Origin of the sequence: Tatumella sp. UBA2305, assembly GCF_002345795.1 — a bacterium.
Classification (GTDB): domain Bacteria; phylum Pseudomonadota; class Gammaproteobacteria; order Enterobacterales; family Enterobacteriaceae; genus Tatumella; species Tatumella morbirosei.
Window position 1 is genome coordinate 57181 of sequence record NZ_DDVT01000001.1, and the last position, 57671, is coordinate 114851.

Annotated in this window: 57 protein-coding genes (2 of these 57 only partly in view); 13 read left to right on the top strand and 44 right to left on the bottom strand. The window is 50.0% G+C overall.

The window, feature by feature from the left end:
• From B3Z23_RS00295 to ndk, 10 genes are all read right to left on the bottom strand, one after another.
• A protein-coding gene (locus B3Z23_RS00295) for a zinc ribbon domain-containing protein (protein WP_294899914.1) crosses the window boundary here: on the bottom strand, positions 1-151 show its 5' portion. Its footprint begins 77 nt before the window's first position; the window shows 151 of its 228 coding nt (coding positions 1-151); the start codon lies at positions 149-151; its stop codon lies beyond the left edge, outside the window.
• Between the two features lie 50 nt (positions 152-201).
• Entirely contained in the window at positions 202-1689 is a 1488-nt protein-coding gene (gene der / locus B3Z23_RS00300) for a ribosome biogenesis GTPase Der (RefSeq protein ID WP_294899918.1), read from the bottom strand.
• A gap of 174 nt (positions 1690-1863) precedes the next feature.
• On the bottom strand, positions 1864-3045 hold the full coding sequence (bamB, locus tag B3Z23_RS00305; protein WP_038022164.1) for an outer membrane protein assembly factor BamB: 1182 nt from the start codon (positions 3043-3045) through the stop codon (positions 1864-1866).
• A gap of 19 nt (positions 3046-3064) precedes the next feature.
• Positions 3065-3682: a YfgM family protein gene (locus B3Z23_RS00310; RefSeq protein WP_294899923.1), complete on the bottom strand. Its 618-nt coding sequence runs from the start codon at positions 3680-3682 to the stop codon at positions 3065-3067.
• Between the two features lie 39 nt (positions 3683-3721).
• Entirely contained in the window at positions 3722-4996 is a 1275-nt protein-coding gene (gene hisS, locus B3Z23_RS00315) for a histidine--tRNA ligase (RefSeq protein WP_294899926.1), read from the bottom strand.
• 106 nt (positions 4997-5102) lie between these two features.
• The gene (gene ispG / locus B3Z23_RS00320; RefSeq protein ID WP_294899929.1) at positions 5103-6224 is read right to left on the bottom strand and encodes a flavodoxin-dependent (E)-4-hydroxy-3-methylbut-2-enyl-diphosphate synthase; all 1122 of its coding nucleotides are present in this window, start codon (positions 6222-6224) and stop codon (positions 5103-5105) included.
• A 33-nt stretch (positions 6225-6257) separates the two neighbouring features.
• Complete coding sequence (gene rodZ, locus B3Z23_RS00325; RefSeq protein ID WP_294899933.1) at positions 6258-7283, bottom strand: cytoskeleton protein RodZ; 1026 nt, start codon at positions 7281-7283, stop codon at positions 6258-6260.
• Entirely contained in the window at positions 7273-8010 is a 738-nt protein-coding gene (pilW, locus tag B3Z23_RS00330; RefSeq protein WP_294899937.1) for a type IV pilus biogenesis/stability protein PilW, read from the bottom strand. The genes rodZ and pilW overlap by 11 nt, the downstream gene beginning before the upstream one ends.
• Before the next feature lie 78 nt (positions 8011-8088).
• A complete protein-coding gene (locus B3Z23_RS00335) occupies positions 8089-9255 on the bottom strand; it encodes a bifunctional tRNA (adenosine(37)-C2)-methyltransferase TrmG/ribosomal RNA large subunit methyltransferase RlmN (protein WP_294899940.1) in 1167 nt (388 codons plus the stop codon).
• Between the two features lie 190 nt (positions 9256-9445).
• Positions 9446-9877: a nucleoside-diphosphate kinase gene (gene ndk / locus B3Z23_RS00340; protein ID WP_294899943.1), complete on the bottom strand. Its 432-nt coding sequence runs from the start codon at positions 9875-9877 to the stop codon at positions 9446-9448.
• 341 nt (positions 9878-10218) lie between these two features.
• Between ndk and sseA the strand changes: the two genes are divergently transcribed.
• Entirely contained in the window at positions 10219-11061 is an 843-nt protein-coding gene (gene sseA, locus B3Z23_RS00345; RefSeq protein ID WP_294899945.1) for a 3-mercaptopyruvate sulfurtransferase, read from the top strand.
• Positions 11062-11095: 34 nt separating this feature from the next.
• Here the strand turns inward: sseA and sseB are convergent, their stop codons facing one another.
• The 11 genes from sseB to trmJ form a co-directional block, all read right to left on the bottom strand.
• Entirely contained in the window at positions 11096-11869 is a 774-nt protein-coding gene (sseB, locus tag B3Z23_RS00350; RefSeq protein WP_294899948.1) for an enhanced serine sensitivity protein SseB, read from the bottom strand.
• Between the two features lie 62 nt (positions 11870-11931).
• Positions 11932-13218, bottom strand: coding sequence for an aminopeptidase PepB (gene pepB, locus B3Z23_RS00355; protein ID WP_294899950.1), 1287 nt, complete (start codon positions 13216-13218; stop codon positions 11932-11934).
• Between the two features lie 18 nt (positions 13219-13236).
• Positions 13237-13437: a Fe-S cluster assembly protein IscX gene (iscX, locus tag B3Z23_RS00360; protein ID WP_294899952.1), complete on the bottom strand. Its 201-nt coding sequence runs from the start codon at positions 13435-13437 to the stop codon at positions 13237-13239.
• 54 nt (positions 13438-13491) lie between these two features.
• The gene (fdx, locus tag B3Z23_RS00365) at positions 13492-13827 is read right to left on the bottom strand and encodes an ISC system 2Fe-2S type ferredoxin (protein ID WP_087489291.1); all 336 of its coding nucleotides are present in this window, start codon (positions 13825-13827) and stop codon (positions 13492-13494) included.
• Between the two features lie 2 nt (positions 13828-13829).
• Entirely contained in the window at positions 13830-15680 is a 1851-nt protein-coding gene (gene hscA, locus B3Z23_RS00370) for a Fe-S protein assembly chaperone HscA (RefSeq protein WP_294899956.1), read from the bottom strand.
• A 14-nt stretch (positions 15681-15694) separates the two neighbouring features.
• On the bottom strand, positions 15695-16210 hold the full coding sequence (gene hscB / locus B3Z23_RS00375) for a co-chaperone HscB (protein WP_038022752.1): 516 nt from the start codon (positions 16208-16210) through the stop codon (positions 15695-15697).
• 76 nt (positions 16211-16286) lie between these two features.
• Positions 16287-16610, bottom strand: coding sequence for an iron-sulfur cluster assembly protein IscA (gene iscA, locus B3Z23_RS00380; protein ID WP_038022191.1), 324 nt, complete (start codon positions 16608-16610; stop codon positions 16287-16289).
• Between the two features lie 13 nt (positions 16611-16623).
• A complete protein-coding gene (iscU, locus tag B3Z23_RS00385; protein WP_038022194.1) occupies positions 16624-17010 on the bottom strand; it encodes a Fe-S cluster assembly scaffold IscU in 387 nt (128 codons plus the stop codon).
• 21 nt (positions 17011-17031) lie between these two features.
• The gene (locus B3Z23_RS00390; protein ID WP_038022197.1) at positions 17032-18246 is read right to left on the bottom strand and encodes an IscS subfamily cysteine desulfurase; all 1215 of its coding nucleotides are present in this window, start codon (positions 18244-18246) and stop codon (positions 17032-17034) included.
• Positions 18247-18330: 84 nt separating this feature from the next.
• Positions 18331-18831, bottom strand: a complete 501-nt coding sequence (gene iscR / locus B3Z23_RS00395) for a Fe-S cluster assembly transcriptional regulator IscR (RefSeq protein ID WP_038022199.1) — start codon at positions 18829-18831, stop codon at positions 18331-18333.
• Positions 18832-18976: 145 nt separating this feature from the next.
• Positions 18977-19717 (bottom strand): tRNA (cytosine(32)/uridine(32)-2'-O)-methyltransferase TrmJ, encoded by a 741-nt coding sequence (gene trmJ, locus B3Z23_RS00400; RefSeq protein ID WP_294899968.1) that lies wholly within the window; start codon positions 19715-19717, stop codon positions 18977-18979.
• Between the two features lie 118 nt (positions 19718-19835).
• On the opposite strand from trmJ, the gene suhB reads away from it, so the two are divergent.
• Together suhB and csiE are read left to right on the top strand one after the other, a co-directional pair.
• The gene (gene suhB / locus B3Z23_RS00405; RefSeq protein ID WP_038022205.1) at positions 19836-20639 is read left to right on the top strand and encodes an inositol-1-monophosphatase; all 804 of its coding nucleotides are present in this window, start codon (positions 19836-19838) and stop codon (positions 20637-20639) included.
• A 208-nt stretch (positions 20640-20847) separates the two neighbouring features.
• A complete protein-coding gene (gene csiE, locus B3Z23_RS00410) occupies positions 20848-22125 on the top strand; it encodes a stationary phase inducible protein CsiE (protein ID WP_294899973.1) in 1278 nt (425 codons plus the stop codon).
• A gap of 99 nt (positions 22126-22224) precedes the next feature.
• On the opposite strand, the gene glyA is transcribed toward csiE, so the two are convergent.
• Positions 22225-23478, bottom strand: coding sequence for a serine hydroxymethyltransferase (gene glyA, locus B3Z23_RS00415; protein ID WP_294899976.1), 1254 nt, complete (start codon positions 23476-23478; stop codon positions 22225-22227).
• 325 nt (positions 23479-23803) lie between these two features.
• Between glyA and hmpA the strand changes: the two genes are divergently transcribed.
• Positions 23804-24991, top strand: a complete 1188-nt coding sequence (gene hmpA / locus B3Z23_RS00420) for an NO-inducible flavohemoprotein (protein WP_294899978.1) — start codon at positions 23804-23806, stop codon at positions 24989-24991.
• A 52-nt stretch (positions 24992-25043) separates the two neighbouring features.
• On the opposite strand, the gene glnB is transcribed toward hmpA, so the two are convergent.
• The 5 genes from glnB to purL form a co-directional block, all read right to left on the bottom strand.
• Positions 25044-25382, bottom strand: a complete 339-nt coding sequence (gene glnB / locus B3Z23_RS00425; RefSeq protein WP_038022216.1) for a nitrogen regulatory protein P-II — start codon at positions 25380-25382, stop codon at positions 25044-25046.
• A gap of 113 nt (positions 25383-25495) precedes the next feature.
• Entirely contained in the window at positions 25496-26830 is a 1335-nt protein-coding gene (gene glrR / locus B3Z23_RS00430; RefSeq protein ID WP_294899983.1) for a two-component system response regulator GlrR, read from the bottom strand.
• A 3-nt stretch (positions 26831-26833) separates the two neighbouring features.
• On the bottom strand, positions 26834-27508 hold the full coding sequence (locus B3Z23_RS00435; RefSeq protein WP_294899986.1) for a hypothetical protein: 675 nt from the start codon (positions 27506-27508) through the stop codon (positions 26834-26836).
• Positions 27505-28938: a sensor histidine kinase gene (locus tag B3Z23_RS00440; protein ID WP_414716439.1), complete on the bottom strand. Its 1434-nt coding sequence runs from the start codon at positions 28936-28938 to the stop codon at positions 27505-27507. The genes B3Z23_RS00435 and B3Z23_RS00440 overlap by 4 nt, the downstream gene beginning before the upstream one ends.
• Before the next feature lie 651 nt (positions 28939-29589).
• The gene (gene purL / locus B3Z23_RS00445; RefSeq protein WP_294899992.1) at positions 29590-33480 is read right to left on the bottom strand and encodes a phosphoribosylformylglycinamidine synthase; all 3891 of its coding nucleotides are present in this window, start codon (positions 33478-33480) and stop codon (positions 29590-29592) included.
• Positions 33481-33752: 272 nt separating this feature from the next.
• Between purL and mltF the strand changes: the two genes are divergently transcribed.
• Positions 33753-35189 carry a membrane-bound lytic murein transglycosylase MltF gene (mltF, locus tag B3Z23_RS00450; protein WP_294899995.1) on the top strand — a complete coding sequence of 479 codons (1437 nt, stop codon included), beginning with the start codon at positions 33753-33755 and terminating at the stop codon, positions 35187-35189.
• A 1-nt stretch (position 35190) separates the two neighbouring features.
• On the opposite strand, the gene tadA is transcribed toward mltF, so the two are convergent.
• The gene (tadA, locus tag B3Z23_RS00455; protein ID WP_294899998.1) at positions 35191-35688 is read right to left on the bottom strand and encodes a tRNA adenosine(34) deaminase TadA; all 498 of its coding nucleotides are present in this window, start codon (positions 35686-35688) and stop codon (positions 35191-35193) included.
• A 502-nt stretch (positions 35689-36190) separates the two neighbouring features.
• On the opposite strand from tadA, the gene B3Z23_RS00460 reads away from it, so the two are divergent.
• The 5 genes from B3Z23_RS00460 to B3Z23_RS00480 are packed head-to-tail and all read left to right on the top strand — an operon-like array spanning position 36191 to position 41371.
• Positions 36191-36754 carry a Csu type fimbrial protein gene (locus B3Z23_RS00460; protein ID WP_294900003.1) on the top strand — a complete coding sequence of 188 codons (564 nt, stop codon included), beginning with the start codon at positions 36191-36193 and terminating at the stop codon, positions 36752-36754.
• 2 nt (positions 36755-36756) lie between these two features.
• Positions 36757-37281, top strand: a complete 525-nt coding sequence (locus B3Z23_RS00465) for a Csu type fimbrial protein (RefSeq protein ID WP_414716442.1) — start codon at positions 36757-36759, stop codon at positions 37279-37281.
• 13 nt (positions 37282-37294) lie between these two features.
• Complete coding sequence (locus B3Z23_RS00470; RefSeq protein ID WP_294900006.1) at positions 37295-38056, top strand: fimbrial biogenesis chaperone; 762 nt, start codon at positions 37295-37297, stop codon at positions 38054-38056.
• 2 nt (positions 38057-38058) lie between these two features.
• Positions 38059-40425, top strand: coding sequence for a fimbria/pilus outer membrane usher protein (locus B3Z23_RS00475; RefSeq protein WP_294900009.1), 2367 nt, complete (start codon positions 38059-38061; stop codon positions 40423-40425).
• Complete coding sequence (locus B3Z23_RS00480) at positions 40415-41371, top strand: Csu type fimbrial protein (protein WP_294900013.1); 957 nt, start codon at positions 40415-40417, stop codon at positions 41369-41371. The genes B3Z23_RS00475 and B3Z23_RS00480 overlap by 11 nt, the downstream gene beginning before the upstream one ends.
• A 28-nt stretch (positions 41372-41399) precedes the next feature.
• On the opposite strand, the gene yfhb is transcribed toward B3Z23_RS00480, so the two are convergent.
• A complete protein-coding gene (gene yfhb / locus B3Z23_RS00485; protein WP_294900016.1) occupies positions 41400-42032 on the bottom strand; it encodes a phosphatidylglycerophosphatase C in 633 nt (210 codons plus the stop codon).
• Positions 42033-42372: 340 nt separating this feature from the next.
• Here yfhb and B3Z23_RS00490 point away from each other — a divergent pair, with 340 nt between their 5' ends.
• Positions 42373-43200: a phytanoyl-CoA dioxygenase family protein gene (locus B3Z23_RS00490; RefSeq protein ID WP_294900019.1), complete on the top strand. Its 828-nt coding sequence runs from the start codon at positions 42373-42375 to the stop codon at positions 43198-43200.
• 235 nt (positions 43201-43435) lie between these two features.
• On the opposite strand, the gene B3Z23_RS00495 is transcribed toward B3Z23_RS00490, so the two are convergent.
• Both B3Z23_RS00495 and B3Z23_RS00500 read right to left on the bottom strand, forming a co-directional pair.
• Entirely contained in the window at positions 43436-43780 is a 345-nt protein-coding gene (locus tag B3Z23_RS00495; RefSeq protein ID WP_294900022.1) for a putative T6SS immunity periplasmic lipoprotein, read from the bottom strand.
• Complete coding sequence (locus B3Z23_RS00500; RefSeq protein ID WP_294900025.1) at positions 43777-44295, bottom strand: type IV secretion protein Rhs; 519 nt, start codon at positions 44293-44295, stop codon at positions 43777-43779. The genes B3Z23_RS00495 and B3Z23_RS00500 overlap by 4 nt, the downstream gene beginning before the upstream one ends.
• Before the next feature lie 533 nt (positions 44296-44828).
• Between B3Z23_RS00500 and B3Z23_RS00505 the strand changes: the two genes are divergently transcribed.
• The gene (locus B3Z23_RS00505; protein WP_038022252.1) at positions 44829-45083 is read left to right on the top strand and encodes a YfhL family 4Fe-4S dicluster ferredoxin; all 255 of its coding nucleotides are present in this window, start codon (positions 44829-44831) and stop codon (positions 45081-45083) included.
• A gap of 13 nt (positions 45084-45096) precedes the next feature.
• On the opposite strand, the gene acpS is transcribed toward B3Z23_RS00505, so the two are convergent.
• The 12 genes from acpS to B3Z23_RS00565 all read right to left on the bottom strand — a co-directional run bounded on the left by acpS (position 45097) and on the right by B3Z23_RS00565 (position 55621).
• Complete coding sequence (gene acpS, locus B3Z23_RS00510; protein ID WP_038022254.1) at positions 45097-45477, bottom strand: holo-ACP synthase; 381 nt, start codon at positions 45475-45477, stop codon at positions 45097-45099.
• Positions 45477-46208 carry a pyridoxine 5'-phosphate synthase gene (pdxJ, locus tag B3Z23_RS00515; protein WP_294900032.1) on the bottom strand — a complete coding sequence of 244 codons (732 nt, stop codon included), beginning with the start codon at positions 46206-46208 and terminating at the stop codon, positions 45477-45479. The genes acpS and pdxJ overlap by 1 nt, the downstream gene beginning before the upstream one ends.
• 44 nt (positions 46209-46252) lie before the next feature.
• Positions 46253-46984, bottom strand: a complete 732-nt coding sequence (gene recO / locus B3Z23_RS00520) for a DNA repair protein RecO (RefSeq protein WP_038022260.1) — start codon at positions 46982-46984, stop codon at positions 46253-46255.
• 3 nt (positions 46985-46987) lie between these two features.
• Positions 46988-47893: a GTPase Era gene (gene era, locus B3Z23_RS00525; RefSeq protein ID WP_294900036.1), complete on the bottom strand. Its 906-nt coding sequence runs from the start codon at positions 47891-47893 to the stop codon at positions 46988-46990.
• Entirely contained in the window at positions 47890-48570 is a 681-nt protein-coding gene (rnc, locus tag B3Z23_RS00530; protein WP_294900039.1) for a ribonuclease III, read from the bottom strand. Before rnc ends, era begins: the two co-directional genes overlap by 4 nt.
• A 133-nt stretch (positions 48571-48703) precedes the next feature.
• Positions 48704-49675 (bottom strand): signal peptidase I, encoded by a 972-nt coding sequence (gene lepB, locus B3Z23_RS00535; RefSeq protein ID WP_294900041.1) that lies wholly within the window; start codon positions 49673-49675, stop codon positions 48704-48706.
• A gap of 9 nt (positions 49676-49684) precedes the next feature.
• Positions 49685-51484: a translation elongation factor 4 gene (gene lepA, locus B3Z23_RS00540; protein WP_294900045.1), complete on the bottom strand. Its 1800-nt coding sequence runs from the start codon at positions 51482-51484 to the stop codon at positions 49685-49687.
• Positions 51485-51706: 222 nt separating this feature from the next.
• Positions 51707-52177 carry a SoxR-reducing system protein RseC gene (gene rseC / locus B3Z23_RS00545; RefSeq protein WP_294900048.1) on the bottom strand — a complete coding sequence of 157 codons (471 nt, stop codon included), beginning with the start codon at positions 52175-52177 and terminating at the stop codon, positions 51707-51709.
• 2 nt (positions 52178-52179) lie between these two features.
• Positions 52180-53130, bottom strand: coding sequence for a sigma-E factor regulatory protein RseB (gene rseB / locus B3Z23_RS00550; protein WP_294900051.1), 951 nt, complete (start codon positions 53128-53130; stop codon positions 52180-52182).
• Positions 53130-53786, bottom strand: coding sequence for an anti-sigma-E factor RseA (rseA, locus tag B3Z23_RS00555; RefSeq protein WP_294900054.1), 657 nt, complete (start codon positions 53784-53786; stop codon positions 53130-53132). The genes rseB and rseA overlap by 1 nt, the downstream gene beginning before the upstream one ends.
• Before the next feature lie 29 nt (positions 53787-53815).
• Complete coding sequence (gene rpoE / locus B3Z23_RS00560; RefSeq protein WP_294900057.1) at positions 53816-54391, bottom strand: RNA polymerase sigma factor RpoE; 576 nt, start codon at positions 54389-54391, stop codon at positions 53816-53818.
• Between the two features lie 471 nt (positions 54392-54862).
• Positions 54863-55621 carry a tRNA1(Val) (adenine(37)-N6)-methyltransferase gene (locus B3Z23_RS00565; protein WP_294900061.1) on the bottom strand — a complete coding sequence of 253 codons (759 nt, stop codon included), beginning with the start codon at positions 55619-55621 and terminating at the stop codon, positions 54863-54865.
• A 185-nt stretch (positions 55622-55806) separates the two neighbouring features.
• Here B3Z23_RS00565 and srmB point away from each other — a divergent pair, with 185 nt between their 5' ends.
• Positions 55807-57153 carry an ATP-dependent RNA helicase SrmB gene (srmB, locus tag B3Z23_RS00570; protein WP_294900064.1) on the top strand — a complete coding sequence of 449 codons (1347 nt, stop codon included), beginning with the start codon at positions 55807-55809 and terminating at the stop codon, positions 57151-57153.
• Between the two features lie 233 nt (positions 57154-57386).
• Here srmB and grcA read toward each other — a convergent pair whose 3' ends face one another.
• On the bottom strand, positions 57387-57671 hold the 3' portion of the coding sequence (grcA, locus tag B3Z23_RS00575; protein WP_038022282.1) for an autonomous glycyl radical cofactor GrcA. 99 nt of this gene lie beyond the right edge of the window; only the last 285 of its 384 coding nucleotides appear in the window; the start codon falls outside the window, past its right edge; the stop codon is at positions 57387-57389.

Below are 57671 nucleotides of genomic sequence, written 5' to 3' on the forward strand. Positions count from 1 at the left end.
CTACCGCACCACAAGCTTTGAGTACCTGAAGTGTTGCCTGGCATTCCGGACAATAAGCAGTATTCCGGTAACGGGCATGGCATTGCGGGCAATATAAATCATCCGGCTCACCAGTGAGCGCGGACTGGCAATGGCTGCAAATCAAATTCATCAGCTGTCTCCCTTATGAAAAAAGAGGGCTTCATAGCCCTCTTTTGTGGATTATCGCTTATTTTTCTTCAGATGCGACATCAGACGTTTACGCTTACGCTGCTGAGTAGGTGTCAGCAGGTTACGTTTGCCTGCATACGGGTTATCCCCTTCCTTAAACTGAATTCGGATAGGCGTTCCCATCACATTCAGTGAACGACGGAAATAGTTCATCAGATAACGTTTATACGAATCCGGCAGGTCTTTAACCTGATTACCATGGATAACCACAATCGGTGGGTTATATCCGCCGGCGTGAGCATATTTCAGTTTCACACGGCGACCACGGACCAGAGGCGGCTGATGATCTTCTGCCGCCATATTCATTATGCGGGTCAGCATGGAGGTGTTTACCCGGCGGGTTGCGCTGTCATACGCCTCGGTAATCGATTCGAACAGATTACCTACACCACTGCCATGCAGTGCAGAAATAAAGTGCACACGGGCAAAATCAATAAAGCCAAGACGGTAGTCGAGAGCTTCTTTAATTTCTTCTTTAATTTCCTGGGACAAGCCATCCCATTTATTTACCACAATAACCAGCGAACGACCGCTGTTGAGGATAAAGCCCAGCAGAGACAGATCCTGATCAGAGATGCCTTCATGGGCATCAATCACCAGCAACACCACGTTGGCATCTTCAATCGCCTGCAGTGTTTTGATTACCGAAAACTTTTCGACGGTATCGGTCACTTTACCGCGTTTACGAACTCCGGCAGTGTCAATCAGCACATACTCCCGCTCATCACGTTCCATCGGAATATAGATGCTGTCACGGGTGGTACCCGGCATATCGTAAACCACGACCCGGTCTTCCCCCAGAAAACGGTTAGTCAGGGTGGATTTACCGACGTTTGGCCGTCCGACAATTGCCAGTTTGATCGGCAGAGTCGTCGGGTCAAAATCGTCTTCTTCGTCTTCAGGGATGCTGTCATTTTCTTCAGCTTCAAGGGCCGCCCAGTAAGCCGCATTTTCCTGCTCTTCGGTTAATTCTTCAGGCTCTTCCGTTTCCATCCACGGTTCAAGCACTGCTTCCAGCAGGTTATGCACACCGCGGCCATGTGTTGCTGCAATGGGATGAATCTCGCCCATGCCCAGTGAGTAAAAATCCAGCACCGCATTGGTGGGGTCCATACCGTCGGTTTTGTTGGCGACCAGAAAGGTAGGCTTCTGACGGGTCCGCAGGTGCTGTGCTATCTGTTCATCCGCAGGCATGACCCCGGCACGCGCATCCACCAGAAATAGCACAATATCCGCTTCTTCGATGGCCATCAGCGACTGAGCTGCCATGCGGGTTTCAACACCGTCCTCCATGCCGTCGATACCCCCGGTATCAATGACAATATATTCCTGACCTTCAACCTCGGCGCGTCCGTACTTACGATCACGAGTCAGACCAGGGAAATCCGCCACAAGCGCATCACGGGTGCGCGTTAAACGGTTAAAAAGAGTGGATTTTCCTACATTGGGGCGTCCAACAAGCGCGACCACAGGTACCATAATAAAGCCTCATTACAAAAAATATTTCGACCGAATCGGATGATTATAACGATTAGTTGTGCAGAGTTCAGGCTATTCCCCGGAAAATCTACAGGCCGAAGAAAAACGAAACGGCCCCTGTATCACAGGAGCCGTCATTAGCAGGTTATTTTAACCCGTACTTTTGCCGGTTACTCAGCGTTTAAAGGCGTACACCTCACCCTTCTTCGCCTGGATAATCAGTTTATCCCCGGCAACGATAGGCTGAGTCTGGAAGCCGGATTTATCTACTTTCTGCTGAGCAACAAAGCGGCCATCCTGAGTGTTCATCCAGTGCAGGTAACCTTCACCATCGCCAACCACCAGATATCCGTCAAACAGTACCGGTGAGGTCAGATTACGGTGCAGCAGACCACTCTGACGCCAGATTTCAACACCACCATCAGTATTAAGCGCATCTACACGGTCATCCTGGTCGACCAGGTAAATCCGGCCATTATCCACCAGCAGGTTTTTAACACCGCCGATGTCACGTTTCCACTGAATCTGGCCTGAACGCAGATCCAGGGCTGACAAATCACCATTATAAGCCAGCACATAAACCACACCGTTAACAATTACCGGAGTAGTATCAACGTCACTCAGACGATCGATCTCCGTGGCGCCGCTTGGCTGGGAGATACGTTGCTGCCAAATCATCTGGCCCTGGTTCATGATTACCGCGCTGACACGGCCGTTATCCCCCCCGACAATGGCACCACCGTAGGCGACTGCCGGAGCTGACTCACCGCGCAGGGACAGAGCCGGTATATCAAGGTTAACCACCCACTTGCTGGCACCGGTGGTCTGGTCCAGAGCCTGCAGAATACCATTGCTGGTATGAATCAACACCAGACCGTCGCTGACTACCGGATGTGATACCGCTTCACCGGACACCTGAGTACGCCATGCGACTGAACCGTCTTTAGTATTCAGCGCAAACACTTCACCGTGCTCACTACCGATATACAGTAAGTCGCCCTGTACGGTGATACCACCGGACAGCATTGCTGACAGATTTGAAGAGAAGAACCCGGTTTTGGTGGAAAGGTCGACCTTCCATTTTTGCTTACCGGTATTCGCATCCAGCGCTTCTACAATACCGAAACGATCTGCCGCATAGACAACATTGTCCTGCCAGGCCGGATGCAAATTAGAGTAGAAATCACCCACACCGTCACCGACCGACTTATCCCAGACCTGCGTCGGGTTAAACTGGTTTACCACTGTAGGCAGTGGAGACATTTTAACTGCATCTTCTTCGCCACTGAATAGCGAACAACCGCTGAGCAAAGTGACTGAAAACAGTCCCGGCAGCAGGTATTTACGTAATTCCATGCGCTCTCTCTTTACAGTCTTAGCTTAAATTATTCAATTTCATCTGCATCATCTGTTTCAGCGCAGGTGAAGCATCAGAATCAATACCTTTACTCCAGGCTGCACGGGCACCCTGGCTATCGCCTTTACTCAGCAATGCATCACCGCGAATATCCGCCGCCATCGCTGTCCAGCTGTCGCCTTTCACGCTGTCCAGGGTTTTCAGAGCGTCATCAGCCTGCTTCTGCTGTAACTGCAGACGTGCCAGGCGAAGACTCATCACCGCCCGGAGGTTAGCATCCTCTGTATCTTTAATTCCCTGTTGGAGCTGTTGGGCGGCTTTATCAGTCTGGCCTGCATCAACATAAACCTTCGCTAAGTCCATCGCCGCTAATGCACCGTAAGAGCCATGAGTCTGACTCACGAAAGCTGAAACAGCCTCCAGAGTTTCAGGTTTATCAGCCTTCATTGCCTCTGTCAGTTGCTGGTAGCGGGCAGAATTTTCCAGAGCAGTATTTTCCTGGTGGCTGACCCAATAGCGCCAGCCCCCCAGAGCAGCGATACCAATCACTATTCCTGCAGCCAGAGCTTTACCATTGTTGGCAAAAAAGTGTTTGAGAGCATCAGTCTGCTCATGTTCATTGCTGTAAACTTCCACGCAATCCTACTCCTGTAAAAGCTTAAAAATATCCGTCAGTTACTGCAACGCAGACAGTAAAACGCCGGATATGTCATTCCGGGGTACCGTTTGCTGGTCTCCGGAACGCAGATCCTTGATAACCACCTGGTTATTTTTAACTTCATCTTCACCCAGCACCAGGGCCAGTCTGGCACCCCACTTGTCCGCACGGGCAAACTGTTTTTTGAAGTTGCCGCCACCAAAATTGGTCATCAGTTTTAATTCCGGGATGGCATCACGCAGACTTTCGGCCAGCTGCATGGCGGCTGACTGTACACCGGCGCCGGAAGCGATAACATAGACATCAACTTTACGGGTCGGTTCAAATTCCGGGTTAACTGCCTGAACTAAAAGTACCAGCCGCTCCAGACCCATCGCAAAACCGACTGCGGGAGTGGCCCGGCCACCCAGTTGTTCCACCAGGCCATCATACCGTCCACCGGCACAGACTGTGCCCTGAGAACCCAGGCTGTTGGTGACCCATTCAAACACTGTACGGTTATAATAATCCAGTCCACGCACCAGACGCTGATTCACGGTATAGCTTATCCCAACATCGTCCAGCAGACTGCACAGGCCGGCAAAATGTTCGCGTGATTCAGGATCCAGGTAATCTCCCAGCTGTGGTGCATCATTCAGCAGTTGCTGGATCTCCTGGTTTTTACTGTCCAGTACCCGTAACGGGTTGGTATACATCCGACGCTTACAATCATCATCGAGTGCATCTTTATGCTGCTCGAGGAATGCCACCAGGGCGTCACGATAATTTGCGCGGGCTTCTAATGAACCAATAGAGTTCAGTTCCAGGCGAACATGTTCAGCAATCCCCAGAGCTTTCCACCAACGGGCGGTCATCATGATCAATTCAGCATCAATGTCCGGTCCGTTAAGACCAAATACCTCAGCACCAATCTGGTGAAACTGACGGTAACGCCCTTTCTGTGGACGCTCATAACGGAACATCGGTCCGATATACCATAACCGCTGTTCCTGATTGTACAACAGACCATGTTCAATACCGGCACGGACACAACCGGCCGTCCCTTCAGGACGCAGCGTCAGGCTGTCACCATTACGGTCATCGAAGGTATACATCTCTTTTTCAACCACATCAGTCACTTCCCCGATGGCGCGCTTAAAAAGAGGAGTTTGTTCGACTATAGGCAGTCGGATTTCGCTGAAGCCATAGCCTGCCAGAACCTGTTTCAGGACCTGTTCAATACGTTGCCAAAGTGCGGTATCTGCTGGCAGATAATCGTTCATTCCGCGGATAGCCTGGATATTCTTCGCCACGTCAAAATCTCTTAAAACAAAAAACCTGTCCGGCATCATACCTTATGAGGCTGATACCGCACAGGAACAATCGTTAACAATGCACCCTTCACGGAATGCATATCCCTTATTTCTCAACCTGACGGACATCGATGCGGTGGTTTTCATCCAGCATCGAGGCTTTCGCGCGAATCCGTGCTTCAAGCTGTTCAATCATATCGGCATTATCCAGCCTCTCTCGCTGACGGACACCGTCTTCGTAGAAGCCGCTTTTTTTACTACCGCCGGTCACTCCCAGGGTAGACACCGTAGCTTCACCCGGGCCATTAACCACGCAACCGATAATCGAGACATCCATTGGGGTAATGATGTCTTCAAGGCGCTGTTCCAGCGCATTTACTGTACCAATGACATCAAACTCCTGGCGCGAACAGGTCGGACAGGCAATAAAGTTGATACCACGCGCACGAATACGCAGTGATTTAAGAATATCAAAACCAACTTTAATTTCTTCTACCGGATCGGCTGCCAGTGAAATACGCAACGTATCGCCAATCCCTTCTGATAACAGCAGTCCCAGGCCGATGGCAGATTTTACCGAACCGGCACGGGCTCCCCCGGCTTCGGTGATCCCAAGGTGAAGTGGTTGATCAATCTTTTTAGCCAACAAACGGTAAGATTCAACGGCGAGGAACACATCAGAAGCTTTAACACTGACTTTAAACTGATCGAAATTCAGGCGGTCCAGGTGATCCACATGACGCATTGCTGATTCCAGCAGCGCCTGCGGAGTAGGTTCACCGTATTTTTCCTGGAGATCTTTCTCCAGGGAGCCTGCATTCACTCCGATACGAATAGGAATATTGTGGTCGCGGGCACAATCTACGACCTGGCGGATACGCTCATTATTACCGATATTACCGGGGTTAATTCGTAAACAGTCCACCCCGTATTCTGCGACTTTCAGGGCAATCCGGTAGTCAAAATGAATGTCAGCCACCAGAGGCACACTGACACGCTGTTTAATCAACCGGAAGGCTTCGGCCGCATCCATCGTAGGTACAGAAACACGAACAATATCTGCCCCCACCCGCTCCAGCGATTTAATCTGTGCAACGGTTGCGTCAACATCTGTAGTTCGGGTATTCGTCATCGACTGGACGGCAATAGGCGCTCCGTCGCCGACTGGCACCTTACCAACATAAATCCGGGTAGATTTACGACGGTTTATTGGAGCCTGGTTATGCATATTTTTTCTCCACAAGTCCCCTGAGACGGCACGTTACTGTGCACCAATCGTCAGGCGGGCGACCTGGTTTGTACGAATAAAACGACTTAAATCTACTGGCTGGCCGCGGAACTGAACAGAAACAGCCGCCGGTGCACCAATTTTTAACCGGTATGGGGTTTTGCCACTCAGATTAAGCGTCCCCCCTTTGTGCTGTAAGCCACTGAACAGTTTTTTACCTGTTGCATCAGTAACTTCCAGCCAGCAATCCGCGTTAAAATTCATGACAACGGCATCCGGACTGGCGGGTGCGGGAGCCGCTGTTTCCGGCGCTGGCTGGCTATCCACAGTTGCTGTCGCCGGGGTACCGGCACCGGCTGCGGCTGCAGTCTGGTCCGCAGTACTGCCAGTCGCAGGCAATGACGTCCGGGACGGAGAAACGGCCGCAGGCTGTGATGCTGGCTGCGTGGTCGCAGCATCGGCAGAGGCTGACGGAGCAACACTGTTCACAGCCGGAGTAGTATCGGTACTGACCGGGGCCGACTGGCTCTCTGTCGGCGAACTGTCAGCATCTCCTGTAGATAGCGGAATAGACTGCTCATTCCCCCCGGCAGAGTTATCGGCAGCTGAACTGGTCATCGCAGCCATATCCGCCTGGGAAGCTTTGTGGTTCTGCCACCACCATGCCACGGTCAGACCGATAACCACCAGGATGACCAGTACAGTAAAGGTTGTCAGCATCCCGTCACGCTTTTTACGCCGGCTACTGCTCCCCAGTGAGATGTTATGCATCGGGGTGATTTTGGCTGAGCGAACCGGGGCCTGCTTTGACAGCATAGGCAAAATATCATCTTCCGGTACGTTAACCAGCCGTGCATAAGAGCGGATATATCCGCGCAGGAAGGTCGCCGCCAAATCAGTCGGTGACTTATCCTCCTCGATATCGCGTACCGTGGACACTTTCAGGCAAAGACGTTCTGCAACATTCTGCTGCGTCAGTCCTTTTGCTTCACGGGCGATACGCAGGCGTTCACCTGTGGACTGGACTGCAGATTTTTCTTGGGTGGCTTCAGTATTCATTAGCTAAATAACGCTGGTACTGTATCGAAAGTGGATAATTCCGCGCTAACTGGTCACCGTAACGTTTCACATCAGCGGTAGCCTGTTGTCGCGCGGCGTAAAGAATCTCTAACCATAAACTTTCTGCAGTAGCAGAACGTTGCTGGTGATAAATATCGGCCAAAAATCTTGTATCCGCGTACTTCTGCTGCTCCAGCCGCTGTCCTGCTTCTGCCAGCACTGTTGCTGCAGCGGAACTGTCATCCATGATAGCGGTAATCAGCCTTTCAGCCGCCAGTGCAGTTTTTCCTGCATCCAGCAAACAGAACCCTGAGGATAGCAGAGCCTGAGTCCTGCTGCCGGATTCTGTCGCCCGCATCGCCCGCGCAAATCGGGGACGGGCCTTATCATACTGCCCTAAAGCACAGAGAAACGCACCGTAATTATTAAGCACATAGCCATTTTCCGGCGCCATTTTCTCTGCCTGAGTGTAACAGACTGCGGCCATCTCATCATGCCCCCGGGTCTGATAAAGTCTGGCCAATGCTAAAACCGGCCGGTAATCGGCGGGGGCATTCTGTCGCGCGCGCTGCAAATGACGTTCGGCAGCGGCGTAATCCTTCGCCAGCAGATAGTGTAGCCCCAGTTGCAAACGTGCTTCGGAAGCGCGTGGTGGCGGGAAACTTCGGCAACCACTCACGGTAAGTAATACTACCAGCGCGTATATCATCCATGATTGTAGTGACATTCCCTGTCTCCTGCTCGTCCATTGAGCAGGAAGACTCACACAGTCTGAAGGCTGAGGGAATGTGCTGATGGTTTAAGCTTAGACAGCCTTCACAGAGATTTCTTCACCGGCAGCTTTTTTGCGCAGGGTACGCTTAGTCCGATCGATAACATCTCCGGCTAACTGTCCACAGGCTGCATCAATATCATCACCACGGGTTTTGCGTACGATGGTGGTAAACCCATAATCCATCAGTACTTTAGAAAAACGATCTACCCGGCTGTTAGAACTGCGGCCATAAGGTGCTCCCGGGAAGGGGTTCCATGGAATCAGGTTGATTTTACATGGCGTATTTTTCAATACTTCCGCCAGTTGATGCGCATGATCTGTACTGTCATTCACATGATCCAACATCACATATTCAACGGTGACACGGCCCTGATTGGCATTCGACTTTTCCATGTAGCGCTTAACTGACTGCAGAAAAGTTTCGATATTGTACTTTTTGTTGATCGGTACAATATCATCACGTAATGCGTCATTTGGGGCATGCAGCGAAATCGCCAGGGCGACATCTATCATATCGCCCAGTTTATCCAGCGCCGGAACCACACCGGAGGTAGAAAGCGTTACACGGCGTTTTGACAGGCCAAATCCAAAGTCATCCAGCATAATCTCCATCGCCGGAACCACATTGTTCAGGTTCAGCAATGGTTCACCCATTCCCATCATCACCACATTAGTGATAGGACGCTGCCCCGTCACTTTGGCCGCACCGATGATTTTGGCGGCGCGCCAGACCTGTCCGATGATTTCAGAAACCCGCAGGTTACGGTTAAAGCCCTGTTGTGCAGTGGAACAGAATTTACACTCCAGCGCACAACCCACCTGAGATGAAACACACAAGGTCGCGCGATCATTTTCAGGGATATACACCGTTTCAACTAACTGATCACCGACACGGATAGCCCACTTGATAGTGCCATCAGAAGAACGCATCTCTTCAGCGACTTCAGGCGCACGAATTTCGGCCACCTGGCTCAGTTTCTGCCGCAGGACTTTATTAATGTCGGTCATTTGCTCAAAGTCATCACTGCAATAGTGATAAATCCACTTCATGACCTGATCGGCACGAAACGGTTTTTCCCCGAGCTGAAGGAAAAATTCACGCATTTGCTGGCGGTTTAAATCCAGCAGATTGATTTTGGCTTTTGGCGACGCGGCGACAGGCGTGACGGATACAGGAGTTGCTGCAGGTTCGGACATAATAATCTCTGGCCTCGTTGTTACACGTTATGGCACGGTTATAGGTAGACAGTTAAAAAGGAACACCCCCGCAGAACGATCTGCAGGGGTGCTCATTGTACATTATCTGTTGCGGGATGCCATTCAGGGTCGCCCCGTTTACTGACTATTTTGTCACTGTTTATTTACAGTAACGGCCCGCAGGGACAGATTAACGGGTACGCGGGCAAACTTCACCTTCAGCGAAGAAGTAAGCAATTTCACGTGCCGCTGATTCCTCGGAATCAGAACCGTGAGTTGCGTTTTCGGTGAAGCTGTCAGCGTAGTCGGCGCGTAAAGTACCCGCCAGAGCGTTATCAGGGTTAGTTGCACCCATCAGATCACGGTGACGCTGAACGGCATTTTCGCCTTCCAGAACAGAAACAACAACCGGACCTGAAGTCATGAATTCTACCAGACCATCAAAGAAAGGACGGCCTTTGTGTTCTGCATAGAAACCTTCAGCCTGCTCTTTGGTCAGGTGCAGCATTTTTGCAGCAACAATTTTGAAGCCAGCGCTTTCAAAACGGTTATAGATAGCACCAATCACGTTTTTAGCAACTGCGTTTGGCTTGATAATAGAAAACGTACGTTCGATTGTCATTTTGACCTCAGTCTGAACTTCCACAATAAATCACCCGAACAGTTAAAGCCGACTGAAAAACAGTGTACGAAATAACCATTCCGGCGAAGAAACGGCGCAAATTATAGGGGTCTGCGCCGCCATTGCCTATGGTAAATCGCATTTTTTTTGAAAAAATCCTGAGACGGGCCGCAGAATCGCAAAATGGTGAGCAATTCATAACCATTTTTGCCCCACCGGTAGTCAGGCACGGTCTGACCTGACGTACGACACATCACCTCCCCCTCTTTTTCACCAGGAGATCTTGAGCTGACCGGTAAAATCACCGACACTCAAAAAAACGCAATTGCACAGGAGAGGCTATGAATCCGGCACTTTTTGTCACTACCGACTGGCTGTCCGCCCATCAGCACGATGAACAACTGCAAATTCTCGATGCCAGAATGCTGCCTCCCGGCCAGGAACTGACCCGAAATATCACCAGTGAGTATCTGGCCGGGCATCTTCCTGGCGCCCCCTTTTTTGATATTGAGGCGTTATCAGACCACAGCAGTCCTTTCCCACATATGCTGCCACGTCCCGAGGCCTTTGCGGTCGCTATGCGTGAACTGGGGGTCGACAGTGATAAGCATCTGGTAGTTTACGATGAGGGGAACCTGTTTTCTGCACCACGTGCCTGGTGGATGCTGCGCCATTTCGGTGTAGCACAGGTCTCTATACTGGCTGGCGGATTGCAGGCCTGGAAAGCGGCCGGATTACCCACAGAAACGGGAAATCCGTCACTGGAGGACGGGAATTTCGAAGCCCATCCTCAGCCGGGGCAGGTTAAACGGTTAAATGATGTCCTGCTGACCAGCCATGAAGGAGGAGCTCAGATTATTGATGCCCGCTCAGCGGCCCGCTTTAATGCCGAGGTGGATGAACCCCGTCCGGGTCTGAGGCGTGGTCATATTCCTGGCAGCCGGAATGTTCCCTGGACTGACCTGGTGGCTGACGGGCGGTTACTCGATGATGAGAAGTTACGTGAAGTATTCCGTGCAGCCGGGGTGGACATCAGCCAACCGGTGATAGCCAGTTGTGGTTCAGGAGTTACCGCCGTGGTCCTTTTAGCAGCACTGTCTCAGTTGGGAAATAACGATGCCGCGCTATATGACGGTTCCTGGGGAGAATGGGGAAGTCGCGACGATTTGCCGGGCGTGCTGTAACACAAATATTCCGGGGGAGACTCCCCCGGAAACATTAAAGAATACGCTGTCCACCTTTCAAATCCAGCCCGCGCAGAAAACTACCGTGTGGACGCTGGTAAAAAGGCTCAATATGGGCGATGAAGAAGTGACTGACACCTGACGCCTGCTCATTCACTTCACAAAAATCAATCAGTGCATCATCCGGCAGAGTATCTATCGCAACATGCCCGGCTGCCTGAATGATTTCCTGCAGATCTGCACTTGCTTCAATACCAATCAGCAGATTACCTTCCTGCTCAGCACTTTCACGACACCAGGCAAGAAATGCTCTGCGTACCGGTTTGTATTTACCAAACAACTGTTTTAACGACGAAACCAGCTGGGCCGGAGGCTGTTCTACTGCCGACAGCAACAAGGTCTGCCCGTGGTCCGGAACGCTGAACTCACTGAGTGCATTCCCCGCGCCACTGAGCAGAGCACGGATTTCTGCCGCAGTAAACTCTTTACCACTGCTGAGTTTCGGGTTCAGGAACAGTGTTTCACCGCGGGTCATTTCAAACAATGCTCTGGCGCTCAGTTTCAGTCGTGGCTTGTTTTCACCTGCCGCTTCTATAAATGCCGCTTCCGAAGTAAAGAACGGAATAACCGACTGCCCGTCATCTTTTTCCCAGTGTTCCAGGTCATAACTGGCACTGTTTTCTGTTTCACCGGCAGACTGGCTGCCGGCCGTCCAGACTTCAGATTCCAACAGTCGCTGAAAAAACTCAGGACGATGAGCCGGCTCAGTAGCCGCTTTACTCAGTAGATCTTCAAGTGATATCTGCATTTGTGACCTGCCCGAAAAATAAGGGCAGACCAAAGTCTGCCCAAAAATAACTGACCGCGAAATTATTTCAGTAACAGGTTAGCCAGAGTACGCACACCCAGCCCCGTCGCACCGGCTGACCACTGGTCAACGGCACTTTTACGGTAAGTGGCAGAGCAGTCAATATGCAGCCAGCCTTGCTGATAATCTTCGACAAACCAGGAGAGGAAAGCCGCCGCACTACTTGCTCCGGCAGAATGTGCCGGGCTGGCAATATTGTTCAAATCAGCGAAGTTTGATGGCAGATGCTGACGGTGGAATTCAGCCAGTGGTAAACGCCAGAACTGTTCACCTTCGGTTTCTGCACTACTCATCAACTTAGCGGCCAGTTGGTCATCAAAGCTGAACAAGGCATGATAATCATTACCCAGTGCCGTTTTGGCCGCACCGGTCAGCGTTGCAGCGTCAATCAGTAAGCGCGGCTTTTGAGCGCTGGCGTCAATCAGTCCGTCAGCCAGCACCAGTCGACCCTCCGCATCGGTATTCATGACTTCAACTGATTTACCGTTACGGTAACGGATAATATCACCCAGCCGTAATGCACCGCCGCTGACCATATTGTCTGCACAGCAAAGGATTAGCTTTACACGTTTCTTCAGGCCACGGCTAATAGCCAGTGCCAGTGCCCCGGTCAGCGTAGCCGCCCCCCCCATATCAGATTTCATCGAATCCATAAAGTTACTGCCTTTCAGGCTGTAACCTCCGGTATCGAAAGTGATCCCTTTACCGACCAGGCAGATATCTACCGGTTCGGCGTCATCACCTGACGGATTGAAATCCAGGGTCAATAATACCGGTGGACGGGTTGAACCGCGGCCGACGATATGCAGTCCATTGTAACCTTGTTCGCGCAGGTCTTCGCCTTTGGTGATGCGGTACTTCACTGCATCCCCCCCCACCCCGGTCAGCAGATCAATGGCGGCGCCTGCCAGTTCTTCCGGCCCCAGCTCTTCTGCCGGTAAATTGATAACATCGCGAACCCAGTCAACTATCTTCAGCCGGTTTTGGAATTCCTGTTTATCATTATCGCTTAACGCCGGCCACTGGACTTCACGGTGGGCTTTAGGTGAACGGAAACCCTGCCAGAATGCCCAGCAACGCTCAAGATCCCAGTGTTCTCCGGCAAGCTCAACCGAACGGATCCCCTGACCATCAATTCTGTGTGCAGCACGCTGGATAACCTGCAACTCATTTCCTGAAGAAAGGTGAATAGTCATCCCTTGATCAGCACTGGAAATAATGGCTTTTTCTCCCCAGCGGGCATCAGCGGCCTGCTGGCTGAGTCTGATCTGCATATGTTGTGTGGTCATGAAATCACTCCTTAATCGTTATTCGTACTCATCCATCCAGACTAACAGAATTGCTTCGAGGATTTTTTCATTAGAAGCTTCCGGATTATCATCAAAATCTTCCAGTTCACAAACCCACCGGTGTAAGTCGGTAAAGCGGACTGTTTTAGGATCAGTATCCGGATAGAGATCGTAAAGTGCTTCGCCGATGGTACGGCTGTCGGTCCATTTAATTGACATTTTGCTTCCTCTGACAAAAAAGGGCCGGAAATTTCCGGCCCACAGGAATAAAAATTAATGTTCGCGTGCGTGGTTCAGGGTATAGCGAGGGAATTCCACGACTAAATCTTCATCGGCAACGCGTGCCTGGCAACTCAGGCGACTGTCCGGTTCAAGCCCCCAGGCTTTATCCAGCATATCATCTTCATCGTCGGTGCTTTCTGCCAGCGAATCGAATCCTTCACGAACTACGCAATGACAGGTCGTGCAGGCACATGACTTTTCACAGGCATGTTCCACTTCAATCCCGTTGCGTAATGCAACATCCAGAATAGTTTCACCAGGGGCTGCATCGTAGACTCCGCCTTCAGGCAGCAGGTCTTTATGGGGTAAAATTACAATTTTAGGCATACTTAAACCTCATCCACAGAGTGTCCGGTCAGTGCCCGACGAATTGAGTTATCCATCCGGCGTGCGGCAAACTCCTGAGTCACTTGATCCAATAATTTAATTCCGGCAGCTATCAGTGCCTCGTCATTACCTTCCACAGCAACCCTCAGGCTGTCCTGAGCATCGCGAATTTGCTGCAGCTCATCCGCAGAAAGTAATGCGCTGTCTTCTTTAAGTGCACCGTCGAGGCTTTCCAGCACCCGCAGGCCATCCACTTTTTGTTCTGCCAGTTTCCGGGCCGCCACATCATCACGAGCATATGTCATTGAATCCGTGATCATCGTCGCTATCTCATTCTCAGTCAGACCATAGGACGGTTTTACCTGGATAGAAGCTTCAACGCCGGTTGATTTTTCCATTGCCGTAACGCTTAACAAACCATCAGCATCGACCTGGAAAGTCACACGGATATGTGCGCCGCCCGCAGGTAGCGGTGGCAGACCCCGCAGTGCGAAACGAGCCAGTGAACGGCAGTCACTGACCAGTTCACGCTCGCCCTGAACCACGTGAATACTCATGGCTGTCTGGGCATCTTTAAAGGTGGTAAATTCCTGAGCACGTGCCACCGGGATCGTGGTATTGCGGGGAATCACTTTCTCTGTCAGTCCCCCCATGGTCTCGAGTCCCAGTGACAGTGGAATGACATCCAGTAGCAACATCTCACTGTCTGGCTTATTACCCACCAGAATATCAGCCTGAATGGCCGCCCCTAAGGCGACCACTTTATCGGGGTCTATCGAGGTCAGCGGCTGACGGGCAAAGAACTCGCCCACGCTGTTACGCACAGCCGGTGTTCTTGTTGAGCCTCCAACCATGACAACTTCTTTGACTTCATCAACGCTGACACCGGCATCTTTTAAGGTGCGGCGACAGGCGATTAATGTCCGTTTGACCAGTGGTGCAATAAGCGCCGTCAACTGTTCACGGCTGACCGTTCCCTGCCAGTCGCCCACAACAACAGAAGTGCTCTCGTGTTCACTGAGGGCAATTTTTGTGGCGGTGGCAATATCCAGGATCTGTCGCTGTAATTTGCGATCACTCAGATCAGTAATACCGGCTTCGCGACAGATCCATTCGGCCAGTAGCTGATCGAAATCATCACCCCCCAGGGCAGAATCTCCACCGGTGGCCAGAACTTCGAACACTCCGCGGCTAAGACGCAGTATCGAGATATCAAAGGTCCCGCCACCTAAATCATAAACCGCAATCACCCCTTCCTGCCCGGAGTCAAGTCCGTAGGCAACAGCCGCCGCTGTCGGTTCATTTAGCAGACGCAGTACATTAAGACCTGCAAGCCGTGCAGCATCTTTGGTTCCCTGACGCTGAGCATCATCGAAATAGGCTGGTACTGTGATGACCACACCCTCCAGTTCACCCCCTAACGATTCCCGGGCCCGGACCGCCAGCTCCGACAAAATATCTGCCGACACCTGAATCGGATTGACCAATCCGGAGGGAGTTTCCATCATCGGCAGACCATTTTCACTGGCCCTGAACTGGTAAGGGAGGTGCGGATAACGCTGTTGGATATCGGCCAGCGAGCGACCAATCAGACGTTTTACTGAACTGAAGGTATGTTGTGGATCAGAAGCAGCTTGCGCACGGGCATCCCAGCCGGTGATCACCTGCCCCGGCTGGTAACTCACCACAGAAGGCAATAATTGACGCCCCTGTTCATCCGGCAAAGTCTCTGCCTGTCCGCTCCGGACAGTCGCTACTAAAGAATGGGTCGTACCAAGGTCAATACCTGCAGCCAGCTTACGCTGGTGAGGGGCTGCACTTAATCCTGGTTCACTGATTTGTAATAACGCCATAACGAGCTTCCCGTTTAAAAATCCAGCAGTTTCTCTTCCAGCTTTTCTGCTTCGACACGCAATCTGAAGAGAAATCTTAGCTTACGCACGGTGTCTGCCGCTTCCGGCCACTGCTGCTGAACAAATAACTGCCGCATTTGCTGACTCCGCTGCTGTTCCATATCATTCAGGCGACTGAAGTACGATGCCAGTGCATCACTATTTTTCTGCTGCTCAATATTTTCCAGCTCTTCCCGCAACTCCAGTTGCTCCATCAGAAAAGCCGTATCACGTACGGTATGCTGTTCGTTATTAATATCGAACCCATGCAGAGACAACAGATATTCTGCCCGGGAGAGTGGCTGGCGCAGGGCCTGATAGCCCTGATTGATAGTGGCCGCGTGTTGTAACGCTTTAAGCCGCTCTGCTTCCGGTGAGGTCGCAAACTTGTCAGGATGATACTGACGCTGCAGTGTCTGGAACCTGTCTGCCAGCACCGCAGTATCAATATCAAAGGATTCTGGCAAATCAAACAGGGTAAAATAATTCATAACCGGCCCGAATCTGAGAAAAATAAAAAAAACGCCCCAGCAGGCTGGGGCAGATGTTCAGTGTATGACACAGAAATTATACGTTGAAACTCTCGCCGCAACCGCACTCATCTTTCACGTTAGGATTGTTGAATTTAAAGCCTTCATTCAGGCCTTCTTTCACAAAATCCAGCTCTGTACCATCCAGATAAACGAGGCTTTTGCCATCGACCACGACTCTGACGCCCTTCTGCTCAAACACAGTATCTTCAGGCTGTGGTTCATCCACAAACTCAAGCACATAGGCCATCCCAGAACAGCCTGATGTTCTTACGCCCAACCGTAACCCATAACCTGAACCACGGTTTGCCAGAAAACTACTGACACGCGCAGCAGCGGAATCGCTCAGGGAAATCGACATCTCTCACCCTCGCTTACTTATCAGTCTTTTTGCTCTTATAGTCAGCAATTGCTGCTTTAATCGCATCTTCAGCCAGAATAGAACAGTGGATTTTTACCGGGGGTAATTCCAGTTCTTCGGCAATTTGCATGTTCGAAATGCTTTGTGCTTCATCCAGAGATTTACCTTTTACCCACTCGGTAATCAGTGAACTGGAAGCGATCGCTGAGCCACAACCGTAAGTTTTGAAACGCGCATCTTCGATGATACCGTTATCGCTGACTTTGATCTGCAGTTTCATCACGTCACCACAGGCAGGTGCACCGACCATGCCACTACCGATAGTCGGGTCAGCATTGTCAAAAGAACCCACGTTGCGGGGATTTTCGTAGTGATCAATTACTTTTTCGCTGTAAGCCATTTTATATTCTCCTGAAGACTGTTAGTGATGCGCCCATTCGATGCTGTTCAAATCGATACCTGCTTTAAACATTTCCCACAACGGAGAAAGGTCACGCAGCCGGCCGATAGAATTGCGCACCAGATTGATGGCGTAGTCGATCTCTTCTTCAGTAGTAAAACGTCCTAAAGAGAAACGAATTGAGCTGTGGGCCAGTTCATCGTTCATACCCAGAGCACGCAGTACGTATGACGGCTCCAGACTCGCAGACGTACAGGCTGAACCAGAAGATACGGCCAGATCTTTCAGGGCCATAATCAGCGACTCACCTTCAACGTAGTTAAAGCTGATGTTGACGATATTGGGTGCGCCATTTTCGAGATCACCGTTAAGGTAAACCTCTTCCATATCTTTCACGCCATCCCACAGACGGTCACGCAGACGGCGCAGACGAGCCATCTCAGTGTCCATCTCCTCTTTCGCGATACGGTATGCTTCACCCATACCAACGATTTGATGAACGGCCAGTGTGCCTGAACGCATACCACGCTCATGACCACCACCGTGCATCTGAGCTTCCAGACGTACACGGGGTTTACGGCGGACATACAGTGCACCAATACCTTTCGGGCCATACAACTTGTGTGCCGAGAAAGACATTAAATCGACTTTTAATTTACTCAGATCGATAGGCAGTTTACCTACGCTCTGAGTGGCATCAACGTGGAAAATAATTCCGCGTTCACGGCAAATCTCACCGATAGTCGCAATATCCTGAACCACACCAATCTCATTATTGACATGCATGATAGAGATAAGGATCGTATCTTCACGAATCGCATCTCTCAGGACAGCCAGATCAATAATACCGTTAGTCTGAGGTGTCAGATAAGTGACGTCAAACCCTTCTCTTTCCAGCTGACGGCAGGTATCCAGCACCGCTTTATGTTCGGTTTTACAGGTAATGATGTGCTTACCCTTTTTCTGATAGAACTGAGCTGCACCTTTAATCGCCAGGTTATCAGCTTCGGTCGCACCCGAGGTAAACACTATCTCGCGGGGATCAGCCCCGACCAGGTCTGCAATCTGATTACGTGCAATATCTACCGCTTCCTCTGACTGCCAGCCGAAACGGTGTGAACGGGAAGCGGGGTTACCAAACACCCCGTCCAGAGTCAGATACTGCATCATCTTCTCGGCAACACGCGGATCAGCCGGCGTGGTTGCAGAGTAATCCAGATAAATTGGTAATTTCATTGCTCTTAAACTCCGTACATCACTTCAATGCTAATAATTTATATTATGGCGAAGATATTACGCAGGCAAAAAACGCCATAGTCTCTAGTTGTAAGCACGCAGCTTGACGTCAATGGCTGATTGCAGGCGTGGGTCAAGGAAACGTCGGTTATCATTATTCTGACGATCCGCTACCTCAAGAATTTCCTGATTATTCACCAATTCAGCGAGGGTGATATTATTCAGAAACTCACTGATTCTGTCACTTAAATCACGCCACAATACGTGAGTAAGGCAGCGTTCACCGCCCTGACAGCCTTCTTTACCCTGACAACGGGTCGCATCGACAGATTCATCCACCGCAGTAATCACTGTGCCTACGGCAATCTGGCCGGCATCTTTACCCAGCAAATATCCGCCACCAGGTCCACGAACACTGGATACCAGCCCATTTTTGCGCAAGCGGGAAAATAACTGCTCAAGATAAGAGAGCGAAATCCCCTGACGCTCAGAAATATCGGCCAGAGGTACCGGGCCTTCATTGGAATGAAGTGCCACATCCAGCATGGCAGTGACAGCATAACGTCCTTTGGATGTCAGTCTCATCGTTATACGACCTCGATCAGTATCCGGTTACCGGAGTGTTAATAAAGTTGATAAGCTCAGTCTGACATTCCTGAGTAATTTGGTCAACTATTTAACCGGGTAAATTACTCAGGTATTTAACCGCACGTGCTGCCACCGGGCGCGATTACCCGCGGTTTTTCGGCTCGTGTTTTTCGAAGGAAGCCAGCATACCCCGTAATATATTCAACTCATCGCGCTCCGGACGGGCACGGGTAAACAGACGACGCAATTTGCTCATCACCTGCCCCGGTTGATCCTTACGCACAAACCCACTGGTCAGCATCATGTTTTCCAGATGGACATAGAAACGTTCCAGGTCATCCACCAGCGGATACGGAGATTCTGCGTAAACCGGAGCCGGTGTTTTAGCTGCTTCAGCCTGTAGCCAAGCCATCCGCACTTCATAAGCAATCAGCTGTACGGCCATCGCCAGATTTAATGAGCTGTATTCAGGGTTAGCAGGGATAGCAACATGGTAGTGACATTTTTGCAGTTCTTCGTTGGTCAGACCGACACGTTCACGGCCAAATACTAATGCCACCGGAGCCTGCTGGCCTTCTTCAACACTCTTTACACCACATTCTCTGGCATCGAGCATTGGCCACGGTAAAGAACGTGAGCGAGCACTGGTCCCAACCACCAGACTACAACCGGAAATCGCTTCATCCAGTGAGTCTACAATGCTGGCATTACCAATTAAGTCGCTGGCACCGGCCGCGAGAGATATGGCCTGAGAATCTGGCTTAATCAGGGGATTAACCAGATAGAGGCTGGAGAGGCCCATAGTTTTCATGGCACGGGCAACTGAGCCCATATTCCCGGTGTGCGATGTTTCCACCAGGACGATACGAATATTCTGCAACATAATTGGAGGCCGCTCTTAAAATGATGGAAGGATACTAACATAAAAAGAGACATTATCTGAACAGGCTGCTATACTTCTCCGCGTTTTTTCGTTCTTTAACATCCAGTGGGAATAACTGATGCATCCGATGCTGAACATCGCCGTGCGCGCTGCGCGCAAGGCCGGTAATTTAATCGCCAAACACTACGAAACACCCGATGCCGTTGAAGCCAGTCAGAAAGGCAGTAACGACTTCGTCACCAATGTCGATCGCGAGGCGGAACGCCTGATTATTGAGGTAATTCGTAAATCTTACCCTCAGCACACCATCATCACAGAAGAAAGTGGTGAACTGGAAGGTGAAGATAAGGATGTACAATGGGTTATTGATCCACTGGATGGCACCACCAACTTTATTAAACGTTTCCCTCATTTCTCTGTTTCAATCGCCGTACGTATTAAAGGCCGCACCGAAGTTGCGGTGGTCTATGATCCAATGCGTAACGAGTTGTTCAGTGCCGCCCGCGGACAAGGTGCTCAGTTAAACGGTTACCGTTTACGTGGAAGCTCTGCACGTGACCTGGATGGTACGATTCTGGCGACCGGATTCCCGTTCAAAGCCAAACAACATGCTGCCCCGTTTATTAATGTGGTCGCCAAACTGTTTACTCAGTGTGCTGATTTTAGACGTACCGGTTCTGCTGCACTGGATCTGGCCTATGTTGCTGCCGGACGTACCGACGGTTACTTTGAAATTGGACTTAAACCCTGGGACTTTGCCGCGGGTGAACTGCTGGTCCGTGAAGCGGGTGGTCTGGTGACCGATTTTACCGGTGGACACGGTTATATCAGTTCAGGGAATATTGTTGCCGGTAACCCGCGTGTAGTCCGCGCTATTCTGGCATCAATGCGTGACGAGCTAAGTGAAGCTCTGAAACGTTAATCCGCCCAACGGCAGACTGTGGCCCCCGCAGTCTGCCAGGATAATGACTGTCAGCCCTATCCCCCGGACTTATCTCTCAATTCCCCCGCCATAGTGCGAATAAAGTGTGACGTCGCTTCAACCTCTGACTAAAACCCCCTGCAGTTTCTTTTCCCTGTTCTTATCATTAGTTAACCTCATGTAATACCTACTGCGCCGGGAGAGAATTATGAGCGAAGACCGTCGTCCGCCGCCGGCGTTATCCCGAAGCCAGCGGCAAAGCTATATGACGCTGCTACTGGTGATAGCAGAGCAGTCACTGGATGCATTTCAGTTACAGATTCCTGATATGCCAGCTTTGCCGCCGGAAACAGCACAAGACTTAATGCTGTTAACTGATATTCTGCGTAATAATTACCAGTTGCAACTGGTCACATTACCTGGAGAATGTTACCGGCTTACGGGCAGTGAACTGCAAAAACGTATCTGTCTGTTCTCCCATTTCCGTCGGCTGTTACGTCAGGCCCCGTCTCTGGCAGAGAATATTGCCCTGAAAGTCGAACAGCGCATGCAAAGCCGGAAGCCCGGCCCACTCCATTTCGACGAGTGTACGCTGACACAACTTATTCCGGCTTCCCTGCCGCCTAAGATGTGCGGCCACCTCAATGCCAGTAGTGTGGTACTGCTGAAACTGGTACTTAATTACTCATTTTCCTCTGCTGAACGGGTGCGCTTTAATCGCCGGCAGCGGGAATGGCTGGGCGCCAAAGAGTGGCAGCCAATGGCAAAAAATATTGCCGCTTATTGCCAGAATCAGGGAATGCCCTCCAGCGAGCTCCCTGAAGATGAGATCCTGTTCCTGACTTTATTGTTGACACTGCTGGATACGCCTTCAGGGAATTTACAGCACGGCCATCTGCAAACTCAGCTAATGGCGGCTACCGGGCAACTGATTAGTCGGTTTGGCAGACTCTCTTCGATTGATATGTCAGGTAACCTTACGTTGCAACAACGGCTGTATTGCCACTTAAGTCTGGCTATTGAGCGCCACTATTTTTCGATTGGTATCGACAACAGCGTCAGTAATGAACTGATTGATATGTATCCTGGCATGTTCCGGCTGACCTCACAGGCGCTTTCCGTATTTGAGCAACAATACCAACTGACATTCTCCAGACAGGAAACCATGCTGATAGCTTTACTGCTGGTCTCCGGGGCGATGGAAATTACCGGTTATGAGGAAAGGCAGATTATCGTTCTGACCAATGACAATCCGGAACTGGAACAGGAAGTGGAAAGGATTTTGCGCGAATCGGTACTGTTGCCAGTGACAGTGCATCGGCAGTCTCTGAGTAGTTTTCGTCAATACGGTGCCCCCCGGGGAGTTGCACTGGTGATCTCGCCTTATATCGTTCAACTGCCGCTTTTTTCTCCCCCACTGATTCACACTGAACTCCCTATAACGGAACACCAGCAGGAATGTATCCGGAAAATACTCAGTGCATAAAAAACGGCCCGTTACCGATCTGCTTAACACAGTCGCAAGGGCCGTTTAACAGTGAGCAGGTTCACTTCCGGCAATCAGCTGCTCTCAGAATCAGTCATCTCAGGCGTAAACCGGCAGCCGTGCACAGATTTCCAGCACTTTACCTTTGACGCTCTCGATGGTCGCTTCGTCGTTAATGTTGTCCAGAACATCAGCAATCCAGCCAGCCAGTTCACGAACATCAGCTTCTTTGAAGCCACGACGGGTGACTGCGGGGGTACCGATTCGGATACCTGAAGTCACGAACGGACTTTTCGGGTCATTTGGCACACTGTTTTTGTTAACAGTGATATTGGCACGACCCAGCGCTGCATCCGCTTCTTTACCGGTCAGGTTTTTATCCACCAGGTCCAGCAGGAAAAGATGGTTATGTGTTCCACCGGAAACGATGTTAAAACCGCGAGCCAGCAGAACTTCAACCATCGCTTTCGCGTTTTTTGCCACCTGCTGCTGATAAGCTTTAAATTCTGGCTCCATCGCTTCTTTCAGCGCAATCGCTTTACCAGCGATAACATGCATCAGAGGCCCCCCCTGACCGCCCGGGAAAACCGCCGAATTCAGTTTTTTATACAGTTCTTCATCGCCACCTTTCGCCAGAATCAGGCCGCCACGGGGACCTGCCAGAGTCTTATGGGTGGTTGAAGTGACGACATGTGCATGCGGTACCGGTGTCGGATAAACACCCGCAGCCACTAAACCAGCAACGTGTGCCATATCAACGAATAACCATGCGCCAACACTGTCAGCAATCTCACGCATTTTTTCCCAGTCACACACACCGGAGTATGCAGAAAAACCACCAACAATCATTTTTGGCTGATGCTGTTTAGCCAGCTCTGCCAGTTCGTTGTAATCGATTTTGCCGCTTTCATCGATGCCATAAGGAACGACGTTGTAAAGTTTACCGGACAGGTTGACCGGTGAGCCATGAGTCAGGTGGCCACCGTGTGCCAGGTTCATCCCAAGGATGGTGTCGCCGGGTTGCAGTAATGCGGTGTAAACTGCGAAGTTAGCCTGAGAACCGGAATGTGGCTGAACGTTGGCAAAATCTGCGCCAAACAGCTCTTTTGCACGGTCAATTGCCAGTTGCTCTACGATGTCAACATATTCACATCCGCCGTAGTAACGCTTCCCGGGGTAGCCTTCTGCATATTTATTGGTAAGCTGTGAACCCTGAGCTTCCATCACGCGTGGGCTGGTGTAGTTTTCTGAAGCAATCAGTTCAATGTGCTCTTCCTGACGCACTTTTTCCTGCTCCATAGCTTCCCACAGTGGGGCATCATAATCGGCTATGTTCATATCTCGCTTTAACATCCGCATCTCCTGACTCAGCTAACTTAAAAACGGCATTTTAACACCCATCAGCGGGCAACGGCCCACAGTGTAAACTCTTTTAACGGTGGACGGTAGCCGGAATACATTCTTTTTGCGCAAACGATTGGCAATCAGTATTACTGCGGGTCAACTGTCTCAACTATGCTCCTTTTTTCACCGGATTTTCGCCACAATCCGCAAGTGTTATCGCGCTCCCTGTCACACAGAAAGACCCTGATTAGACTAAGCCTGTTTACATTCAGCGTTGCCGGATATAACATGTATTTAAAATACATGTTATATGATCTACTGAAAGGAATTGAAAATGCCTGATACCAAAACACTGGAACTGGTCAGATCTACCCTTCCTGCGATTGCTGCTGCCGGCCCTGCGGTGACAAAGCACTTTTACCAGAGAATGTTGAGCCACAATCCTGAACTGAAAAATGTGTTTAATCTGACCAATCAGGTCAATGGCCGTCAGCCAGAAGCTCTGTTTGCTGCGCTATGTGCCTACGGCAGCCACCTGGACAATCCCTCAGCCTTGTTGCCTGCCGTGGAAAAAATCGCCCAAAAACATGTCAGTCTTTCCATAACCCCGGAACAGTATGCAATTGTCGGGGAACATTTATTGGGGACTATTCGTGAATTACTTAATCCAGGCGAGGACGTGATTAATGCCTGGGCAGAGGTGTATGGAGTTCTGGCCGGCATCTTTATCAATCGTGAAGAACAGATCTATCAGGCGCACGAACACCAGCCGGGTGGATGGCGTAATACCAGGCGGTTTATTATCAGTGAAATCACGAAGCAAAGTGATGTGATTAAAAGTTTCGTACTGACACCGGAAGACGCCTTACCGGTAGCCGGTTATCTTCCGGGCCAGTACCTGTCATTATACCTGCAGCCGGAAGGCACGCCTTACCGACAAATCAGACAATATTCACTGACACGAAATGCCAATGGCCGCGATTACCGGATTGCGGTACGTCATCAGGAAGGTGGAACAATCTCAGGCTGGCTGCATCAACAGGCTAAATGTGGTGACCTGCTGGAAGTGGCTGTACCCGGCGGCGATTTTGTCCTGGATGAGTCACTGACACCCGCACCATTAACATTGATCTCCGCCGGCGTCGGTCAGACCCCTTTACTGGCGATGCTTCATCAACTGGCAGAACAACATTACCCGGCAGAGGTTAACTGGTGGCATGCCACCCACAGCAGCGACACGCATGCTTTTGCTGATGAAGTGACAAAGCTTGGCAATCAGCTTGAGAAATTCAGCCAGTTAATCTGGTACAGTGCCCCACAAACCGGGGATAATCCTGCAGCTCAGTTCAGCGGACGAATGGCGGTGAGTGTGGCCGGAACAGAACAGTTCAGCCCGCAACATCATTTTTATCTTTGCGGGCCTCTGACATTTATGCAGTCTGTTTTTGAACAGCTAACAGCGGCCGGCATTTCGCCTGACCATATCCATTATGAGATGTTCGGGCCACACAAATCCCTGTAGAAAAGCGGGGGTTACCGGGCCTGGATAAACAATACATGGCCCGGTGAAGCCATCAGATAGCTTCTTCGTCTTCTTCCCCGGTACGGATACGGATAACACGGGCAACATCGAACACGAAAATTTTACCGTCTCCAATTTTCCCGGTCTGAGCCGTACGCATAATGGTTTCTACGCAGGTATCAACGATATCATCAGAAACTACCAGCTCGATTTTCACTTTAGGCAGAAAATCGACCATGTATTCCGCACCGCGATACAGTTCAGTATGCCCTTTCTGGCGCCCAAAACCTTTCACTTCCGTGACGGTCATCCCGGTAATACCCACTTCAGCCAGCGATTCACGGACATCATCCAGTTTGAAGGGTTTAATAATCGCATCAATTTTTTTCATATCAGAACCTTTTATTTCGCCAGTGACCCCGGAGCCTGGTTTTACCGAATCAGTGAAACCATAGCTTAATTGACGGCACCACCGGAATGACAATAAAAATAACTGGCAGCAAATTACCCTTTAAAATCGCTCGCGTCCAGTTCATGACGAGAGAGAAGTTTATAAAATTCAGTACGGTTACGCCCTGCAAGCCGTGCAGCATGGGTGACATTTCCACGGGTCATCTGTAGCAGTTTACGTAAATAATTTAATTCAAACTGATTTCTGGCTTCAGCAAAAGTCAACAATGCGGTGTTTTCTCCAGCCAGAGCCTGCTCAACCAGACGATCGGTGATCACCGGGGCAGTGCTCAGTGCTACACACTGTTCAATCACATTGACCAGCTGACGAACATTTCCGGGCCAGCTGGCAGTAATCAGCCGTTTCATGGCCTCAGCCGAAAAACTGCGAATATGCGGTTTATGCCGGTCAGCAGCCTGACGCAGCAGTGCATTTGCCAGTAACGGAATATCTTCTGCCCTGTCATTCAGTGAGGGTAAACGAAGTGTCACGACATTCAGGCGATAATAGAGATCTTCCCGGAATTCCTTTTTTTCCATGGCTTTCGGTAAATCACGGTGAGTCGCCGAAATAATCCGAACATCTATCGCCACATCCTGATTACTGCCTAACGGTCGGACAGTTCGCTCCTGCAATACCCGCAACAGCTTCACCTGCAACGCTGCAGGCATATCACCAATTTCATCCAGAAAAAGCGTCCCGCCCTGGGCTGCCTGAAACAATCCTTCCCTGGCATTTACCGCCCCGGTAAACGCACCTTTCGCATGACCAAATAACTCTGATTCCAGTAATTGTTCCGGTAATGCACCGCAGTTAATCGCGATAAACGGGCTATTTTGCCGCGGACTGGCCTGATGAATGGCTTTTGCCAGCACTTCCTTTCCGGTGCCACTCTGGCCCTGGATTAAGATGCTGACATCCGAACGGGCAACCATTTGTGCCTGTTCCAGCAAACGCATCATCACCGGGCTACGGGTCACAATAGCGTCACTTAACTGATGTTCGGTTACCGTTCCGCGCTGAGCCAGCGCCTGGTCAATTGCCTGGTATAAGGCATCACGGTTGACCGGTTTGGTCAGAAAGCTGCACACTCCCTGTTGGGTTGCCGACACAGCTTCGGGAATCGACCCGTGAGCGGTCAGAATGATCACTGGCATTCCCGGAAACTGTTTCTGAATTTCGCCAAACAGAGTCAGTCCATCCATATGATCCATGCGCAGATCACTGATCACCAGATCAACCGGTTCACGGATTAAATGTCGTAACGCATCGGTGCCATTTTCGCAGGCAGCTACCAGGAATCCCTCGCTGCGTAACCGCATGCCGAGTAATTTGAGTATTCCCGGGTCATCATCCACCAGTAATAATCTTGCGGCTTGTTTTGTCATGGGTTAATTAGCTTCCTTTTCCTGTCCACCCGCTACAGCAGATGAGTAAATATGCGAACTCTCCTGGAGATCTGCTGGTTTACGGCTCGACAGCTGACGTTCAATATCGGCCAGCCTTTGCAACTGCTGCTGTTTATCTGATAACGCCTGTTGAAGCTGTTGCTGTTGCAAACGGAGCGCCGCAATTTCATTGTCACTATTCTGACGAAGTTGCTGATATTTCTGCTCAGTTCGTGAAGCATTGAGTTGACTGCTCAGATTATCGCGCCATAGCTGCAACAGCGGCCTGACTTCGTCAGTGACCTGAGGCTGCCAGGCGGCCATTTGATCCAGTATCTGCTGGCGTTGCTGATCCGTGATATCCGCCCCGGACAGTAGAATATCGTGACGAAAAGAGTGTACCCAGCTGTCAGCCATTATCTGTTGCGCCTGACGGTAGTTGTCCGCTGAGGATTGCTGTTGCACGCAAGCCATCAACATTAACCAGTATCTCGGGTCACTTTGCGGAACTTTAGTCATGTCCTCTGTCACTGAAAGACAGCCAGCCACCGGCTCTCCGGCAGCCAGTGTCGACGGAGGAACACCACCGGCAACAGTTCTCCCCTCCTGCTGACTACAGGCCGTCAGTAAAACAATCAGGGATACAGACAACAGACGCAGATGAAGACAATAGCTCATAACCGATCAGTCCCGTTAATCAGCGGTAATTCAATCCTGAAACACACTTCAGAAGAGTTTTTATTCACCAGTGTCAGTTCACCCTGCATACGTTGGATACAATCTTTGGCAATACTCAGCCCCAGCCCGCTACCCTTTACCGGCCCCCGGCGTTGACGAGCGCCCTGATAAAAAGGCTCAAATATCATTTTCTGCTCGTGTTCCGGTATAGGTGTGCCACTGTTAGACACATCAATCCAGACTTTGTCACCCTGCCGGCTGGAAGTGAAAACCACCCACCCGCCAGGTTTTCCATAATTAATCGCATTGGAATAAAGATTATCCAGAGTTCTGGCCAACAACTGACGATCCGCCAGACAATATTGTTCTTCCAGAGCAATTTCTGTCTCAATGTTCCTGGCACTGGCGGGCAGTGCATGTGCACTGACCACCCCGTCGATAACATATTGCAGATCGACGGTTATCATTCCGCCTCCGCTGTCTGCACTATGTCGATTATAATCCAGTAATTGCTCAATCAGTGTCTGTAAATGCAGGCTACTCTGATCAAGTATGGCAACTATCTCTTTTTGTTCACTATTCAGTGGACCGCTCACTTCATCCTTCAGCAAAGCACTACCTTCACGCAGACTCGCCAGGGGCGTTTTAAGCTCATGTGAGAGATGGCGTAAAAATTCGTGGCGTTGTGCCTCCAGCCACGATAAGCGTTCACTCAGCCACACTATCCGTTGTCCCAGAGAGCGAATTTCATCCGGCCCGCGAAAATCGGTGGTTGCATCTATCTCACCGCCTTCTCCAAGGCGATGGATCATTTGTTTGAGGTTTTTAACCGGCCCAATAATCATCCGTGTGAACAGCAACATAAACACCAGACTGATCAGAAACAGCAACAGAGCCTGCCATCCGAAGAAAGCCCCACGGTCGGCAATTTCATGCTGTAGCTCTAAACCACGGGTAAATACCCTCTGCCGGGTCTCGTCCACCAACTGGCTGTTCGCTATAGAAAAAGCGATCAGGTTATCTGAGGCGGGTTCCCGCGGATTACCCTGATCACAGCGCAACTGACTGAGTTCAGGTAACAAGTGCTGAATTTTCTGCAGGGATTTTAGCTGCGGTAACCGCTGAAAATGAGTGCTGGCCATTTGCTGATAGCGCAGATACTGTTGCTGATATAAAGACTCCAGCGTCGGATCATTGAGTACGCAAAACTGTCGGTAATTACGCTCAATTTCCAGCGCACTGCGTGCCATAAGTTCGCTCAGGCGTACATCAGTAAAGGTATTACGGTTGGTTTCAGCGGCCTGTTCACTCAGGCTGGAAAAACTCTCCCAGGCCTGCCATGCCAGGATAAGTAATGGCAACAGTACCAGCACAAAGGCCAGCAGTACCAGTTGTCTCAGTGAACGAGGAACAAAATGCCAGCTTTTCAAGGTCATCACCATCAGGGAATCAAACTCTGATGCTAGCCGGATTAGGCTCCGGAAGGAAGACACTCCGTCGAAAACAGATAAAGGGATATTTCTGTGCCCCGAACGTTTCAGAAGACCCGGTTATTCAGACGACAAGCCGGAGGGGAGCAGAAAAGTATAACGCCGGGAAACCCGGCGTTATGGAAGAAGGCGGTGCCTTACTCAACGTTACGCCCGTGGCATGATAACGCAGTATAACTGACGATTATCAACAGTCGGACGGCAGGCACCTTGGGGCGTCATTCAAAGTTTATGAGCTCTTGACCGCTTTCGCAGGGCATCATAAAGAGCAGAATGAGCTGCGGGATGTATGATGCAATAGCTGTGCCATAAAAAACAAGTCTTATTATATCAACCAGTTAAACCTGCTCCTCCGCCCAATAACGCAGCAACCATCTTCTAAACTGTCTCCACCGGGAGACAGTTTTCGCCTGATAACTAAGCCTTATTAATTTTCAATAAGTTAAGTGTCACAAATCGGAGACAGATCGATCATCCAAAGTGTCGCCGGAATAACACTTTTCTTTTATAGCCTTCCCTGTTTTTGGACAATGATACCGATAAAAAAGCACTCCGGAGAGTGCCTTTTTCAGACGGGCTTGACCGGGCTTATCAGCCCAACTGATGACGCGCATTACGGAAAATACGCATCCATGGACTATCTTCACCCCACTCAGCCGGATGCCAGGAGTTGCTGACAGTACGGAACACTCGCTCCGGGTGAGGCATCATAATAGTGACACGCCCTGAAGTGTTAGTGACTGCAGTAATGCCTTTCGGAGACCCATTCGGGTTCGCCGGATAATTTTCGGTGACATTGCCGTAATTATCCACGAAACGTAGCGCAACCAGTTGCTGTGCTTCCAGAGCATTCAGCTGTTGCTGATCGCGTAGCTCTGCAAATCCTTCCCCGTGAGATACTGCAACAGGCATCCGCGAGCCGGCCATACCGGATAACAACAACGACGGGCTCTCAGCCACTTCCACCAGACTAAAACGTCCTTCAAAACGTTCTGACTGGTTACGTACAAAGCGTGGCCACAGTTCACTCCCAGGGATGAGTTCCCGCAGATTGGACATCATCTGACAACCGTTACATACCCCGAGCGCCAGTGTCTGATCCCGGTGGAAGAACTGTTCAAAGGTTTCACGAACCCGTGGGTTAAACAGAATCGATTTTGCCCAGCCCTCTCCGGCACCCAACACATCGCCGTAGGAGAATCCGCCACAGGCAGCAAGCACCTGGAAATCATCCAGTTGCTGACGCCCGGCCAGCAGATCGCTCATATGCACATCGACCGCATCAAAACCTGCGCGATGAAACGCTGCAGCCATCTCTACATGGGAGTTAACCCCCTGCTCACGCAGCACCGCCAGTTTAGGACGGGCACCGCTGGCAATCATTGGCGCGGCGATATCTTCCGACGGATCAAAACTCAATGAAACGTTCAGTCCCGGATCGTTATTATCCTGCTTCGCCTGATGTTCCTGGTCAGCACATTCAGGATTGTCACGCAGGCGCTGCATCTGCCAGGTAGTTTCTGCCCACCAGTTACGCAGGGTTGAGCGTTTTTCCTGATACACCACCTGATCAGTAGAGCGCACGATAAACTCATCACCCGGTTGTGCTGCACCCAGAACATGCAGGCATTCGCTCAGGCCATGTTCGGCAAAGACAGCGCTAACTGCCGACTGCTCCGCGGCAGGGATCTGGATGACGGCACCCAGTTCTTCGGTAAACAGCGCGGCCAGAACATCCTGGCCCAATGTGGCGATATCAACATCTACACCACAATGTCCGGTAAAGGCCATTTCTGCCAGAGTGACCAGTAAGCCACCATCTGAACGGTCATGGTAAGCCAGTAATTTCTGTTCAGAAACCAACTGCTGAATGGCATTAAAGAATCCAGACAGCTGCTGTGCATCGCGTACATCGGCTGGTTTATCACCCAGCTGGCTGTAGACCTGAGCCAGTGCAGTCGCTCCCAAAGTATTCGCACCTGCCCCCAGATCAACCAGCAACAGCAGGTTATCGGTCTGCGGCTGCAGCTGTGGTGTCACGGTACGGCGGACATCTTCAACCCGGGCAAAAGCGGTGATCACCAGCGACAGTGGCGAGGTCATTTCCCGTGGCTCATCATTATGCTGCCAGCGGGTTTTCATCGACATAGAATCTTTACCGACCGGAATGGTCAGACCCAGCGCGGGGCAGAGCTCTTCTCCGACTGCTTTCACTGCTGCATACAATCCGGCATCTTCGCCCGGGTGTCCGGCTGCAGACATCCAGTTAGCCGACAATTTCACCCGGGTCAACCCGCCGATATCGGTGGCTGCCAGGTTAGTCAGTGATTCGCCCACCGCCAGTCGTGCTGAAGCAGCGAAGTCCAGCAGTGCGACCGGCGCACGCTCACCCAGGGCAAACGCCTCACCATGATAGCTGTCCAGGCTGGCTGTGGTGACGGCACAGTTAGCGACCGGTACCTGCCATGGCCCCACCATCTGGTCACGGGCAACCATCCCGGTCACAGAGCGGTCACCAATGGTGATCAGGAAGGTTTTCTCAGCCACCCCTGGCAGGTGCATCACACGTTTGACCGCATCGGCCACCGAAATTTTTTCCCGGGCCAGTTCTGTGCCTTCTGCTTTCAGAGTGGTCACGTCACGGGTCATTTTCGGCGTTTTACCGAGCAATACATCCAGTGGCATATCAATCGGCTGGTTATCAAAATGCTCATCACTCAGGGTCAGGTGCTGTTCTTCGGTGGCTTCACCGATCACTGCATACGGAGCGCGCTCACGCTGACAGAGTTGTTCAAACAGTGCCAGTTTCTCGGGCGCCACTGCCAGCACATAACGTTCCTGAGATTCGTTACACCAGACTTCCAGCGGGCTCATACCAGGTTCATCACTCAGGATGTCACGCAGATTGAAACGACCACCACGGCCACCGTCACTCACCAGCTCCGGCATCGCATTCGATAGCCCCCCGGCGCCAACATCGTGAATAAACAGAATCGGGTTCTGCTCACCCAGTTGCCAGCAACGATCGATCACTTCCTGGCAGCGACGTTCCATTTCAGGGTTGTCACGCTGTACAGAAGCAAAATCCAGGTCAGCATCAGACTGGCCGGAAGCCATGGATGAGGCCGCTCCGCCACCCAGACCGATATTCATTGCCGGGCCGCCCAGTACAATCAGTTTAGCACCAATGCTAATCTCGCCTTTCTGCACATGATCGGCACGGATATTACCAATCCCGCCGGCCAGCATAATCGGCTTATGGTAGCCACGCAGTTCCTCGCCGTTGTGGCTGTTAACCTGTGCTTCATAAGTACGGAAATAGCCGTTCAGTGCAGGACGACCAAATTCATTGTTAAATGCGGCACCCCCTAACGGGCCTTCGGTCATGATATCCAGTGGAGTAACAATGCGTTCCGGCTTTCCAAAATCCTGCTCCCACGGCTGTTCAAAGCCAGGGATTTTCAGGTTGGATACCGAGAAACCGGTCAACCCGGCTTTGGGTTTAGCGCCGCGTCCGGTCGCACCTTCATCACGAATTTCTCCACCGGAGCCGGTCGCAGCGCCCGGCCACGGCGAAATCGCTGTCGGATGGTTATGGGTTTCCACTTTCATCAGAATATGGGCATCTTCCTGGTGGAAATCATAGATGCCATGTTGGTCATCAGCATAGAAACGCCCGACCTTCGAACCTTCCATGACCGCCGCATTATCTTTATAAGCCGACAGTACATGCTCCGGATTTTTCTCGAAGGTATTTTTAATCATCTTAAACAGCGATTTTGGTTGTTTAACACCGTCAATCACCCAGTCAGCATTAAAAATCTTGTGACGACAGTGCTCTGAGTTCGCCTGAGCAAACATATAGAGTTCAATGTCGTTTGGATTACGCCCCAGATCAGTAAAGGCTGCCAGCAGATAGTCGATTTCATCTTCAGCCAGAGCCAGTCCCAGCGCAAGATTTGCTTCCTGCAGAGCAACACGGCCACGACCCAGTACGTCCACCGCTTTTACCGGCTGCGGCTGATGATGGGCAAATAATTGTTCCGCCTGTGACAGAGAGCTGAATACGGTTTCCATCATCCGGTCATGCAACAGTGCTGCCAGTTGGCTCCATTGTGCTTCAGACAGCGTATCGGCCTGAATGTAGAACGCCAGACCTCTTTCCAACCGCAATACTTTCGATAACTCACAGTTGTGAGCAATATCAGTGGCTTTGGAAGACCATGGAGAAATGGTACCCGGACGTGGGGTCACCAGTAATAAACGTCCGACAGGTTCATGCTCTGCCAGCGAGGGACCGTATTTAAGAAGACGTTGGAGACGATTTTGTTCGTCCTGAGTCAGCGCTGAGCTGACATCAGCAAAATGCACATATTCGGCATAAATCTCACTCACCGGCAGATGAGCGTCGTGAAAGCTGGTCAACAGTTTGTTAATACGAAATGCCGACAGAGCGGGCGAACCACGCAAAATTTCCATCATTAAAGATCTCTCGTCTTCGAAACGCCGGGCGACGCTTCATTGGGCGCAACAGGGGGAAAACGGGGCATATTATAAAGAATAAGCCCCCGTTACGAAACCGTTTGCGCAGATTTTATCGGGTTAAATTGCCGATTAAAAAACACACATTTCTTGCTATAAAAGTTGCTCTTTGCCTTTTTGTTGCTCAGAATGCACTTCGCGTTGGGGTACTATTCCTGTTTATTTTATCCTGCCAAAAGGCTGAACCCGACGCTGATTAACGAGATAAATACTTGAAATGCTTAAAGTTTAATTATCTTTTGATCGGTCTTGTCACTCTATTACTGGCAATGGCTTTATGGCCTGCGATCCCCTGGCATTCAGGTTCACAAGACACTCTGGCGCAGATTAAATCGCGCGGAGTTTTGCGTGTCAGCACCATAAATTCGTCACTGACCTGGCAAAAGATCAATAACAATCCCACGGGGATGGATTACGAACTGGCAAAACGCTTTGCAGATTATCTGGGCGTAAAGCTGGAGGTAACCGTTCGCCCGAATATTGAAAGCCTGTTTGATGACCTGAATCATCACCGGGCAGACCTGCTGACGGCGGGCCTGACCTGGGACAGCGCTCGTCAGGCGCAATATCGTAGTGGCCCGGCCTACTATTCCACGACACAACAACTGGTTTATCGTGTAGATAAGCCGCGGCCAAAAAACCTCGGTGATTTGCATGGCACATTAGCGGTCCCGTCAGAGTCCTCATTCGTTCCGACACTGGAAGCCGCGAAACAGGGGAAATTTCCACAACTGAGCTGGGAAATCGAGAAAAAGCTCAGTCCTCAAGAGATGCTGGAGCGGGTTGCAGATGGGAAGCTGGATTATACCCTTGGTGATTCTGTCACTATCGGTATGATGCAACGCATTCATCCCCGGTTAGCCGTGGCTTTTGATGTCACCAATGAAGTCCCGGTAAACTGGTATATGGCTAAATCCTCTGATGACAGCCTGAATGCAGCACTGCTCGACTTTTATAACAGTATTAATGAAGAAGGCACACTGGCCCGGCTGGATGAGAAATATTTAGGTCACACCGGCAGCTTTGATTACGTCGATACCCGGACATTTTTGCGTGCGATTGACAGTACTCTGCCTTCCCTGCAACCGTTATTCAAGAAATATGCCAGCCAGATCGACTGGCGATTACTGGCCGCGATTGCCTATCAGGAATCTCACTGGGATCCACAAGCAACCTCACCGACGGGTGTCAGAGGAATGATGATGCTGACACGTAACACGGCGGATAGTCTGGAAGTCAGTGACCGGCTCGACGCAGCGGAGAGCATTCGTGGAGGCAGCCAGTATTTACAGAAACTGATGGAAAAAATGCCGGAAACTATTCCTCCGGATGAACGCATCTGGTTTGCCCTGACGGCCTATAATATTGGCTACGCACACATGATGGATGCCAGAAAGCTGACGATGAAACAGGGAGGCAATCCGGACAGTTGGACCGATGTGAAAACCCGACTGCCGTTGCTGGAACAGAAGCGCTACTATAGTCAGACAACCTATGGCTACGCCCGTGGCGGTGAAGCCTATAATTACGTCGAAAATATCAGGAAATACAACATCAGCCTGGTTGGCTATTTGCAGGAAGTACAGAAAAGACGTCAACCGGATACAGTTCCGGCGACCACCAGCGAACCGCAAATTGCCATGAACTGAGTTACTGATTTTCCCGCTGCGCCAGTCGCAGCGCTTTTTTTTGTGCCCTGCGTAAACGGAAGAAATCACTTAACTGAGCGGCACACTCATCAGCCAGTACTCCGCCAGTCACGGACATTTTATGGTTCATGCCCGGATGCCCTGGCACATCCAACAGCGAACCTGCTGCACCGGTTTTGGCATCAGCCGCTCCAAACACCAGTCGGGAAATTCGACTATGTACCATCGCTCCCGCACACATGACACAAGGTTCCAGGGTGACATATAAGGTTGTGTCCAGTAACCGGTAATTACCCAGCGCTTTTCCGCCCTGACGCAGCGCCATAATTTCAGCATGCGCGGTCGGATCATGAGATGCTACCGGGTGGTTCCACCCCTCAGCAATAATGCTCCCCTGCCAGATCAGAACGGCTCCGACCGGGACTTCATTATTATCCTGAGCCCGTTTTGCCAGCATTAACGCATGTCGCATCCAGTACTCGTCATTTTTTTCGGTCACATTCCGTCCCCGCAGGTTCTCATCGCGGCGCATTATACCGGGATCACAGATGAATGCGAGATTCGTACGTTCCGGACCCTTATCAGTGAAGCCTTGAGAGTGTCATCCCCCGGAACTTAATAATAAATAAAACTTATTATAGAAATGAAATTTAATACTCCTTATTCCGAAAATCTGGATATTTAATATTGATTTTCTCGTATAACTCATTGTATCAACAATGCATTTTAAAGAAACATATACTTAAATATATGTTTTAAATGATAAATAATCCAGACGCACCCTAAACAAACGCTTACATGAAAGGTGAATAACCCTTTGAGATTAATCTTAGCCGTATGATAGTCTGGTAGCGCAAATGTTAAATCAAATTAACCAATAATAATTCTGACGTCAGGCCAGAGTTTCATGCATTCGGTCACGGCACGTGCGAAACACTCTGTTTCAAATCAGTCAGATTTTTCACTCATCAGACTAAATACACACTGCAAAAGGTTATTTCATGAAAATCAACAAGATGCTGTTATGTGCTTTAGGTTACGTATTGACAACCAGCGTGGTCCCCTCCGTAGCCAGTGCGGCAGAAGGCACTTTATCCGGACAAGTGGGCGTCCAGGTCACTATAAAAGAGGGCTGCGCAGTAACAAATGGCAGTTCTTCTTCCGGAACCAACAGCTGGGGAACGCTGAATTTCGGGACTTATTCTGATTTGACCGCCGCGATTAATGGAACCGTTCTTGGTTCTGACGGCACCAACGCCGTTACCATCACCTGTACTGAGGGCCTGACTCCCACCATGACTCTGGATGGGGGGCTGAACGAAGCAAGTGATGTCCGGAACATGGTCAACACCAGCGGCACCACGACCACCGACATTGCTTATCATCTCTATTCTGATGCCAACCATACCAGCGAAATTGAACCTGGCGGCCAGGTTTCTCTGACTGCAGATGGCACCGCACAAAGTATCCCGATCTACGGTCGTATTGTGCCTGATGGTCAAACTACCACAACTCCTGCTTCAGGAACTTACAGCGACACAGTGACTGCCACGCTCTCCTGGTGAGTATAAAACGCACCATTGTTTTAGTGGTGCTGTTTTCGGTACTACCTGTGGTGGCCACCGCAGATACGACAACCAGTAGCTTTACCGTATCTTCGGTGATCACCAGCGGATGTGCTCTGGGTACTGACACTAATGACACAGTCACTAATTTCGGCAGCATTGATTTTGGATCGATGTCGTCGATTGCCGGTAATGTGGATGTTGCCAGTACCCCGGGCGCAGGTTCGGTGATTGTTACCTGTACCCCTGGAATGTCAGTATCCATTGCCCTGGATTACGGCCTTCATGGCGGCTCATCCACTGAACGTTATCTGGAAAACAGTGCCACCGAAGCAACGCTGGGATATCAGTTGTACCAGGACGCAGCACACTCCACTGTCTGGGGCACCGATGCTCTGGCTTACAGTGTCGCCTCTTTCCCTGATACTACCCAGACCTACACGATTTATGGCCGGTTATTTCCGGTCACGGGTTTACCTGCCTCTGGCACTTACACCGACACAGTGACTGTTACCCTGACCTATTAAGAAGTTTGCTTATATGAAAATTAAATATTATTTATCTGCACTGTTAATCCTGTTGTCTGCCCGGGGAATCAACGCCCGGGCGGCCAGTTCGGTATTAGTCTGGCCAATTTTTCAGACCATCAGCAGTACAGACAAAGGCTCAGAATTATGGCTGCAGAACCGGGGTTACAGTGCGGTGACTTTACAGTTGCGGATTTTTAAATGGCAGCAGCACAATTCCGCCACGGTCTATTCTGATCAAAAGGCAGTGCTGGCCAGCCCGCCCTTTGTTACGGTCCAGCCAGGCCAGAGACAACTTATTCGCTTAATACGTATTCAGCCTACTGCACCGCAACGTGAAGATGCATACCGGATTGTTATTGATGAGATACCTGGCAGTGCGGCTTCTCAGGATAATGGCAACAATTCCGGCCTGATTATGCGGATGCGCTATGTATTGCCACTCTTTCTTTACGGGCAGGGTATCGCCCCTGTCAGTCAGGACGGGCCAGTCAGTGCTATCCAACGCAACCTGAGCTGGAAAATTGTCAGAGATAAAGGGCAGGCGGTTTTAGCCATCACGAATCATGGTGAGATGCATGCGCGTCTGAGTGATATTTTTTGGGGGAATGATGCACGGCATCCTTTAGCCTTCATTTCTAAAGGCTTTTTGGGCTATGTGCTGCCGGGACAAACCGTTCATTTTCCACTACCCGCACATCAAACCCCGGGAAATTCTTTATTCAGCCGATTGGCGGATAATGTAGCTCCGGTCGGCATTGCAGCCGACAGATAACGATGCCTAACGTTTTCCGCCCACTGTGGTTAAGTATTGCCTGTTCGTTACCGGCGCTGGCACTGGCCGACGACTACAGTCAACTGCCTCCGCCAACTCTCAGTAGTGGTGAAAACGATAGTTATACGTTGTATCTGACACTGTCGGTGAATGGGACGCCATCACCGGGTCTGGTACCGGTACAGGTAAAGCATGGCCATTACTGGATAGATGCCCTTCCATTGTTAAAAGCACATCTGCGTCTGGAACAAACCACCGGTTTAACCGATGTATCAGAGTTACCACAGGTAACCCCCCGGTACGACAGTGCCAGGCAGGTGCTAAATTTGCAGGTGCCCGACCAGTGGTTGCCTGAACAACGGCTTGACAGTGGCTTTTCAAGAAACAGTCTCCGCCCCGTCAGTAGCAGTGGCCTGCTGTTTAATTATGACTCCTACAGTCTGAGATCACCCTACGGTGGAACATCAACAAGTACCTTGCTGGAAGGACGCTGGTTTGGTAACGCAGGAACCGTTTCACAGACCGGTGTCTGGCGAAACCAGTTCGCGGGTGAGCGCGGTACGCCTTCAGGCTATGTCAGGTATGATACCGTCTGGAAATATAGTGATCCCTCAAAACTCATCAGTATTCAGGCGGGTGATTTTGTCAGTGATTCAGTGACATGGAGTCGCTCAGTGCGTATGGGGGGAATACGTATTAGCCGTAACTTCACTGTCAGGCCTGACCTGGTAACCTACCCACTACTGAACTGGAGCGGAGTCGCTACAGTACCCGGCACCGTCGATTTGTTTGTCAACGGCTATAAAGCCAGCAGCCAGTCCGTAAATTCCGGCCCCTACAGCCTGACCAATGTGCCGTACATCAATGGTGCCGGAGAAGCAACGGTGGTCACCACCGATGCACTGGGCCGCCAGGTATCCACCTCTATCCCGTTTTATGTGTCCAATAAACTGCTGGCCAAAGGGCTGAGTGACTTTGATTTCTCGGCAGGTAGCCTGCGACGTAACTATGGGCTCGACAACGCAGACTACGGTAACGCGGCGGTGAGCGGAATTTACCGCTACGGACTGAGTAACCAGTTGACCGGAACTGTTCACAGCGAAGTCAGTAACGGACTGATGCTTGCAGGGCTGGGTGCCGATTTCACCCCAGGCCGGCTGGGTACGGTCAGTCTGTCGGCCAGTAGCAGCCAGGATAACCGGCATGACAGAGGTTATCAGTACACTTCCGGCTGGTCCTATTACAGTAAGTACTGGAGCCTGAGTCTTCAGCATATTAGTGTCAGTGGTGATTATCAGGATCTGTCTACTTTAGATACCCGTACCACGTTAAGCCGACGGGCTGATCAGGCCACCGTTAGCATCATTCCTTCAGGTAAAGTGTTCGGCACTTTTGGACTGGGTTACTTTTCGGTGCAGGCTAATGACGGTACACGCACACGACTGGCTAATTTCTCATGGAGCCATAGTCTGGGGGGAAATTCCAGCCTTAGCCTGAGTCTGAACAGAGACCTCGGGAGTCACTCAGTCACCGGGGTGGCACAAATTACTATTCCATGGGGCGACCAGTCAGTGGTGAACAGCTCCTCAAGTCTCGCGGCAAACGGGCAGATTACCAACAGGCTGGAGTATACCCGAACCGCTCCTGTCGATGGTGGTCTCGGATGGACGGTGGCGCATTCCATCAACGGAGACAGCTATAACCAACTTAATCTGACATGGTTAAACCGTTATTCAAGCCTCAGTGGCGGATTTTACGGTACCCGTGGGCAGTCTAATCAGTGGTTTGAGGCCAGCGGGTCTGTCGTTGTCATGGATAACGACCTGTTCTTCTCTCGCCGGATTAATGATGCTTTTATTGTAGCCGATACTGACGGATACCCAAAAGCCAGTATCAGCTATGAAAACCGCCATGTCGGCGATACCGACAGCAATGGCCATCTGCTCATCCCCTGGGTTTCGGCCTGGTACCCGGGCAAAGTCTCGATTAACACCATGGATTTTCCGACAGATACCGATGTCCCGGTATCAGAACAAAAAGTCGCAGTACGGGAAGGCAGCGGTGCGATTGTGCATTTCACCGTGGAGAAAGTCCGTTCCGCCGTGCTGACGGTGACCGATCAACACCACCACCCTTTACCGGTGGGTACCCCGGTAGATGAAATAAACAGTGGGCAGACTGGTGTGGTCGGTTATGACGGGCAGGCCTGGCTTTCTCATCTTAGCCGGCATAACCGACTGGAAATTATGACCGCCAACGGAACCTGTCATTACACTTTTGACCTGCCTGCAGTGACCACTGTACCCGCCACTATCGGCCCAATCATTTGTCCGTCAGCCCCAGTCACGGAGGCATTGCATGAAAATTAACACCTTAGCCCTGAGACTGCTCCTGTTGTTACTGTCGGCTATTTCGCATTTTGCAATGGCAGACTGTAGCACCATTTCGTCCACCGGTGATTTTGGCTCCGTCAGTTCCTTCACCTTAGCCAGTAACGCTGAAACGGTTGAAACCGGTTCGGGTTTCACCTGCTCAGGCGGATTATTAACTCTGCTTAGTACTAATACCATTACTGCTACCCTCACCTCCTCTGCCGGTGAAAGCGGCACCACTCCACAAATGGTCAGCAGCAGCTCCGGGGCCAGCATTCCCTATACTATCTGTGCTGCTTCGGACTGTTCTTCGACTTACTCAATAGGTCAGACCATCACATGGACGTCAACATCCCTGCTGGGGTTACTGGGATTATTTAATTCCAGTGATGGAACCTTACCGCTGTATATCCATACTGCAGCCGGACTGAATGTCCCGGCCGGGACCTATACTGACAGTATTGTCATTAAGTGGAATTACAATATCTGTTTTATCGGGCTGCTGGGATTATGTGTCTATACCACTGGGTCGGCAACTTCGACAGTGCTTTTCTCGGCAGAAGTAACCAATGACTGCGCAATTGTGGATGCGCCAAATGTCAATTTTGGTAGTGCAGCCTTGCCGGCAGATTTTGCTTCGATCGCCAGTGCATTAACGGTGCGTTGCACCAAAAATGCCGCCTATAAAATCAACCTGACCAGTAGCAATCCGCTGAGCGGTGATTTCCGGCAAATGGCATCCACCAGTGACGGAACGACCCATTACTTGTTGTATCAGTTCTATCAGCCGGACGGAACCGCATGGACGACCGATAATGATTTGAGCGAAACCGGCACCGGCGACTCACAAACGGTCAACTATACGGCCACCGTTGATACCACCCAGACCAATAAACCGGCGGGTAGCTATAGTGATACCGTCACCGTGACCGTCACCTATTAATCTTAATCAGACAGTGGTGGAAACCGCATTAGTCAAGTTGCTGTATGCTGCCGCTGGCCGTAATACGCCAGCGATACTGACAGCAGTTCATCAACGGTGTATCGAAGTTGCTGTCACTGTAACCGCTATATAGCTTTGGTAAACAGCCGATGCGTTGTTCAAGTTCGATCACTTTTTGTCGGCCAAAACAGCGCAGGCTAAGCACTCTGCCACCGAAGCGCCGTTGCATCTGAGAGCCAATCAGGCTCACCTGAGAGAGGAAGGAGGCTGATCCATAAATACCTTCAACCAGCGACTGTGGAGAACCGGTCACTAACCACACACGAGTGTCGGCTTCCTGTAAATAGCCATAAAGACGCCGAAGAACCGCGGGGAAAGGGGTGATCTGTAGCTGAGCCCACTGACAAAACGCTTTTTCCTGTTGCTGTAAAAATTTTTCGCTGTGCCCCACCGTTACCGCCCACAACAACAGGCTCACTGGCCAGCGTGCCGATTTGTTCACCAACAGGGCGCCGATAATCACCGGAGCAAACAATATCACCGGCAACAGATTGACCGGCTGGCGTGCCAGGCAGTAGCGCAGATAGCAACCAAACAGATCCTGCTTGTGTAGTGTACCGTCAAGATCAAAAAATACGATGCGTTGTGTTGGTTTCATCATACATTCCTGTTATTCCGGCCTGTTAGCCAGCTTTGTATAACACCCTCATATTAAACCCATATTACGCTGAGTCACTATTATACGGGTGTCATCCTGATATCACTGCGTGCCGGTGCGCTTTTGTGGTGCAACAAAATGAAGACGCCCGTAAATGGTCACAGCAATCTTCTTTCCCTCTTACCCGCCCTGCTCTCTGGAAGCACCCTAAAAAAACTATTAAAACATACAGATAAAAATAAATATTGTTTCAGGGAATAAAAATGCTGTCCGGGGCCTCTCAGTAACGGAATAGGAATTGCACCCTGTTAAGACCCGATAAACTGCGACAGGATTTCCGGAAATGACTAAAGAACCACCGGTTTTAATTAATGATCAGACAGTAGAAACGTTTCAGAAAGATGGGGTGGTGTTACTGAAGGGAGTCTTTAAACCCTGGGTCGAAACCCTGGCAGAGGGCATCAGTGAGCTGATGGCAAACCCCAGCGAATACGGTTTTGCCCGCACGGTGATCCCAAAAGACGGATCGGCACCTTTTTTCCAGGATTATTGTAACTGGTCCCGAATCAAAACCTTTGAAGACTTTGTGTTTAATTCTCCGGCAGCAGAAATCGCTGCACGGCTGATGCAATCCGAAACAGCTCGTTTTTTCCATGAACATACCCTGGTGAAACAGCCTGGCGGCAGCACCATCACTCCCTGGCATCATGACCAGCCCTATTATTGTGTTGAAGGCCGGCAGAATGTCAGCCTGTGGATACCGCTGGATCCGGTAGAGCAATCCATCTCTCTGCGTTGCATTCGTGGGTCACACTTATGGGGTGATGAATTCAGTCCGACCCGGTTTAACGGCACCAAACTTTACGAGCATAAGAATTTTAAAGAGATGCCGGACATTGAGGCACATGCTGATGAATACGACATTGTCAGTTGGGCGGTAGAACCGGGTGATGCGATAGCCTTCCATTACCGGACAGTGCACGGCGCAGCAGGAAATCACTCAGCCCATTCCCGCAGGGTTTTCTCAGCCCGTTGGGTAGGTGATGATGCCGTATTTGTCGATCGTGGCGGAGTGACCTCCCCTCCGTTCCCTGAGCTGACCCTGAAAGATGGCGAGCCACTAATCTCCCCGATTTTTCCACAGGTCTGGCCGACAAAATCGGTAGCATGAACCTGAACTTTAGCTGCCTCTTTATTCTACTGAAGGGGCAACTCTTTTCAGCCAGAGAGAAAACCGGGGGACAAAACCTGAGCTCCTCCCAATATCCCTGCCGGGGTAGTGAAAGCGGTATGCGAAACCGGTAAAACCGGTGTGGCCTAAGCGACCGTCTACGACGCGCAAGCTTAACCTGTACCTCTCCCACCCGCCACACAGCAGGGTGGGAGTTCCAGCAAATTGTTATCTGTTATACTTTAGTTACTTTTCCGTTAGCATCAATATTGAATTCAAATCGATAGTTTTTTCCGCTCATTGTGTAAATCAGACCATAAGCAGCATTATTTTTTAATTCGGTCTTTATACATGTTTCGGGATATTTTTTAGCAATATCTTCCTCCATATTTAATGGTGGATGATAATTATTCACAGAATAACTTAGCATGTAATACTCCAAAACATCGCCAGGTTTCGATGTAATGCATATACTATCTTTACTTACAACGGCATTGCCTTTATTACGAAAAACCAACCTGTCACCGGTACAACCTGACAACAGAAAAAATAAAAAAGACATATAAAAATATTTAATCATAGCGGAAAACCTCCCAGGACTTTCTTGTATTTTGAAATTAAAGACCTTTTAGGTTCATTTTTATCAAAAGCTGCATAATTGATGATACGTTCATAACCGTTAAAACCGAACCTGGTGAGCAACCAATAATCTGCGACGATACTTGCCTGTTGCTCCATTGGGTAGCCTGATAACATTTTTTTATTAAAATTATATTTGTAATTTACCGCCCAGGAAAACAAACCACGTGTTTTGACATTCATACCTCGCTGATATTGCCAGATATGCATCATTTCATGCATAAATAAATGTTGCGCATCCGGCAAGGTCTTTGAGTAATCATCGCGGTAAACATTAGTTTCAAACCATATTTCACCAGAAGGTGTCATCGCCGTATTATTTTCCTGCATACCCAATGGCAAGTAACTGCCGTGATGAACCCAGACCCGATTGTACCGAATACTACGGCCATACAACTCAGTGGCCAGACGAATTTCGCCCGGAGTTAATAATCGCAAACCACCTTTTTTAAGCATCGGGACTCCTTCCCTCATTATCCGTTACTTCAGGAAAGACCTTATAACAACGGGTCACTTTACGTCCAACGGATTCCAGTCTGGTCAGTCGATTTTCAGAAATCTGCCCGTTACAGTGATCACAAAACTGCACCAAAATAACGTGGCTAGCCGTGGGATATCATCAGGTTTTAATTTTCTAAGACGTCAGCAGCTTAAGTATTATTTTCATTATAAAGCCGGGACTCATTTGTGGATCACCTGCGCACCACCCTACGAAATTGTTCAAAAACCCATCAACATTGGGCTTTGTGGGGTTATGTGTTACAGTGCGCGGCATTGAAATTCCTTATCCTATGCCCCATCGTGAGACAGGCTCGCACATGAGGCTTTTTAAGATGGCGATTTTCGGTCTGTGTTGCGGTTTTGTGTTACGCAAGCGAGTGTACAGTGTTTTTTATACTGTACAAATCCACAGATGGTTAATCATCGTAAGGAATTCAAATTGCATATAACCAATTGATTATAGAAGACAAAAAAGGTAAATGACTGAAGTGGCTTTACTAATTACTAAGCGTTGTATTAATTGCGATATGTGTGAGCCGGAATGTCCTAACCAGGCAATTTCAATGGGCGATACGATTTATCAGATTGATGCAGAGCGTTGTACAGAGTGTATCGGCCATTACGATGCACCAACCTGTCAGAGTGTCTGCCCGATCAATAATACGATCATTACTGATCCGCAGCAGACAGAAACTACTGAAGCTTTATGGGAAAAATTTGTCACACTGTGGCATTCCGCCTGAGCATACCAGTGTGTCAGTTTTCCAGAATCACCGTCGCACAGGCATAGCGGCGTTCATCAGCCAGGGTGACATGAACATTTCGTACCCCTAAATCTTCTGCAAGGCTGTTGGCCTGGCCAAAAAAACGCAGGCAGGGCTTACCTAGCGCATCGTTATAGACTTCAAACTGATTAAAAGCCAGCCCTCCCCTGATACCGGTACCAAAGGCTTTTGCGACCGCCTCTTTCACCGCAAAGCGCTTCGCCAGAAAACGGACTGGCTGATGGTGCTGCTGATATTGTTGCCATTCGAACTCCGTCAGCACACGGCGTGCCAGCCTGTCACCAGAGCGGCTAATCACTTGTTCGATACGCTCAATCTCGACAATGTCTGTACCCAAGCCCAGAATAGCCATTACCGACGCGATTCTCTCAACAACACTTTCATTTCGCGTACCGCTTCTGCCAGTCCGCCGATCACCGCCTGACCAATGATTGAATGGCCGATATTAAGTTCATGCATTTGCGGGATAGCTGCAACCGGTAACACGTTGTGGTAAGTCAGACCATGGCCTGCATTCACTTTCAGCCCTAGTGAAGCCGCGTATTCCGCCGCTTCACGGATACGTGCCAGTTCCGCGTCCTGCTCCGGACCTTCAGCGGCTTCGGCATAAGCACCGGTATGAATCTCGATATAGGGCGCACCCGCGGTAACGGCTGCATCGATCTGTCGGTGATCTGCATCGATAAACAGAGAAACCAAAATCCCGGCCTCTGTCAGACGTTTCACAGCATCATTAAGCTTCTGCTGTTGACCCGCCACATCCAGCCCACCTTCCGTTGTCACTTCCTGACGATTTTCCGGTACCAGACAACAGAAATGAGGACGAACTTCACAGGCAATAGTGATCATTTCTTCGGTGACCGCCATCTCCAGATTCATCCGGGTCTGAATAGTATCGCGCAGCAAACGGATATCACGATCGGTAATATGACGCCGATCTTCACGTAGATGCACCGTAATCCCGTCAGCACCTGCCTGCTCAGCAATAAATGCGGCCTGTACAGGATCCGGATAGCGGGTACCACGGGCATTGCGCAGGGTCGCGATATGGTCAATATTGACCCCTAATAATAGTTCCGTCATGACAATCCTCAGTCTTAATAAACACACCCTGCCGGGCAACCCGTTTACGATTTGTTTTGTGGTGGCACGGCAACAGGTAAAGTAAATTGCCGGAATAGCTCCTGGCTTTTTAGCGGCTTTCCACCAAGATAAGGCTTCAGGGCCATACGTGTAAAACGTTTTGCAGCCCGCAGCGTATCACTGTCAGGAAATTCCCGGGAATACAGTGCCAGCAACTGACGCCCGGTAAAGCTGCGCTGGTTAACCACCAGACTGGCAATAAAACCCTTTTCCTCACGATAACTGTAAGTCATGGTTTCACTGACAGGTTCACCGCTGCCGGCACAGTGCAAAAAATCGACGCCATAACCCAGATGGCCAAGCACCGCCAGTTCAAAGCGGCGTAACACAGGTTCGGCAGACCCTGTTGCTGCGGCCAGCCCCTGAATACAGTGAAGATAATCAAAGAAGAGTTCGGAGAAAGGAATTTCCTGTCCCAGGACACGGGACAGCAGTTCATTAACATACAAACCGCAATACAGATAGGTCCCGTTAAGCGGCAGTGCCAGAGAAACAGCTTCGGCACTGCGTAGTGTTCTGATATCTCCTTTACCAGACCAACGGACCAGCAGCGGGGTAAATGGCTGCAATGCCCCTTTTAACTGCGAACGTTTGGCCCGCGCACCTTTGGCCAACACCCGTACCCGTCCTTCGTTTTCACTGAACAGATCCAGTAACAAACTGGTTTCGCTGTACGGGCGACTATGCAGCACAAAGGCGCGTTGCCAGCCTTCCATAAATCAGAGGTCGTCGGTATAACCCAGGCTGCGTAACGCACGTTCGTCGTCCGCCCAGCCGGATTTCACTTTTACCCACAGCTCCAGATGAACCTTAACTTCAAACATCTGTTCCATATCTTTACGGGCTTCAATGCCGATGGTTTTGATTTTGGCACCTTTGTTGCCAATCACCATCTTCTTCTGACCTTCACGCTCCACCAGAATCAGACCATGGATGTCATAACCGCCACGCTCATTATTCACAAACTGTTCAATTTCAACAGTCACTGAATACGGCAGTTCTGCCCCGAGGAAACGCATCAGTTTTTCACGGATGATTTCTGAAGCCATAAAACGTTGCGAGCGATCGGTCACATAATCTTCAGGGAAGTGATGATCAGCTTCCGGCAGATGCTTATGCACAATGGAAGCAATGGTATCGACATTATTGCCGTGTTCTGCCGACAGCGGCACCACATCCAGGAAGTTCATTTTCTGGCTCAGCATTTGGATATGAGGCAGCAGAATCGATTTATCCTGCAGGTTATCAATCTTGTTAATTGCCAGAACAACTGGCGCTTTGCCGGCCTTCAGTTTACCCAGTACCATTTCGTCGTCGTCGGTCCATCGGGTCCCTTCCACCACGAAAATAACCAGCTCCACATCCCCGATAGAACTGCTGGCAGCTTTGTTCATCAGGCGGTTGATAGCCCGTTTTTCTTCCATATGCAGGCCCGGGGTATCCACATAGATAGCCTGGTAATTATCCCGGGTATCAATCCCCATAATCCGGTGCCGCGTGGTTTGTGGCTTACGCGAGGTGATCGAAATTTTCTGCCCCAGTAACTGGTTCAGTAATGTAGATTTGCCGACATTAGGTCGGCCGACGATTGCGATAAAACCGCAATGGGGTGATTGTTCGCTCATTCAATTCCTAACTTAATCAGCGCCTGTTCGGCGGCTGCCTGTTCTGCTTTGCGGCGGCTGGAACCAACCCCAACCACAGCATCTTCCATTCCGCTGACCTGGCAATGGATGGTAAACTCCTGATCGTGGGCTTCGCCACGCACCTGAACCACCAGATAAGATGGTAAAGGTAAATGCCGGCCCTGCAGAAACTCCTGCAGCCGGGTTTTAGGATCTTTTTGTTTGTCACCAGGACTGATCGATTCCAGGCGACTCTGGTACCAGTTAAGGATCAGCTTTTCAATTTGCTGTATATCACTGTCGAGAAAAATCCCCCCGATCAGTGCTTCTACCGTATCGGCCAGAATGGATTCACGACGAAAACCGCCGCTTTTTAATTCTCCCGGCCCAAGCCGCAGACATTCGCCCAGTTCAAATTCCCGCGCTATTTCTGCCAGAGTATTACCACGAACCAGCGTCGCGCGCATGCGGCTCATATCCCCTTCGTCCACGCGTGGAAAACGGTGGTATAAGGCATTGGCAATCACATAACTCAGAATGGAATCCCCCAGGAACTCCAGTCGTTCGTTATGTTTACTGCTGGCACTACGGTGGGTTAAAGCCTGCTGCAATAAATCTGCTTGAGTGAAAGTATAGCCCAGTTTCCTCTGGAGCTTATTAATCAGGATGGGGTTCATGCGTTTCCAGCTCTTAAATGACGTCTGTTGCTCTGCACATGAAACAGGGCTGATACAGCTCTCTCTGTTTCGTGTGCAGTGGCCTGCCGGCCAGGGTCAGTAACAAGGCCCGCACAGCGGGCCCACATTGGTATTAATGAATGCCGCCGATACGGCTCAGGCGAACTCCGGTAGGCCATTTGCCTTCCTGTTTTTCGAAGCTCATCCAGATAGCCACGGCTTTACCCACCAGGTTCTTTTCAGGCACAAAGCCCCAGTAGCGGCTGTCAGCACTGTTATCCCGGTTATCACCCATCATAAAGTACTCCCCGGCAGGAACGACCCAGGTCGCTGGCTGCTGTCCCGGTTGCTGGTAATAAGAACTCACCTGACTCTGTGCTTCGTTCACCAGTAAGATGTTATGTGTGACATTGCCGATAGTTTCTTTACGAATACCCAGGCGTAAACCACCTTTCATGCTTTGATCAAGGGGTACCTGGTAGAATCCATTTCCAACTTCATTACCATCAAAACCGCTAAAGGTCTGAATAAATTGACTCGGTTCCATATCACTATAGGTGACAGGTACCGCATTGCCACATTGTCCTGAACCACACCCCGGGGTCACGGTGATAGTTTTGCTGTAAGGATCAAAGACTATTTTATCACCAGGTAAACCGATAACACGCTTAATATAGTCAACACTGGGATCCTTCGGGTATTTGAAAACCGCGATATCGCCACGTTTCGGATGACCGGTCGGGATCAGTGTAGTCTGTGTAATAGGATCTTTCAGACCGTAGGCAAATTTCTCTACCAGAATAAAATCGCCAATCAGCAAGGTCGGCATCATAGATGCGGACGGTATCTGAAACGGCTCAAACACAAATGAACGCACGATGAAAACGACAAACAAAACCGGGAACACCGAGATTGCCGTTTCAATCCAGCCAGGATGACGATCCACAGCATTCAGTGTTTTCTCATCCAGTGCAGTACCGGCCATTTCACGGGCCTGTTGCTGCTTTTTACGACGGGCAGGAGCCCAGACGAATTTTTCAATGCACCAGAAGATTCCGGTAATCAGAGTAGCTAAAGCCAGAATCAGTGCAAACATATTTGCCATGCCAGGTCCTTATTTGTTGTCCTTGCCCACATGCAGAATGGCTAAAAACGCTTCCTGAGGTAATTCTACGTTACCTACCTGTTTCATCCGTTTTTTACCATCTTTCTGTTTTTGCAACAGCTTTTTCTTACGGCTCACGTCACCGCCATAACATTTGGCGAGAACGTTTTTACGTAATTGTTTCACTGTTGAACGGGCAATGATGTGATTACCGATAGCAGCCTGAATAGCAATGTCAAACTGCTGACGCGGGATGAGCTCTTTCATTTTCTCAACCAGTTCACGTCCGCGGTATTGCGAGTTATCGCGATGGGTAATCAATGCCAATGCGTCGACACGCTCTGAGTTAATCAGAACGTCAACACGTACCATATCAGAGGCCTGGAATCGTTTAAAATTATAATCCAGAGATGCATAACCGCGCGAAGTGGACTTCAGGCGATCGAAGAAATCAAGCACAACTTCGGCCATCGGAATATCGTAGGTTAAAGCAATCTGGTTTCCATGATAAACCATGTTGGTTTGCACGCCGCGTTTCTCAATACAGAGCGTAATCACATTCCCCAGGTATTCCTGTGGAACCAGCATATGACACTCTGCAATCGGTTCGCGTAATTCTTCAATATTGTTCAGCGGTGGCAATTTCGACGGGCTGTCGACATAAACCACATTGCCGTCAGTGGTCTGAACTTCATACACTACAGTAGGGGCTGTGGTGATCAGATCAATATCGTACTCACGCTCCAGACGCTCCTGAATAATTTCCATGTGCAGCAGGCCCAGGAATCCACAACGGAAACCAAAGCCAAGTGCCGTAGAACTTTCCGGCTCATAAAATAGTGAAGCATCGTTCAGGCTTAGTTTACCTAACGCATCACGGAAAGACTCGTAATCATCGGAGCTTACCGGGAACAGTCCCGCGTAAACCTGCGGTTTCACTTTTTTAAAACCAGGTAACGCTTTTTCAGCAGGAGTCCGGGAACTGGTCAGAGTATCCCCGACCGGCGCGCCTAAAATATCTTTAATCGCGCATACCAGCCAGCCAACTTCACCGCATCCCAGTTCACTACGATCGACCTGTTTCGGTGTAAAAATACCTAAACGGTCAGCGTTGTATACCTGTCCGGTACTCATCACTTTAATTTTGTCGCCTTTGCGCAGAGTACCATTCTTCACCCGCACCAGCGACACAACCCCAAGATAGTTATCGAACCAGGAATCGATGATCAGTGCCTGTAACGGAGCTTCCGGGTCACCTTCCGGTGGCGGGATATCACGAACCAGGCGTTCCAGAACTTCCGGTACACCCACCCCGGTTTTGGCTGAACAGCGGACGGCATCGGTCGCATCAATACCCACAATGTCTTCAATTTCCTGAGAGACACGGTCTGGATCGGCCGCCGGCAGGTCAATTTTGTTCAGTACCGGCACAACCTCAAGGTCCATTTCCATGGCGGTATAGCAGTTTGCCAGGGTCTGAGCTTCTACCCCCTGCCCTGCATCCACTACCAACAAGGCACCTTCACAGGCAGCCAGGGAGCGGGAAACTTCATAAGAGAAGTCAACATGGCCCGGGGTATCGATAAAATTAAGCTGATAGGTTTGACCGTCCTGAGCATGGTAGTCGAGGGTAACACTCTGTGCTTTGATGGTAATACCGCGTTCACGTTCCAGTTCCATTGAATCCAGAACCTGAGCAGCCATTTCTCGGTCAGTCAATCCGCCGCAGGTCTGAATCAGGCGATCAGAAAGCGTAGATTTGCCGTGATCGATGTGCGCTATAATGGAAAAGTTTCTTATATGCTTCATTTATATGAATATCTTCGCGTAAAAACGTCTGTTGAATACCAGGGCACAGAGATGATAAGTAACATCACTCGTTACTCGTGTTGAGTCAGCCTCATTAATGAGGTGGCATATTACACTGTTAAGGGCCCGTACGAAAGCCAGTAACCTGGTGTAATTGCTAAAGAGAAAGGTAAATTTTAGTGCGGGAAAGGCCGGGGATTATCCTCCGGCATGTCACTCTGACTACTCACCCTCTGCCGTTTCGAAGCGCAGAGAATCCGGAGGCAACGCCACACTTAAGATCACAGGCTGAAAGGCTTCTTTATCGCCAATCAATGCAGAGATGCCTTTCGAGAGAATAAAGCCTCCAACACCGCCCAGCAATGCACCGCTGGCAGAAGCGAGGTTAGAATGAAAAAGTGCCTGAAACAGGCCGGCAACAATAAACAGACCAAGTAACGGTGTCATGTAGACCAGCACCGCAGAACCCAGCAGGCTGCTTTCACGAATACCTAATTCAATACGCTGACCAGGCTGTAATGGCTGCTTACTGGTAATCTGCATCACTTCTGCATCTTCCGGCCCCAGTTTATTCAACAGGTGACTACCACAACCTTTACGTGCATTGCAGCTGTTACAGGAAGTTTTTGCTTCGGTATGCAGTGTCGCGATCCCGTTTTCCCAGGAAGTCACGGTTGCCCATTCTCTCATCATAATCAGTTACCTACGTCGACATTGTCCGCAATACGTTTTGCAGTAGCTGCAGGCAACTCACCCACAACACTTATTTCCTTATTATTACGTATTTCGACCTGAATCGTACGTCGTCCAGTGCGCAATGACTGATTCAGACTATCTTTATCTGCATCCGTGACATTAATAGTAAAACTAAATAACCCGTCAGAGTATAGCCTGGTTTCAAAAGCTTTCCCCATCGTAGGAATTTGACGGCGGGTTTGTGAAATCATCTGCATTCCGGCCGGCACCCAGCCCGGTTTCCAGTTGAAGCTGACTTTATCCCCCGCAGGAAGAGAAAGTACCGGCGGCAGGCTGGCATTTTTCAGAGATTCCATCATCCGGCTGACGCCTTCATCCACCGCAAAACTGATCACCTGATATTGTTCGATAGGTTCACCGTCCTGAGCCAACAAATCTACGCGTAGTGGCAGCGAGGTATCAACATCCAGCCAGATAACATAGCTATAGCGGGAACCATCGTGCGATACGACCCGGACAACATCACACATCTGATCGGCGACACGGGAACGCCCTACCGGAATGAAATCATAATAGTTTTTCAGCCGGTCAAAATCGGCGTACAACACCGAAGGCAACCCGTCGATAATATGCTCACCTGGCAAAGTAAAGGGTTCCAGCCCGGCTTCAAAATAGCTGATTTCTTTACCGCGCTGAATAATCTCACGCCTCGGTCCGTCCATTTGCAACAACTGTGCATAGGTCTGGCCAGAAACAATCGCATGGCGATAACGTAAAGATTCTATTCCCTGACGGGAGACATTGATGTAGGCGAATTCATAATTGAGAGCGGCACTGGCTTTTTCCATCTTTTCTAACATGACCTCAGACGCAGAATCCTGCGCTGAGGTCACCGATGAAAACAACAGACTACCAACCAGTGTAGTCATCAGAATATAAGGTTTTTTCATTACTGCTGCTGAATACCCAGAGACTGATTACCCGGCACATTGATCTGAGCCTGTTCAGGAACTCCTGATTCAAACTGATCATTATTCAGACGACGCTGTAATTCATAGTCCTGGAGCATCGCATTGACACGGCGACGTTGTTCCTGAACCTGTTGGCTGGCATTACCAGCATCAAAAATGTCAGAAGGAACTCCAAGACTGACTGGTGAGGCTTTCCCCATCATTGGCAGAGTATTAAATGCCGGGGTATCCGAAGTATCGGCTACATTTCCAGCACCAGCCGGAGAATTACCATAATGTTGTACACCCACAATTACCGCCAGCGAAACGCATGCTGCGACACCCACCTGCACCAGTTGGGCTGCCCATGGGCGGTTTTTGCCGAAAAACGGCATCCTGCTCCAGCGTGAAGGTTCTGGCTGCGCTTCCGGGATAAACGCGGTCACATTACGGGCAGGTTCCTGCGCGATAGCTTCAGCCACACGGGCAGAAATATCGAAATGAACCACGGAACCTACATCGCCACGTAAGGTATCACGTATCAGGTGGTAGCTTGTCCAGCTCTGCTGTAACTCCGTGTCTTTCGCCAGCGAAGAAAGCAATGACTGATCTAAGATTTCACCATCCATTAAAGCGGAAAGTTGTTCTTTCTGCATGCCTTTTACCTTTCAAGTAGCCGCCATCCCTAACGTTGGATCAGCGGTTGAACTTTGTTATCGATAGCCTCACGGGCCCGGAATATCCGGGAACGCACTGTTCCGACCGGACAGTCCATAATCTCGGCAATCTCTTCGTAACTCAAACCATCAAGTTCCCTGAGTGTGATTGCCATCCGTAAGTCCTCAGGTAATGTTTCTATAGTTTTGAAGACAATTTGTTTCAGTTCATCTGACAACATTAAGTTCTCAGGGTTCGAAATTTCTTTCAATGCACCCGCACTTTCGAAATTTTCTGCATCGACTGCATCCACATCACTGGACGGTGGCCGACGCCCCTGAGCAACCAGGTAATTTTTCGCTGTGTTTACAGCGATACGGTATAACCACGTATAAAAAGCACTGTCGCCACGAAATGACTCGAGGGCACGATAGGCCTTAATAAAAGACTCTTGCACCACGTCCGGCACATCCCCTGACGGTACATAGCGCGACACAAGGCTCGCCACTTTATGCTGGTATCGAATCACCAGTAAGTTAAATGACTTTTGATCTCCTTTCTGGACGCGCTCAACAAGAACCTGATCTGTTAACTGCTCGCTCATCCGAGGTAATATCCCCACAAATATGTTCTACATCCAATTAACCACCAGCAACATCTCACATGATCTGAGCAAGCAGTGACTTAGAGTAGATACTTTAAAGAAAGTTCAGCGTTTCCCTGTATTCTCCGGGTAACAGCGCCATTGGCTGTTTGTGATAACATCCCGGGCCTCGTGCTATCGATGAACTGCGTCACCCATCTCCCGTCCGATACGGGTAAAAGGCGATTTAACAGGCAGGTTACCTCATCGAACAAAGCATTTCATCTCTAATTCAGGGGTCAGTTTAGGCTTTTAACAAAAAAAAGCTGCAAAACAGTGATTGTCATATGCTTCTGTGGCTCGGGTAAACCGATATGCAGTTTTTTTACGAAAAATTAAGAAGATAGTGGCAATATTTATCAGAAACCTGAGAGCAGGGGCTGCATTACTACAACAAACATCACTCCTCATGAATGCCTGCTAACCCTACGTTTAGCGTGGTAAATAGAAATTCCCCGTCAGTTGCCGAAAGTCATCGGAATACTTCCCTGAAGAATCGCGGATCACCAGACTGTCATCAGCACAATGTCCGGAATTTAATGAAAACGCGATAAACAACCGGTGGGGTTGCCGGTCTGCAAACTCACTAATGCGTCGGCAATGACGTAATATCCAGCCATCAAGTTGAGCAAGGGTGATAAATTCCTCTCCGGCAACCACCGGCAAAATCACGCAAAACCAACCCTCAGCAGAGAGATGTTGTTGTGCACTCCTAAGTAATGCCTGGTGACTCAGTGTGGTAGTGTAACGCGCGGTTTGCCGGGAGTGACTACTACAGTTCACCCCGGCGGAGAAAAAGGGAGGATTGCTGACTATCACACTATAGCGCCGGGAGTGCGGAGGCTCCCACGTCAGGATATTAGCATGGTGAACCTGTATCGTATCCGGCCAGGGTGACTGCGCAATATTTTCTTTTGACTGACGCACCGCCGCCAAATCAATTTCAACCGCATCAATCTGCACAACTTTGCCTGCCTCATGGATTCGTTGCGCCATCATTAAGGAAATCAGCCCGCTTCCACTGCCAATGTCCAGTAACTTTCCATCGAGAGGGACGGGTGTTGTGGCACCTAAAATAATACCGTCAGTGCTGACTTTCATGCCACACTGGTCATGGGCGACAAAAAACTGTCGAAAGGTAAAACCATTTTTCTTAAAACTCTGTGGCACGGCAATCTTCCTGTCCTGCATTAACAACTCAGGGTCAGTTACCCTGTTCGGCAAGTGTAACCGCACAACAGAAATATTACCGTGAGAAATTGTCGTCTTCATAAATTTTACCGCCGGAAATGCTCTTCCGCGGTCATCAGACGCAGACAACAGATGAAGAATGCGTCTGAAGTGTCTATAATCAGCGCCCCAAACAGAGGTAGACCATGACTGTAACCACATTTTCCGAACTTGAATTAGATGAAAGCCTGCTGAATGCTCTGCAGGATAAAAACTACGAGCGCCCTACTGCAATTCAGGCAGAGGCTATTCCGCCTGCACTGGACGGCCGTGATGTCCTGGGTTCGGCGCCCACGGGTACCGGAAAAACAGCGGCCTACTTACTGCCCGCTTTACAACATCTGCTCGATTTTCCACGTAAAAAATCCGGTCCCCCACGTATTTTAATTCTGACTCCGACTCGTGAACTGGCGATGCAGGTGGCAGATCAGGCACGTGAACTGGCGAAATATACTCACCTGGATATTTCGACCATTACTGGCGGTGTGGCTTATATGAACCATGCCGAAGTATTCAGCACTAATCAGGATGTTGTGGTCGCGACCACCGGTCGTTTGCTGCAATATATTAAAGAAGAAAACTTTGATTGCCGCGCCGTTGAAACCCTAATCCTCGATGAAGCTGACCGGATGGTGGACATGGGGTTTGCTCAGGATATTGAAACCATTGCCGGAGAAACCCGCTGGCGCAAGCAGACACTGTTATTTTCAGCCACCCTGGAAGGCGAACATATTGAAGATTTCGCCGATCGTCTGCTGAATGACCCGGTCACTATCGAGGCGGAACCCAGCCGTCGCGAACGTAAAAAAATACAGCAATGGTATTACCGTGCCGATGACCTGGAACACAAAACCCGGTTGTTGATTCATCTTCTTAAACAACCTGACGCCAGCCGGACGATCGTTTTTGTCCGCAAGCGCGAGAGGCTGCATGAAGTGGCGGAATGGCTGCGACAGGCAGATATCCGTTGCAGCTATCTTGAAGGTGAGATGGTTCAGGCAAAACGTAATGAAGCCATTAAACGTCTGACCGAAGGCCGTGTGAACGTACTGGTTGCAACCGATGTGGCGGCACGTGGTATCGATATCGACGATGTGACTCTGGTCATCAACTTTGATCTGCCGCGTACTGCAGACATCTATCTGCACCGGATTGGCCGGACCGGGCGTGCCGGTAAAAAAGGGACAGCACTCTCGCTGGTTGAAGCCCATGATAACGAGTTGCTGATTAAAATTGGGCGCTATTTAAATGAACCCCTGAAGAGCAGAACTATCGACGAATTAAGGCCAAAAACCCGTGCGCCTTCCGCCACCGGTCCAAAAAAGCCATCGAAAAAACAGCTGGAAAAACGTAAACAGAAGAAAAATGAAGAGGCACAAAAACCGCGCGTGAAGGTGCGTCATCGTGATAGCAAGAATATCGGAAAACGTCGCAAGCCAGTAACATCACCGGGTGAAACGGCCCCCGGAACTGCGAAAGATTCTGCTGAGTAAAAATTATCAGCCTTAACATTGAGCCCTCGGGTTCATTTGTCGTACTCTCAAATCGCCCACTTCGGGCGATTTTTTGTTTTTAACCTCCCGTCCTGCAGATTCATTCCTGTGGTGTTATTGCTGAATATTGCCAGACCGGAAAAAACAGCCCTGCGCAGATTAATCTCTTTATTATCAATAATAAAGAGTAATAAAAAAGGCGCTCAGGCGCCCTTTTTCAGTCCGGGAATCAGTTACAGACTTTCGGTAAATGTACGGGTGATAACATCACGCTGCTGTTCAGGAGTCAGAGAGTTGAAACGTACCGCATAACCCGAAACCCTGATAGTCAGTTGCGGATATTTTTCCGGATGTTTTACAGCATCTTCCAGCGTTTCACGGCGTAATACATTCACGTTAAGGTGCTGGCCACCTTCTACCCGAACCTGAGGTTTCATTTCCAGCGGAATCTCACGATATTCGATTTCACCGAGTTCATGAAGCGGGACAAGCTGGTCTGGCTGGTAATCCCCTTTTGC

Coding starts and splice junctions, on each gene's coding strand:
- yfhb (WP_294900016.1), bottom strand. CDS start 42,032: ATGATGAAACCAACACAACGCATCGTATTTTTTGATCTTGACGGTACA.
- lepB (WP_294900041.1), bottom strand. CDS start 49,675: ATGGCAAATATGTTTGCACTGATTCTGGCTTTAGCTACTCTGATTACC.
- rpoE (WP_294900057.1), bottom strand. CDS start 54,391: ATGAGCGAGCAGTTAACAGATCAGGTTCTTGTTGAGCGCGTCCAGAAA.
- sseB (WP_294899948.1), bottom strand. CDS start 11,869: ATGCAGATATCACTTGAAGATCTACTGAGTAAAGCGGCTACTGAGCCG.
- B3Z23_RS00335 (WP_294899940.1), bottom strand. CDS start 9,255: ATGTCCGAACCTGCAGCAACTCCTGTATCCGTCACGCCTGTCGCCGCG.
- B3Z23_RS00500 (WP_294900025.1), bottom strand. CDS start 44,295: ATGCTTAAAAAAGGTGGTTTGCGATTATTAACTCCGGGCGAAATTCGT.
- csiE (WP_294899973.1), top strand. CDS start 20,848: ATGAGCGAAGACCGTCGTCCGCCGCCGGCGTTATCCCGAAGCCAGCGG.
- fdx (WP_087489291.1), bottom strand. CDS start 13,827: ATGCCTAAAATTGTAATTTTACCCCATAAAGACCTGCTGCCTGAAGGC.
- glnB (WP_038022216.1), bottom strand. CDS start 25,382: ATGAAAAAAATTGATGCGATTATTAAACCCTTCAAACTGGATGATGTC.
- ispG (WP_294899929.1), bottom strand. CDS start 6,224: ATGCATAACCAGGCTCCAATAAACCGTCGTAAATCTACCCGGATTTAT.
- suhB (WP_038022205.1), top strand. CDS start 19,836: ATGCATCCGATGCTGAACATCGCCGTGCGCGCTGCGCGCAAGGCCGGT.
- iscA (WP_038022191.1), bottom strand. CDS start 16,610: ATGTCGATTTCCCTGAGCGATTCCGCTGCTGCGCGTGTCAGTAGTTTT.
- rseB (WP_294900051.1), bottom strand. CDS start 53,130: ATGAAAAAACCTTATATTCTGATGACTACACTGGTTGGTAGTCTGTTG.
- era (WP_294900036.1), bottom strand. CDS start 47,893: ATGAGCGAACAATCACCCCATTGCGGTTTTATCGCAATCGTCGGCCGA.
- pdxJ (WP_294900032.1), bottom strand. CDS start 46,208: ATGACGGAACTATTATTAGGGGTCAATATTGACCATATCGCGACCCTG.
- hscB (WP_038022752.1), bottom strand. CDS start 16,210: ATGAATTATTTTACCCTGTTTGATTTGCCAGAATCCTTTGATATTGAT.
- lepA (WP_294900045.1), bottom strand. CDS start 51,484: ATGAAGCATATAAGAAACTTTTCCATTATAGCGCACATCGATCACGGC.
- pepB (WP_294899950.1), bottom strand. CDS start 13,218: ATGACCACACAACATATGCAGATCAGACTCAGCCAGCAGGCCGCTGAT.
- purL (WP_294899992.1), bottom strand. CDS start 33,480: ATGATGGAAATTTTGCGTGGTTCGCCCGCTCTGTCGGCATTTCGTATT.
- glyA (WP_294899976.1), bottom strand. CDS start 23,478: ATGTTAAAGCGAGATATGAACATAGCCGATTATGATGCCCCACTGTGG.
- glrR (WP_294899983.1), bottom strand. CDS start 26,830: ATGACAAAACAAGCCGCAAGATTATTACTGGTGGATGATGACCCGGGA.
- recO (WP_038022260.1), bottom strand. CDS start 46,984: ATGGAAGGCTGGCAACGCGCCTTTGTGCTGCATAGTCGCCCGTACAGC.
- srmB (WP_294900064.1), top strand. CDS start 55,807: ATGACTGTAACCACATTTTCCGAACTTGAATTAGATGAAAGCCTGCTG.
- trmJ (WP_294899968.1), bottom strand. CDS start 19,717: ATGTTGCAGAATATTCGTATCGTCCTGGTGGAAACATCGCACACCGGG.
- rnc (WP_294900039.1), bottom strand. CDS start 48,570: ATGAACCCCATCCTGATTAATAAGCTCCAGAGGAAACTGGGCTATACT.
- sseA (WP_294899945.1), top strand. CDS start 10,219: ATGAATCCGGCACTTTTTGTCACTACCGACTGGCTGTCCGCCCATCAG.
- B3Z23_RS00495 (WP_294900022.1), bottom strand. CDS start 43,780: ATGATTAAATATTTTTATATGTCTTTTTTATTTTTTCTGTTGTCAGGT.
- acpS (WP_038022254.1), bottom strand. CDS start 45,477: ATGGCTATTCTGGGCTTGGGTACAGACATTGTCGAGATTGAGCGTATC.
- B3Z23_RS00475 (WP_294900009.1), top strand. CDS start 38,059: ATGCCTAACGTTTTCCGCCCACTGTGGTTAAGTATTGCCTGTTCGTTA.
- B3Z23_RS00490 (WP_294900019.1), top strand. CDS start 42,373: ATGACTAAAGAACCACCGGTTTTAATTAATGATCAGACAGTAGAAACG.
- B3Z23_RS00390 (WP_038022197.1), bottom strand. CDS start 18,246: ATGAAATTACCAATTTATCTGGATTACTCTGCAACCACGCCGGCTGAT.
- iscX (WP_294899952.1), bottom strand. CDS start 13,437: ATGTCAATTAAATGGACCGACAGCCGTACCATCGGCGAAGCACTTTAC.
- pilW (WP_294899937.1), bottom strand. CDS start 8,010: ATGTCACTACAATCATGGATGATATACGCGCTGGTAGTATTACTTACC.
- B3Z23_RS00480 (WP_294900013.1), top strand. CDS start 40,415: ATGAAAATTAACACCTTAGCCCTGAGACTGCTCCTGTTGTTACTGTCG.
- ndk (WP_294899943.1), bottom strand. CDS start 9,877: ATGACAATCGAACGTACGTTTTCTATTATCAAGCCAAACGCAGTTGCT.
- B3Z23_RS00435 (WP_294899986.1), bottom strand. CDS start 27,508: ATGAGCTATTGTCTTCATCTGCGTCTGTTGTCTGTATCCCTGATTGTT.
- iscU (WP_038022194.1), bottom strand. CDS start 17,010: ATGGCTTACAGCGAAAAAGTAATTGATCACTACGAAAATCCCCGCAAC.
- rseA (WP_294900054.1), bottom strand. CDS start 53,786: ATGCAGAAAGAACAACTTTCCGCTTTAATGGATGGTGAAATCTTAGAT.
- bamB (WP_038022164.1), bottom strand. CDS start 3,045: ATGGAATTACGTAAATACCTGCTGCCGGGACTGTTTTCAGTCACTTTG.
- B3Z23_RS00565 (WP_294900061.1), bottom strand. CDS start 55,621: ATGCAGGACAGGAAGATTGCCGTGCCACAGAGTTTTAAGAAAAATGGT.
- iscR (WP_038022199.1), bottom strand. CDS start 18,831: ATGAGACTGACATCCAAAGGACGTTATGCTGTCACTGCCATGCTGGAT.
- B3Z23_RS00460 (WP_294900003.1), top strand. CDS start 36,191: ATGAAAATCAACAAGATGCTGTTATGTGCTTTAGGTTACGTATTGACA.
- hscA (WP_294899956.1), bottom strand. CDS start 15,680: ATGGCGTTATTACAAATCAGTGAACCAGGATTAAGTGCAGCCCCTCAC.
- der (WP_294899918.1), bottom strand. CDS start 1,689: ATGGTACCTGTGGTCGCGCTTGTTGGACGCCCCAATGTAGGAAAATCC.
- hmpA (WP_294899978.1), top strand. CDS start 23,804: ATGCCTGATACCAAAACACTGGAACTGGTCAGATCTACCCTTCCTGCG.
- B3Z23_RS00470 (WP_294900006.1), top strand. CDS start 37,295: ATGAAAATTAAATATTATTTATCTGCACTGTTAATCCTGTTGTCTGCC.
- rseC (WP_294900048.1), bottom strand. CDS start 52,177: ATGATGAGAGAATGGGCAACCGTGACTTCCTGGGAAAACGGGATCGCG.
- rodZ (WP_294899933.1), bottom strand. CDS start 7,283: ATGAATACTGAAGCCACCCAAGAAAAATCTGCAGTCCAGTCCACAGGT.